Source organism: Streptomyces malachitofuscus, from assembly GCF_055571035.1.
Genome location: NZ_JBVIGA010000004.1, coordinates 359,440 through 409,116 on the forward strand (window position 1 = coordinate 359,440; position 49,677 = coordinate 409,116).

The 49,677-nt window shown below is 72.8% G+C and carries 44 protein-coding genes, 2 rRNA genes and 1 pseudogene (1 of these 47 only partly in view); 13 read left to right on the plus strand and 34 right to left on the minus strand.

The window, feature by feature from the left end:
- Positions 1 to 1,468: pseudogene (ctaD, locus tag ACZ44S_RS08370) on the plus strand (aa3-type cytochrome oxidase subunit I) (its annotated part extends 221 nt beyond the left edge of the window); the annotation flags it as partial.
- Here the strand turns inward: ctaD and ACZ44S_RS08375 are convergent.
- From ACZ44S_RS08375 to ACZ44S_RS08385, 3 genes are all read right to left on the minus strand, one after another.
- On the minus strand, positions 1,356 to 2,396 hold the full coding sequence (locus ACZ44S_RS08375; protein ID WP_466925868.1) for a helix-turn-helix transcriptional regulator: 1,041 nt from the start codon (positions 2,394 to 2,396) through the stop codon (positions 1,356 to 1,358). The pseudogene ctaD and the gene ACZ44S_RS08375 sit on opposite strands and share 113 nt — an antisense overlap.
- Before the next feature lie 63 nt (positions 2,397 to 2,459).
- Positions 2,460 to 3,761, minus strand: a complete 1,302-nt coding sequence (locus ACZ44S_RS08380; protein ID WP_466925871.1) for an ABC transporter substrate-binding protein — start codon at positions 3,759 to 3,761, stop codon at positions 2,460 to 2,462.
- Positions 3,730 to 4,299: an MTB12 C-terminal domain-containing protein gene (locus ACZ44S_RS08385; RefSeq protein WP_466925983.1), complete on the minus strand. Its 570-nt coding sequence runs from the start codon at positions 4,297 to 4,299 to the stop codon at positions 3,730 to 3,732. Before ACZ44S_RS08385 ends, ACZ44S_RS08380 begins: the two co-directional genes overlap by 32 nt.
- Positions 4,300 to 4,431: 132 nt before the next feature.
- Here ACZ44S_RS08385 and ACZ44S_RS08390 point away from each other — a divergent pair, with 132 nt between their 5' ends.
- From ACZ44S_RS08390 to ACZ44S_RS08400, 3 genes are read left to right on the plus strand one after another with little or no spacing between them, the layout of a single operon-like run.
- Positions 4,432 to 4,911 (plus strand): hypothetical protein, encoded by a 480-nt coding sequence (locus ACZ44S_RS08390; RefSeq protein WP_466925874.1) that lies wholly within the window; start codon positions 4,432 to 4,434, stop codon positions 4,909 to 4,911.
- Between the two features lie 12 nt (positions 4,912 to 4,923).
- Positions 4,924 to 8,085, plus strand: coding sequence for an ABC transporter permease subunit (locus ACZ44S_RS08395; protein WP_466925877.1), 3,162 nt, complete (start codon positions 4,924 to 4,926; stop codon positions 8,083 to 8,085).
- Positions 8,082 to 8,735, plus strand: a complete 654-nt coding sequence (locus ACZ44S_RS08400) for an ABC transporter ATP-binding protein (protein ID WP_466925879.1) — start codon at positions 8,082 to 8,084, stop codon at positions 8,733 to 8,735. The genes ACZ44S_RS08395 and ACZ44S_RS08400 overlap by 4 nt, the downstream gene beginning before the upstream one ends.
- A 64-nt stretch (positions 8,736 to 8,799) precedes the next feature.
- Here the strand turns inward: ACZ44S_RS08400 and ACZ44S_RS08405 are convergent, their stop codons facing one another.
- Entirely contained in the window at positions 8,800 to 9,450 is a 651-nt protein-coding gene (locus ACZ44S_RS08405; RefSeq protein ID WP_466925881.1) for a LysM peptidoglycan-binding domain-containing protein, read from the minus strand.
- Positions 9,451 to 9,987: 537 nt separating this feature from the next.
- Between ACZ44S_RS08405 and ACZ44S_RS08410 the strand changes: the two genes are divergently transcribed.
- Both ACZ44S_RS08410 and ACZ44S_RS08415 read left to right on the plus strand, forming a co-directional pair.
- Positions 9,988 to 10,767 (plus strand): hypothetical protein, encoded by a 780-nt coding sequence (locus ACZ44S_RS08410; RefSeq protein ID WP_466925883.1) that lies wholly within the window; start codon positions 9,988 to 9,990, stop codon positions 10,765 to 10,767.
- A 107-nt stretch (positions 10,768 to 10,874) separates the two neighbouring features.
- Positions 10,875 to 11,288, plus strand: coding sequence for a hypothetical protein (locus ACZ44S_RS08415; RefSeq protein ID WP_466925885.1), 414 nt, complete (start codon positions 10,875 to 10,877; stop codon positions 11,286 to 11,288).
- Between the two features lie 59 nt (positions 11,289 to 11,347).
- On the opposite strand, the gene der is transcribed toward ACZ44S_RS08415, so the two are convergent.
- The 5 genes from der to aroH form a co-directional block, all read right to left on the minus strand.
- On the minus strand, positions 11,348 to 12,838 hold the full coding sequence (gene der, locus ACZ44S_RS08420) for a ribosome biogenesis GTPase Der (protein WP_466925887.1): 1,491 nt from the start codon (positions 12,836 to 12,838) through the stop codon (positions 11,348 to 11,350).
- 60 nt (positions 12,839 to 12,898) lie between these two features.
- Entirely contained in the window at positions 12,899 to 13,561 is a 663-nt protein-coding gene (locus ACZ44S_RS08425) for a lysophospholipid acyltransferase family protein (protein ID WP_466925890.1), read from the minus strand.
- Positions 13,558 to 14,244 (minus strand): (d)CMP kinase, encoded by a 687-nt coding sequence (gene cmk / locus ACZ44S_RS08430; RefSeq protein ID WP_466925892.1) that lies wholly within the window; start codon positions 14,242 to 14,244, stop codon positions 13,558 to 13,560. Before cmk ends, ACZ44S_RS08425 begins: the two co-directional genes overlap by 4 nt.
- 132 nt (positions 14,245 to 14,376) lie before the next feature.
- Positions 14,377 to 15,462: a prephenate dehydrogenase gene (locus ACZ44S_RS08435; RefSeq protein WP_466925894.1), complete on the minus strand. Its 1,086-nt coding sequence runs from the start codon at positions 15,460 to 15,462 to the stop codon at positions 14,377 to 14,379.
- Entirely contained in the window at positions 15,459 to 15,821 is a 363-nt protein-coding gene (aroH, locus tag ACZ44S_RS08440; protein WP_466925897.1) for a chorismate mutase, read from the minus strand. Before aroH ends, ACZ44S_RS08435 begins: the two co-directional genes overlap by 4 nt.
- Before the next feature lie 200 nt (positions 15,822 to 16,021).
- Here aroH and ACZ44S_RS08445 point away from each other — a divergent pair, with 200 nt between their 5' ends.
- Positions 16,022 to 16,447: a Rieske (2Fe-2S) protein gene (locus tag ACZ44S_RS08445; RefSeq protein WP_466925899.1), complete on the plus strand. Its 426-nt coding sequence runs from the start codon at positions 16,022 to 16,024 to the stop codon at positions 16,445 to 16,447.
- 22 nt (positions 16,448 to 16,469) lie between these two features.
- Positions 16,470 to 17,213: a nucleotidyltransferase domain-containing protein gene (locus tag ACZ44S_RS08450; protein WP_466925901.1), complete on the plus strand. Its 744-nt coding sequence runs from the start codon at positions 16,470 to 16,472 to the stop codon at positions 17,211 to 17,213.
- On the opposite strand, the gene ACZ44S_RS08455 is transcribed toward ACZ44S_RS08450, so the two are convergent.
- From ACZ44S_RS08455 to ACZ44S_RS08510, 12 genes are all read right to left on the minus strand, one after another.
- Positions 17,139 to 17,891, minus strand: a complete 753-nt coding sequence (locus ACZ44S_RS08455) for a nucleotidyltransferase domain-containing protein (protein WP_466925903.1) — start codon at positions 17,889 to 17,891, stop codon at positions 17,139 to 17,141. The genes ACZ44S_RS08450 and ACZ44S_RS08455 overlap by 75 nt on opposite strands.
- 3 nt (positions 17,892 to 17,894) lie before the next feature.
- Positions 17,895 to 18,917: an ADP-ribosylglycohydrolase family protein gene (locus tag ACZ44S_RS08460; RefSeq protein WP_466925905.1), complete on the minus strand. Its 1,023-nt coding sequence runs from the start codon at positions 18,915 to 18,917 to the stop codon at positions 17,895 to 17,897.
- A complete protein-coding gene (locus tag ACZ44S_RS08465; RefSeq protein WP_466925907.1) occupies positions 18,914 to 19,633 on the minus strand; it encodes an NUDIX hydrolase in 720 nt (239 codons plus the stop codon). Before ACZ44S_RS08465 ends, ACZ44S_RS08460 begins: the two co-directional genes overlap by 4 nt.
- A 70-nt stretch (positions 19,634 to 19,703) precedes the next feature.
- The gene (locus tag ACZ44S_RS08470) at positions 19,704 to 20,744 is read right to left on the minus strand and encodes a pseudouridine synthase (RefSeq protein WP_466925910.1); all 1,041 of its coding nucleotides are present in this window, start codon (positions 20,742 to 20,744) and stop codon (positions 19,704 to 19,706) included.
- The gene (gene scpB, locus ACZ44S_RS08475) at positions 20,744 to 21,409 is read right to left on the minus strand and encodes an SMC-Scp complex subunit ScpB (protein WP_190167269.1); all 666 of its coding nucleotides are present in this window, start codon (positions 21,407 to 21,409) and stop codon (positions 20,744 to 20,746) included. The genes ACZ44S_RS08470 and scpB overlap by 1 nt, the downstream gene beginning before the upstream one ends.
- Positions 21,406 to 22,446, minus strand: coding sequence for a segregation and condensation protein A (locus ACZ44S_RS08480; RefSeq protein WP_466925913.1), 1,041 nt, complete (start codon positions 22,444 to 22,446; stop codon positions 21,406 to 21,408). Before ACZ44S_RS08480 ends, scpB begins: the two co-directional genes overlap by 4 nt.
- A gap of 603 nt (positions 22,447 to 23,049) precedes the next feature.
- Positions 23,050 to 23,595: a hypothetical protein gene (locus tag ACZ44S_RS08485; RefSeq protein WP_466925914.1), complete on the minus strand. Its 546-nt coding sequence runs from the start codon at positions 23,593 to 23,595 to the stop codon at positions 23,050 to 23,052.
- The gene (locus tag ACZ44S_RS08490) at positions 23,580 to 24,716 is read right to left on the minus strand and encodes a ParA family protein (RefSeq protein WP_125507684.1); all 1,137 of its coding nucleotides are present in this window, start codon (positions 24,714 to 24,716) and stop codon (positions 23,580 to 23,582) included. Before ACZ44S_RS08490 ends, ACZ44S_RS08485 begins: the two co-directional genes overlap by 16 nt.
- A 412-nt stretch (positions 24,717 to 25,128) precedes the next feature.
- Positions 25,129 to 26,253: an alanine dehydrogenase gene (ald, locus tag ACZ44S_RS08495; RefSeq protein WP_466925917.1), complete on the minus strand. Its 1,125-nt coding sequence runs from the start codon at positions 26,251 to 26,253 to the stop codon at positions 25,129 to 25,131.
- A gap of 136 nt (positions 26,254 to 26,389) precedes the next feature.
- Positions 26,390 to 28,447 (minus strand): tetratricopeptide repeat protein, encoded by a 2,058-nt coding sequence (locus ACZ44S_RS08500; RefSeq protein WP_466925919.1) that lies wholly within the window; start codon positions 28,445 to 28,447, stop codon positions 26,390 to 26,392.
- Between the two features lie 220 nt (positions 28,448 to 28,667).
- A complete protein-coding gene (locus tag ACZ44S_RS08505) occupies positions 28,668 to 29,294 on the minus strand; it encodes an NUDIX domain-containing protein (RefSeq protein WP_466925922.1) in 627 nt (208 codons plus the stop codon).
- Between the two features lie 109 nt (positions 29,295 to 29,403).
- The gene (locus ACZ44S_RS08510; protein WP_190167290.1) at positions 29,404 to 31,071 is read right to left on the minus strand and encodes a CTP synthase; all 1,668 of its coding nucleotides are present in this window, start codon (positions 31,069 to 31,071) and stop codon (positions 29,404 to 29,406) included.
- 461 nt (positions 31,072 to 31,532) lie between these two features.
- Between ACZ44S_RS08510 and ACZ44S_RS08515 the strand changes: the two genes are divergently transcribed.
- Entirely contained in the window at positions 31,533 to 33,335 is a 1,803-nt protein-coding gene (locus tag ACZ44S_RS08515; RefSeq protein ID WP_466925984.1) for a glycoside hydrolase family 15 protein, read from the plus strand.
- A 64-nt stretch (positions 33,336 to 33,399) separates the two neighbouring features.
- On the opposite strand, the gene ACZ44S_RS08520 is transcribed toward ACZ44S_RS08515, so the two are convergent.
- A complete protein-coding gene (locus ACZ44S_RS08520; protein WP_466925924.1) occupies positions 33,400 to 34,356 on the minus strand; it encodes an LLM class F420-dependent oxidoreductase in 957 nt (318 codons plus the stop codon).
- 83 nt (positions 34,357 to 34,439) lie between these two features.
- Between ACZ44S_RS08520 and ACZ44S_RS08525 the strand changes: the two genes are divergently transcribed.
- Positions 34,440 to 36,074 carry a PucR family transcriptional regulator gene (locus ACZ44S_RS08525; RefSeq protein WP_466925927.1) on the plus strand — a complete coding sequence of 545 codons (1,635 nt, stop codon included), beginning with the start codon at positions 34,440 to 34,442 and terminating at the stop codon, positions 36,072 to 36,074.
- Between the two features lie 15 nt (positions 36,075 to 36,089).
- Here ACZ44S_RS08525 and ACZ44S_RS08530 read toward each other — a convergent pair whose 3' ends face one another.
- The 5 genes from ACZ44S_RS08530 to ACZ44S_RS08550 form a co-directional block, all read right to left on the minus strand.
- Positions 36,090 to 37,211, minus strand: a complete 1,122-nt coding sequence (locus tag ACZ44S_RS08530; protein ID WP_466925929.1) for a glycosyltransferase family 4 protein — start codon at positions 37,209 to 37,211, stop codon at positions 36,090 to 36,092.
- Positions 37,212 to 37,593: 382 nt separating this feature from the next.
- Complete coding sequence (gene recN / locus ACZ44S_RS08535; protein ID WP_466925987.1) at positions 37,594 to 39,312, minus strand: DNA repair protein RecN; 1,719 nt, start codon at positions 39,310 to 39,312, stop codon at positions 37,594 to 37,596.
- A gap of 169 nt (positions 39,313 to 39,481) precedes the next feature.
- The gene (locus tag ACZ44S_RS08540) at positions 39,482 to 40,387 is read right to left on the minus strand and encodes an NAD kinase (protein ID WP_190167279.1); all 906 of its coding nucleotides are present in this window, start codon (positions 40,385 to 40,387) and stop codon (positions 39,482 to 39,484) included.
- Positions 40,384 to 41,199 carry a TlyA family RNA methyltransferase gene (locus tag ACZ44S_RS08545; RefSeq protein ID WP_466925932.1) on the minus strand — a complete coding sequence of 272 codons (816 nt, stop codon included), beginning with the start codon at positions 41,197 to 41,199 and terminating at the stop codon, positions 40,384 to 40,386. Before ACZ44S_RS08545 ends, ACZ44S_RS08540 begins: the two co-directional genes overlap by 4 nt.
- Positions 41,200 to 41,206: 7 nt before the next feature.
- Entirely contained in the window at positions 41,207 to 41,521 is a 315-nt protein-coding gene (locus ACZ44S_RS08550; RefSeq protein ID WP_466925935.1) for a hypothetical protein, read from the minus strand.
- Positions 41,522 to 41,563: 42 nt separating this feature from the next.
- On the opposite strand from ACZ44S_RS08550, the gene ACZ44S_RS08555 reads away from it, so the two are divergent.
- On the plus strand, positions 41,564 to 41,911 hold the full coding sequence (locus tag ACZ44S_RS08555; RefSeq protein WP_466925937.1) for a sterol-binding protein: 348 nt from the start codon (positions 41,564 to 41,566) through the stop codon (positions 41,909 to 41,911).
- A gap of 3 nt (positions 41,912 to 41,914) precedes the next feature.
- On the opposite strand, the gene ACZ44S_RS08560 is transcribed toward ACZ44S_RS08555, so the two are convergent.
- The 4 genes from ACZ44S_RS08560 to ACZ44S_RS08575 form a co-directional block, all read right to left on the minus strand.
- Positions 41,915 to 42,796, minus strand: a complete 882-nt coding sequence (locus ACZ44S_RS08560) for an ABC transporter ATP-binding protein (RefSeq protein WP_466925940.1) — start codon at positions 42,794 to 42,796, stop codon at positions 41,915 to 41,917.
- Positions 42,793 to 43,830 (minus strand): FecCD family ABC transporter permease, encoded by a 1,038-nt coding sequence (locus tag ACZ44S_RS08565; RefSeq protein ID WP_466925942.1) that lies wholly within the window; start codon positions 43,828 to 43,830, stop codon positions 42,793 to 42,795. The genes ACZ44S_RS08560 and ACZ44S_RS08565 overlap by 4 nt, the downstream gene beginning before the upstream one ends.
- Positions 43,827 to 44,870 carry a FecCD family ABC transporter permease gene (locus ACZ44S_RS08570; RefSeq protein WP_466925945.1) on the minus strand — a complete coding sequence of 348 codons (1,044 nt, stop codon included), beginning with the start codon at positions 44,868 to 44,870 and terminating at the stop codon, positions 43,827 to 43,829. The genes ACZ44S_RS08565 and ACZ44S_RS08570 overlap by 4 nt, the downstream gene beginning before the upstream one ends.
- A 68-nt stretch (positions 44,871 to 44,938) precedes the next feature.
- Positions 44,939 to 45,967, minus strand: coding sequence for an HAD hydrolase-like protein (locus tag ACZ44S_RS08575; protein WP_466925947.1), 1,029 nt, complete (start codon positions 45,965 to 45,967; stop codon positions 44,939 to 44,941).
- A 73-nt stretch (positions 45,968 to 46,040) separates the two neighbouring features.
- Between ACZ44S_RS08575 and ACZ44S_RS08580 the strand changes: the two genes are divergently transcribed.
- Positions 46,041 to 47,339, plus strand: coding sequence for a DUF1015 family protein (locus ACZ44S_RS08580; protein WP_466925950.1), 1,299 nt, complete (start codon positions 46,041 to 46,043; stop codon positions 47,337 to 47,339).
- Positions 47,340 to 47,397: 58 nt separating this feature from the next.
- Here the strand turns inward: ACZ44S_RS08580 and ACZ44S_RS08585 are convergent, their stop codons facing one another.
- Entirely contained in the window at positions 47,398 to 48,147 is a 750-nt protein-coding gene (locus ACZ44S_RS08585; protein WP_466925989.1) for a tetratricopeptide repeat protein, read from the minus strand.
- Positions 48,148 to 48,207: 60 nt separating this feature from the next.
- Here ACZ44S_RS08585 and ACZ44S_RS08590 point away from each other — a divergent pair, with 60 nt between their 5' ends.
- On the plus strand, positions 48,208 to 49,167 hold the full coding sequence (locus ACZ44S_RS08590) for a hypothetical protein (protein WP_466925992.1): 960 nt from the start codon (positions 48,208 to 48,210) through the stop codon (positions 49,165 to 49,167).
- An 86-nt stretch (positions 49,168 to 49,253) separates the two neighbouring features.
- Here ACZ44S_RS08590 and rrf read toward each other — a convergent pair.
- Both rrf and ACZ44S_RS08600 read right to left on the minus strand, forming a co-directional pair.
- A 5S ribosomal RNA gene (gene rrf, locus ACZ44S_RS08595) occupies positions 49,254 to 49,370 on the minus strand.
- A gap of 104 nt (positions 49,371 to 49,474) precedes the next feature.
- Positions 49,475 to 49,677: ribosomal RNA gene (locus ACZ44S_RS08600) — 23S ribosomal RNA — on the minus strand; the annotation flags it as partial.

Here is a 49,677-nt window from a genome sequence, read left to right on the forward strand (position 1 = left end):
GTTCAACCAGCTGTTCACGATGCACGGCACGATCATGCTGCTGCTGTTCGCGACGCCCAGCTTCGCGGGATTCGCCAACGAACTGATGCCGCTGCAGATCGGCGCGCCCGATGTGGCCTTCCCCCGGCTCAACATGTTCTCGTACTGGCTGTTCCTCTTCGGCGGGCTGATCGTCCTCGGGTCGCTGGTGGTGACCGGGGGGCCGGCCGCGTACGGCTGGTTCGCCTACGCGCCGCTGAACAGCGTGCAGTACTCCCCCGGCCTCGGCCCCGACCTGTGGATCATGGGGCTCGCGCTGTCCGGCTTCGGCACAATCCTCGGCGCGGTCAACTTCATCACGACCATCATCGGGATGCGCGCCCCCGGGATGACGATGTTCCGGATGCCGCTGTTCACCTGGAACACGCTGTTCACGTCCATCCTGATCCTGCTGGCGTTCCCGGTGCTCGCGGCGGCGCTCCTGGTGCTGGAGGCGGACCGGCGGTTCGGCTCACAGGTCTTCGAGGCCGCCCACGGCGGGGCGCTGCTGTGGCAGCACCTGTTCTGGTTCTTCGGCCATCCCGAGGTCTACATCATCGCGCTGCCGTTCTTCGGCATCGTCACGGAGATCATTCCGGTCTTCAGCCGCAAGCCGCTGTTCGGCTATCTGACGCTGGTGGGCGCCACCATGGCCATCACCGGCCTGTCGGTCGTGGTGTGGGCGCACCACATGTTCGCCACGGGCGCGGTGCTGCTGCCGTTCTTCTCCTTCATGAGCTTCCTGATCGCGGTGCCGACGGGCGTGAAGTTCTTCAACTGGACCGGCACCATGATCAAGGGCTCGCTGTCCTTCGAGACACCCATGCTGTGGGCCACCGGCTTCCTGGTGTCCTTCCTGTTCGGCGGGCTGACCGGGGTGCTGCTGGCGTCGCCGCCCCTGGACTTCCATGTGACGGACTCGTACTTCGTGGTGGCGCACTTCCACTACGTCGTCTTCGGCACCGTCGTCTTCGCGACCTTCGCCGGGTTCTACTTCTGGTGGCCCAAGTTCACCGGGAAGATGCTCGACGAACGGCTCGGCAAGATCCAGTTCTGGACGCTGTTCATCGGCTTCCACGCCACGTTCCTGGTACAGCACTGGCTGGGCGCCGAGGGCATGCCGCGCCGCTACGCGGACTATCTGGCGGCGGACGGCTTCACCGCGCTCAACACCGTCTCGACCATCGGCGCCTTCCTCCTGGGCCTGTCCACGCTGCCGTTCCTCTACAACGTCTGGAAGACCGCCAAGTACGGCACGAAGGTCGAGGTCGACGATCCGTGGGGCTACGGCCGCTCCCTGGAGTGGGCGACCTCGTGTCCGCCGCCGCGGCACAACTTCACGACCCTGCCCCGGGTCCGTTCGGAGTCGCCGGCGTTCGACCTGCACCATCCCGAGTACGCGGCCCTGACGTCCCAGCCCGAGCCAAGGACCGAGCAAGCCGGTCGTGAGCGGCCCTGACCGCGTCGATCAGCTCGACCGGTTCCAGCACCTCGAAGTCGAAACCCAGCAGCATCACATGGATGACCATGACGTCCAGGCTCGCGGCCCCCGTCCGCAGCAGGCAGCTGTCCGGGCCCTCCGCCTCGAGCGTCCCCGTGGAGGGCGAGATGTGCTCGGCCGCCTCCTCCAGCGGCACCAGCAGGCGGATCACGGCGTGTGCGGCGTACGCACGGGTGGAGACACCCCGGGAGACATAGGCGGCGAGGTCGTCGGCGGGAGGCTCGCGCGGGACGAAACGCGGCCCGTGCGGCGGCCTGGGCGTGATGCGGTCCGCGCGGAAGGTGCGCCAGTCCTCGCGGTCGAGATCCCAGGCGACCAGGTACCAGCGGCGCTCGGAACACACCAGGCGGTGCGGTTCGACGGTGCGCCGGGTGGGCGTGCCGTCGTGCCCCCGGTACTCGAAGCGCAGCCGCTCGGCGTCCCGGCAGAGGTGGGCCAGCTCGGTCAGCACGGCGGGGTCGACGGCGTCCGCGCCGGGGCCGCGCAGCATCGGCACGGTGAAGGCGTTCAGGGCGCCCACGCGGCGGCGCAGCCGGTTCGGAAGCACCTGTTCCAGCTTGGCCAGGGCCCGTACGGAGGTCTCGCCGATGCCCTCGACGCCCTGTCCGGCGGCGGTGCGCAGCCCGACGGCGACGGCCACGGCCTCCTCGTCGTCCAGCAGCAGCGGCGGCAGTTCCGCGCCCGCGCCCAGTTGGTAGCCGCCGCCGGTGCCCGGGCTGGCGTTGACGGGATAGCCGAGTTCGCGGAGCCGGTCCACGTCCCGGCGCACGGTGCGGGCGCTGACCCCGAGCCGTCCGGCCAGATCGGCGCCGGACCACTCGCGGTGGGCCTGGAGCAGGGACAGCAGACGCAGCAGACGTGCCGAGGTCTCCAACATGGCGGCGAGTCTGCCAGGCCCTGCGGACGGCTTCTGTCCTCAAGGGTGCCCGGGGAGCGGGAATCAGGGCTCGTAGGCGAGCTGCGGCACCCGGAAGCAGGTGCGGTTCATGTCGCCCTGGGTGACCCAGCCCTCCCCGTCGCGCCAACGGGCCACGGACAGACAGGTCGTGCCGGTCTCCGGCGGCTCGGGGGACGGGGTGAACGAGACGGGGAGCAGCAGTCCGCCCGCGGTGTAGCCGTCGGCGCGGTTCACGTAGGCGTCGACGCACGCGCGTGTGATGCCGGTGCGGGCGCAGGACGTCGCCGCGTCGGTGAACCAGCGGGCTGCGGCCCAGCCCTCCAGCTGCCACTGGGAGTGCGTCCTGAGGTCCTCGGTGGCGTCGCGGAACGCCCGTACGGCCTCGTGACCGGTGTCCTCGTAGTTGCGGCTGGAGCCGGTCGCCCACAGGGCGTTGCGGCAGCGGGGGGCGTCCTTGTAGTCCTCGGCGACGGTGGACGTCCAGTTCTGCACGTTGGTGACCTTGGCGGTGACCTGTGCGCCGACCTCGTCCATGGCCTCGCAGAGGCGGGCGTTGCCATGGCCGTCGATGGCGTCGAAGACCAGGTCGGCGCCCTGTTCCTTCAGATCGGCGGCCACCGCGCGGAAGTTGGGCAGCGCGAAGTCGACCTGTTCGGTGACCACCTCGTACCCCTCGGCCTCGAGGCCCCGTTCGACGAGACGGGCGTAGGCGGCGGACGCGGACTGGTTGTAGGAGACGACGGCGGCGGTGCGGGCGCCATGCTCGCGTTGGAAGTAGCGGTAGACCTCGGTGCCGCCGTACAGCGTGCCGTCCCAGCCGGTGGTGCCGTTCCTGGGGGCGTCGCTGCCGTAGATGCTGTAGAGGTGCGGGTAGGTGTCGTAGGCGGTCCCGATGGGCTGCCCGCCGATGTCGGGAACGCCCGCGCGGGAGACCCGGGAGGCACCCGCGTAGTCCAGGGCGGTGGTGGCCACCAGGGCGACGACCTTCTCCTCGTCGACCAGCTTGTGCACGCACTCGTTGTTGCCGACGCCGCTGCCCCCGTCGTCGCACAGCCGCACCTCGACGCGGCGGCCGTCGATGCCGCCGCGCTCGTTGAGCCGGTCGAACCAGGCCCGGGCGCCGTCGCGCGGGCCGGTGAAGGCGCTGCCGCCGACCGGGCTGGTGGCGCTGGTGACGATGCCGACCCGGACGGGCTCGCCCGTGTCCCGGATGGACGCGGGCGGGCGGCGGTCCCCGCCCTCGAAGTCGCTCTCCGGCAACCGGCTGCCGCACGCCGCGGTCAGGGCCAGCAGCAGGGCCGCGGCGAGTGCGCTAGCAGCCCGGGACGTTCGGCGTCGAGCCATCGCCGCTCAGTTGCACCAGAGCGCACAGGGACTTGACGGACACCTTCCAGGTGCCGTCCTGCTCGACGGCGGTTCCGGAGGCGTCCGGCAGGGCGGTGGCGCCCTTGAGGGTCAGGGCGAAGGACACGTCCGCCTCGGTCGGCGAGGTGAACGCGATCTCGGTGACCTGCGCCTGCACCTGGCCGACCCGTTCGTCACCGCTGAACCCCTCGAGGACGGGGCCCATCATGTCGCCGTTCTCCAGGAGGGTCTTCTTCTCGTCCAGGGAGGTCTCGGGGCTGAAGAACTTCTCCCAGTTCTGCCGGATCTCCTGCTCGGCCGCCGCGCGGTCCGCGGGCGCGGTGCCCGGTGCGCTCGTCGTACGGTCCGCCGGAGTCGTCGGCGGCGGGCTCTCACCGCCGCCGCTGTCGTCGCTGCATGCCGCGAGGACCGGCCCGAGGACCACCAGCAGGGCGGCGGTGAACGCCGTGCCCCGCCCCGCCCGTGGGCCACGTCCCCTCTTCGCGTTCCCCCGCGTGAGGTCGCTGCCGAGAACCATCTGGCTCACCAATCGGGTGTCGGTCCGGGCCATGTCCGCCCGGTGCTTTCAGGGTCAGCTCCCAGGGGGCATAGTGCAAGCCATCGGCTGACATGGACAGGCACACGGACGGACCCCCGAGGGGTGGGAGCCATGACGCGGACAGCCCGGCTGCGGACCGCCCATCCCGCGCTGTGGGCGGGCTGGGCCGCACTCGCCGTGGGTGCGGTGCTGTGCGTGCTCGGCTGGTACGGGATCTCGGGTGAGCGTTACGCCGAACGGCAGCTGCCCTACCTGGCCTCCTGCACCGTCCCCGGGGCCGCGCTGATCGTCGCCGGTGCGGTGCTGCTCGCCCACGGCCGGGGCGCCGTCGCCGCCCTGCGCGTGGAGGAGCTGTACGACCTGCTGGTCGCCGCCGAGCCGGCCGACGCCGACGCGTCCGCCCGGCCGGCCGGTGCGCCCGTCGCGGTCGGCCGGGAGATGCTGATGGTGCCGGGCGGGACGCTGTGGCACCGCGCGGACTGCCCGCTGGTCGCGGGGAAGGCGGAGGCGGTACCGGTGGACGGCAAGCTGATCGCGAGCGGTGAGCTGGGGCCGTGCCCGATCTGCGAGCCCGCCGACGGGACCGGCTGACGTCGGCCGCCGATGTCCTCCCTGACGTACGACCTCACGCTGGCCGGCCTCTCGGTGGGTGCCGCCGCGGCGCTCACCGGGATCGGTCTGATCGTGACGTACCGGGCGACCGGGGTGCTCAACTTCGCGCACGGGGCGATCGCCATGGTGTGCGCGTATGTGCTGCGCGCCCTGGTGGTCGACGGGGGCTGGCCGCTGTGGTGGGCCGCGGCGCTGACCCTGCTGGTCGTGGCGCCCGGCATCGGGGTGGTGCTGGAGCGGTTCGTGTTCCGGCCGCTGTCCGTGCGGGGCGGTGACCCGGCGCGGACGCTGGTGGCGTCCATCGGCGTGTTCGTGCTGCTGGTGGGCGGCGCGGCCCTGGTGTGGGGGCAGGGCGCGCGGGACGACGCTCCGGTGCTGGTGGCGGCCGAGCCGTGGGGGCCGCTGGCGGTGGTGGCGGTGCTGGCCGTGGGGGCCGGGACGGTGATCCGCCGGACGCGGTTCGGGCGGGAGCTGCGGGCCGTGGTGGACGACCGGCAGCTGGCCGTGCTCGCCGGTGTCGACGCGGACCGGGTGGCGGCGGCCGGCTGGGCCTTCGGCTCGTTCACGGCCGGTCTGACCGGGGTGCTGCTGGCGCCGTACGTACGGCTCGACCCGTACGGGCTGCCGCTGCTCGTGATGGAGGTGGTGGCGGTCGCGGTCGCCGCGCGGATGCGCGGTCTGACGGTGGCGGTGGTCGTGGCGCTGGGCATCGGGGTGGCGCAGAGTCAGCTGACCCGGCTGCACCCGTCCGGGTGGGGCGAGCCGCTGCTCCAGGCGGTCGGCGCCAACCTCTTCGTGGTGGCGCTGCTGTTCGCCGCGCTGGTGCTGCCCGGCGTCGGCACGCGCGACGCCCTTCCGCGCGCGGCCGGCGCACGGGTGCCGGCGCCGCCGGGCGCCTGGATCGCGGCCGGGGCGCTCTTCCTGCTGCCGCTGGGCTTCGCCGGGGGCGATCTGCAGACGGCGGTGCAGGTGCCGGCGCTGGGGGTGATCCTGTTGTCGCTGGTGGTGGTCACCGGCCGGGGCGGGCAGATCTCGCTCGGGCAGGCGGCGTACGCGGGCCTGGGCGCCCTGTTCACGGCGCTCCTTGCGGCCGGGCGCTTCCCCGGGCTGCCCGCACTTCCGGAGCTGGCCGCGCTGGCGGTGGCGGTCGTCCTGGTCGCGCCGCTCGGCCTGCTGACGGGCTGGCCGGCGATCGGCCGCCGGGGACTGGCCCTGGCCCTGGCGACGTTCGCGGTCGGGGTGGGCGTCAGCCGCTTCGTGTTCGACCAGCCGTACGCCACGTCGGGGCTCTCGCTGGGCCGGCCGGCGGGCTTCGACGGGGACCGCGCGTACTACGTCCTGGAGCTGGTGCTGCTGGCGGGTGCGCTGTCGGCGGTCCGGGCGCTGCGCCGGGGCCGCACGGGCCGGGCGCTGGCGGCGATGCGGGACCACGAGGCCGGGGCGCGGGCGGCGGGGGTGCGCGTGCCGTCGCTGAAGCTCTGGGCCTTCGTCTCCGGCGCCGCGCTGGCCGCGCTCGGGGGCGGCATGCTCGGCATGGGGGTGCGCGCCTTCGACCCCGCCGCGTACGACCCCGTGCGGGGCCTGCTCTGGTTCACCGCGGTGGTGGTCCTGGGGGCGGACAGCGCCCTGGGCGCGCTGCTGGGGGCGGCGCTGCTGGTGGGCCTGGACGCGGGTACGCGCGGGGGCGTGGCGGCGGCGGTGATCGGCGTCCTCGCGGTCCTGACGGGCCGTTTCCCGGACGGCCCGTACGAGAGACTGCGGGAACTCGCCCGTCGGCTGCGGCCGACCGGCCGACCGCGACTGACACCGCTGGGCACCCGGGTACGCCACCGTCTGCGCGGCCCGGAGCCCGCGTCGGGCCCCGCCCCGGCCCCCACGGGAGCCACGGCGACGGGCACGGGCCCACGCCCCGGCAGGAGGCCCGCCCTCCGCCTTCACCCCGCCCCTCGACAGCATCCCTCGCCGGGGCATCACCCCTCGGCCCCCCGTCCACCCGGCCCCCCACCGCCCACGGCCGAAACCCACCCCCCGCACACCGCCGACGCACCGGAGCAACGACCCGCCGTCCCCGAACGCCAGGACGACGGAGGGGGCACGACACCAGCACACCACCCCCACGACGACCCGGCCGGCCGGCCCAACAGCACCGGTGAGGCGGCGGAGGAGGGGCCGGGCGGCCGGGGATTCGTGGGGCGGGGCGGGGACGCGGGGGACGAGTCCGGTGGCCGCGGGCCCCGGCCCGACGGGGCAGAAGGCGCCGCCGGGGCCGGGCGGGCACCCGGTGGGGCCGCGGGACGCGGGACAGGAGACGGGACCGCCGAGACCGCAGGACGCAAGGGCACCGCCGGGATGCCGTCCGGCGCGCGGCCGGGCAGTCGGGGGGCGCGGTCCGCGGCGGGGGGTCCGCCTCCCGGGGCGCGCGAAGCCTTCGGGGTTTCCGGGGACGGGACCGCCGTGCCGTTCGTCCTCGAGGCTCGCGGGCTGTATGTGCGTTACGGCGGGTTCAGCGCGCTGGACGGGGTGGACATCGGGGTTCCTGCGGGGCGGGTGACCGCCGTCGTCGGGCCCAACGGGGCAGGGAAGAGCACGTTGTTCCACTGTCTGGCCGGGACCGTGCGGCCCGCGCGGGGGGCCGTTCTGCTCGGGGGGCGGGACATCACCCGGCTCTCCGCACAGGCCCGCACCCGGCTCGGTGTCGCGCGGACGTTCCAGCAGTTGGCGGTCTTCCCGACGCTCACCGTGGCCGACAACGTGCGGGTGGGCGCCGAGCAGGGCCGTCCGGACCATCCCGGCGTGGTGGAACGGATGCTGCGGCTCTTCGGACTGGACGGACCGGCCCGGGCCCTGCCAGCCGCCGGCCTGCCCACCGGGGCGCTGCGCCGGGTGGAGCTCGCCCGGGCCCTCGCCACCGCCCCGCGCGTGCTGCTGCTCGACGAACCCGCCGCCGGGCTGGACACCGCCGAGATCGCCGCGCTGGCCCGGATCCTCAAGGCGCTGGCCGCCGACGGCACGGCGCTCCTGGTCGTCGAGCACGACCTCGACCTGGTCGCCGACCTCGCCGACGTCGTCCATGTGATGACGGCCGGCCGGATCGTCGCCTCGGGGCCTCCGGGGCGCGTCCTGGACACCCTCGGGGAGGCGACCGGACCGTGACCGGCGTCTCCCTGCGCGACGCGCGCGTGCGCTACGGCCCGCTGGAGGCCCTGCACGGCGTCGGCCTCACCGCCCCGGGCCCCGGCCTCACCGTGCTGCTGGGCCGCAACGGCTCCGGGCGTTCGACCGTGCTGCGGGCACTCGCCGGTGCCGTGCCGCTCTCCGGCGGGTCGGTGTGGTGGGACGGGCAGGACGTGACGGACGTACCGGCGTACGAGCGGGCCCGGCGCGGGCTGTGCCTGGTGCCGGAGCGGCGGGCGGTGTTCGGCACTCTCACCGTGCGCGAGAACCTCGCCCTCACCGCCTCCGATCCGACGCCCGCGCTCGACGCCTACCCACGGCTGGAGCCGTTGATGGAGCGTCGGGCCGGCACGCTCTCCGGCGGTGAGCAGCGCATGCTGGCCCTGTCCCGGGTGTGGCTGGCACGCCCCCGCGTGGTGCTCGTCGACGAGCCCGCCCAGGGCATGTCGGCGGCGGTGGCCGCCCGCACATACGCGCTCCTCGCCGCGCTCGACGCGTGCGTGGTCGTCGCCGAGCAGCGGCTGCCGCCCGCCCTGCACGGACGCCGCGCCTTCGTGTACGAGCTGCGCCGGGGCTCGGTGGTGTTCGCCGGGGAGGCGGGCGAACTCCGCCGGTCGCGCCCTCCGTAGCGCCGCCGCGGGGCCCCGTCCGGGCGGCCGGACGAGGCCCCGTGTCCCGGGCGAAGGGAGCTGCTCAGATCTCGAGCCGCTGCCCGGGCACGATCATGTCGGGGTCCCCTCCGATGACGGACCTGTTGGCCTCATGGAGCCGCTGCCAGGTCGTGCCGTGCCGCGCGGCGATCCCGCTCAGCGTGTCCCCCGCGCGGACGGTGTAGTCGCCGCGGGACGTCCCCCGGTCCGTGTGCCCGGCCGAACGGCCCGCAGCGGCGGACGGGTTCGACGACTTGGCCGGTGCCGAGGGCTTCGCGGGCGCCTGCTCCGCGGTCACCGGGTCCGCGCCGGGCGCGCCGCCCGACGCCCCCGCGCGGGCCGAACAGGTCGGCCAGGCGCCCCACCCCTGGGCGCGCTGCACCTTCGTGGCGACCGCGATCTGCTGGGACTCGGTGGCCCGGTCGGCGGTGGACGCGTAGGCCGTGCCGCCGTAGGCGCGCCAGGTGGAGGCGGAGAACTGGAGTCCGCCGTAGTAGCCGTTGCCGGTGTTGATGTGCCAGTCGCCGCCGCTCTCGCACTGTGCGATGCGGTCCCACACTCCGCTGTCCGCCGCCGTGGCACTGCCGGTCGCCGCCAGCAGTCCCAGGGGCGCGAGCAGTGCCGCTCCGGCCAGGACGGTCGCCGTACGGGTCCTGCGGACGTGGTCGCGGGTGTTATCGGCACATTCGGACATGTAGGTCCTTCCCGAAGGACTCGGGGCTCCCGAGGGCGGAACGCGCTCACCACGCCATGGGGCGTGTGAGCCGCGCTCGCCCCGTCCGCTGCGGGTCGTACGGTGGTGCGGTTCGGTGCGGTCGGCGGACGTACCCGAGCGGTGCTCGCTGCACACGGCGGAGGAATCTAAGGAGCCTCCGCGCCCCGGATCAACCAATGCCTCGTCGTGCCAGGCCAGTTGGCCCTTACCCCGGGTATCGGCGATTTCCGGCCACCCACTTCATTCCTTGATTTCCGGATTTGTCGACCAGGGCAGGGCTCATCCTGTGAGCCACTTCACCCGTCCAACAGCTCTGCGCCCGCACGCAGTTGACGATGAGTGCCCGATTCCGCACCAGACGTGACCGTGCGCGCTGGATGGTTCGATTCCGTTCGCCCTGGGGCGTGACTCCCGCCACAGATCGCCCGTTGTCTTCTTCATGAGCCGGGGACCCACCCGGACCACGGGCCGGGAGCCACCCGGTCTCGCCACGCACGCATCCCGAGGGAGCCACCCGTGCCGCGCATGCTCGACGTCAGCGACGAGGTACGCGCCGAGATCGGCGACGAAGAAGCAGCCCGCCTGCTCGCCGGAGAGTCCGCCCCGGGCAGTTACGACTGCACCTCCTGCCGCACCCCGGGCGACCCGGAGCAGGAGCGCACCAGCACCGTTCTGTTCATCGGGGACGAGACCGCCGTGCTCGCCTTCGCCCACTCCACCTGCCTGCCCTCACAGGTCGTCCAGGTCACCGAGGAGCAGCTCCAGGGTGCCGTGCGGGCCATCGGCGGCGCTCCGGAGCCGGAGCCCGCGAAGGTCACCCCGGAACAGGCCGTGCTCGGGGTGACCAGCGGACTGGTCCTGATCGCCGGGGAGTTGCACCCGGCACTGGTCGTCGAGCCGACGGCGCCGGTCGCCCGGCCCGGCTCGCTCGGGGCCGGTGACGACTTCCTGCCGCTGCTCATCGAACAGGGCTTCATGCCCCTGACCGAGCTGGCGGCCGTACCTCCGGTCCTGCACGGATGGTCGGTGCTGCTCGCGGCCGGCCAGCTGCACGCCGTGCTCCAGCCGAACCCGACCGGCGGCCGTCCGGTGGCCTGGTGGCAGGCCCACCAGCCGCTCCAGGTCACCGACGGCTGGCGGTCGGCCGCGAACAAGCACCAGCAGGTGCTGATGTTCGCCGCCCCGGTCGGCTCGATCGGCCGTCAGCCGCGCGAGGACCTGCTGCGCGACGCGCTGGACAAGGCGGCGGCGAACGGCAAGCTGGTTGCCGCCGCGCTGCCGCTCGCCGGCATCTGACCGGCCCGCCGCGGCGCGGCCGGACCGGCCGGGGCACGACCTCCGCGTAACCGGCGAAAGCCCCAAAAGGGCCGCATCCCTTGGTGGGCGGGGTCGTTTGGACATACGTGCACGCATATGACGTTCCCCGCCGCCAGTCCCTCGCCTCGGTCCCCGCACCCGTACGCCCGGCGCAGGACTCCCGGAGCGGCCACTCGGCCACGCCGATCTACGACGCCCTCTACACCGAGTACGTCAAGTCCTTCCGTTCGCTGCCGGGCGACCGCAGCGGCGAGGAAGAGCTGGGCTTCACCGCCTTCGGGAACATCCCGCACAGTACGGGTTCGTACGGCGGCCACAGCCCCGGATCGTTCGGCGCCTCCCTGGTGAGCGGCGCGTACGGCGCCTACAACGCCCATGGCGCGGAGGCGGGCGACGCGCGGCCGCCGCAGTGGCAGCGGGTCGGCACGGTCGGCCGGGACACCTCGGGGATGCACCACGTCCCGGCCGGACTGCCCCCGGCCCCGCGCAGAGGCGCCTGACCGGCACGGCCAAGGGGCGGTCCCCGACGGGACCGCCCCTTCGCCCTGTCCGTCGTGCGCTACTTCTTCCTGCCCCGCTTCTCCCGCACCCGCACGGAGATGTGGATCGGCGTCCCCTCGAAGCCGAACTCCTCGCGCAGACGGCGCTCGATGAAGCGCCGGTAGCCCGCCTCGATGAAGCCGGAGGCGAACAGGACGAACCGCGGCGGCTTGGTGCCCGCCTGGGTGCCGAACAGGATCCTCGGCTGCTTGCCGCCCCGCACGGGGTGCGGGTGGGCGGCGACCAGTTCACCGAGGAAGGCGTTGAGCCTGCCCGTCGGGACCCGGGTCTCCCAGCCCTCCAGGGCCGTCTCGATGGCCGGGACGAGCTTCTCCATGTGCCGGCCGGTGCGCGCCGAGACGTTCACCCGCGGCGCCCACGCGACCTGGCCGAGTTCGGTCTCGATCTCCCGCTCCAGGTAGTAGCGGCGCTCCTCGTCGAGGGTGTCCCACTTGTTGTACGCGAGGACGAGCGCACGGCCCGCCTCGACGGCCATGGTGACGATGCGCTGGTCCTGCACGGAGATGGACTCCGAACCGTCGATGAGGACGACGGCCACCTCGGCCTTCTCGACGGCGGCGGCGGTGCGCAGCGAGGCGTAGTAGTCGGCGCCCTGCTGGAGGTGGACGCGCTTGCGGATGCCCGCCGTGTCCACGAACTTCCAGGTCTTCCCGCCCAGTTCGATGATCTCGTCGACCGGGTCACGGGTGGTGCCGGCGAGTTCGTTGACGACGACCCGCTCCTCGCCCGCGACCTTGTTCAGCAGCGAGGACTTGCCGACGTTGGGGCGGCCGATCAGGGCGACGCGGCGGGGGCCGCCGACCGCGGTGCCGAAGGTCTGCGCCGGGGCCTCCGGGAGGGCCTCCAGGACCTGGTCCAGCATGTCGCCGGTGCCCCGGCCGTGCAGGGCGGAGACCGGGTGCGGCTCGCCCAGGCCCAGGGACCACAGATAGGCCGCGTCGGCCTCGCCGCTCGGGCCGTCCACCTTGTTGGCGCAGAGCACGACCGGCTTCCCGGCCTTGCGCAGCAGCCGGACGACGGCCTCGTCGGTGTCGGTGGCGCCGACCTTGGCGTCCACGACGAAGACGACCGCGTCGGCGGCCTCGATGGCGTACTCCGCCTGGGCGGCCACGGAGGCGTCGATGCCGAGGACGTCCTGCTCCCAGCCGCCGGTGTCGACGACCTTGAAGCGGCGGCCCGCCCACTCGGCCTCGTAGGTGACGCGGTCGCGGGTGACGCCCGGCTTGTCCTCGACGACGGCCTCGCGACGGCCGATGATGCGGTTCACCAGGGTCGACTTGCCGACATTGGGGCGGCCGACGACGGCGAGCACCGGCAGCGGGCCGTGGCCCGCGGCCTCGATGGCGCCCTCGACGTCCTCGAGGTCGAAGCCCTCCTCCGCGGCGAGCTCCATGAACTCCGCGAACTCGGCATCGCCCAGCGCCCCGTGATCGTGCTCGTGCGCACCCTCGTACGCGTCCGAGCCGTCGGGCTGGATGTGGTCGTTCATGAAGTCCGTACCTCGTCGTTCATCGTGGTGATCGGTGGAACCCGCAGACAACGGGGTCCACTACTCGAGTGTGGCCCGGCGCCCGGTGAGGCGCCTGGCGTTTTCCAGGTGCGCGGTGAGCTGCTTCTGGATGCGCTCGGTCGCCTCGTCCAGCGTCTTGCGCGTACGTCTGCCGCTGCCGTCACCCGCTGCGAAGGGGTCGCCGAAGACGACGTCGACCCGCGAGCGCAGCGGAGGCAGCGCCCTTATCAACCGTCCGGGCCGGTCGGAACTTCCCAGCACCGCAACCGGCACGATCGGCGCGCCGCTGCGCACCGCGAAGTACGCGAGGCCGGCGCGCAGGGCCGCGAAGTCGCCCTCGCCCCGGGTGCCCTCCGGGAAGATGCCCAGCACGCCGCCGTTGTCCAGGACGCCCAGCGCCTGTGTGATGGCGGCGCGGTCGGCGGTCGAGCGGTCCACCTTCAGCTGGCCGATGCCCAGCAGAAAGGGGTCGAGCGGGCCGATGAACGCCTCCTTCTTGATCAGGAAGTGCGTCGGCCGGGGCGCCACACCCATGACCATCGGGCCGTCGATGTTGTGGGAGTGGTTGACGGCGAAGATCACCGGACCGCTCGCGGGCACCCGCCAGGCGCCCAGCACACGCGGCTTCCACAGCCCGTACATCAGACCGACGCCGATGCGCCGCCCGACCTCGGCGCCCCGCACCGATGGGACGTCGGTCACTTCCCCGCCCGCTTTTCCTCGACGAGCGTGACGACACACTCGATGACCTGCTGCAGGGTCAGGTCGGTGGTGTCCACCTCGACGGCGTCGCCGGCCTTGGCCAGCGGCGAGGTCTTGCGGCCGGAGTCGGCCGCGTCCCGCTTGATCAGGGCCTCGCGGGTGGTGTGGAGGTCGGCACCCTTGAGCTCGCCGCTGCGGCGGGCGGCACGCGCCTCCGCGGAGGCGGTGAGGAAGATCTTCAGATCGGCGTCGGGCAGCACGGTGGTGCCGATGTCCCGGCCCTCGACGACGATGCCGGTGACGGCGGCGGAGGCGATGGTGCGCTGCAGCTCGGTGATCCGGGCCCGCACCTCGGGCACCGCGCTGACCGCGCTGACCTTGGAGGTGACGTCCTGCTCGCGGATCGGACCGGCCACGTTCACGCCGTCGACGGTGATGGTGGGGTTGCGGGGGTCGGTACCGGAGAGGATCTCGGGCTTGCCGGCGACGGCGGCGATCGCGGAGGGGTCGTCCGTGTCGATGTCGTTGTTCACCATCCACCAGGTGATCGCCCGGTACTGCGCGCCGGTGTCCAGGTAGCTCAGGCCGAGCTGCGCCGCCACGGCCTTCGAGGTGCTCGACTTGCCCGTGCCGGAGGGGCCGTCGATGGCGACAATCACGGGCTGGGCGGCGCCGTTTTCCACGGGGGAACACCTTCCTGGTGCGGTGGTGTGGGGTGTGCGGGGCGCGGACACGCCCCGCACCAGATTACCGGCCCTCCGGAACCCTTCCGACAAGCGGACGATCCGGCCCTTCGGGGGAAGGGCCCCAGGTCGTCACTGGCGGATCGCCCAGCCCCGTTCGCGCAGCCCCGCGGTGAGGACCGGTACCGCCTTGGGCTCCACCATGAGCTGCACCAGACCGGCCTGCTGTCCGGTGGCGTGCTCGATGCGGACGTCCTCGATGTTGACCCCGGCGCGGCCGGCGTCGGCGAAGATGCGGGCCAGCTGGCCGGGCTGGTCGTCGATGAGCACCGCGACGACCTCGTAGACGCGCGGCGCGGAGCCGTGCTTGCCGGGGACGCGGACCTGGCCGGCGTTGCCCCGGCGCAGGACGTCCTGGATGCCGGTGCTGCCCTCCTGGCGCTTGTCCTCGTCGGAGGACTGCAGCGCGCGCAGGGCCCGCACGGTCTCCTCCAGGTCACCGGCGACGTCCGTGAGCAGGTCGGCGACCGGCCCCGGGTTGGCGGACAGGATGTCGATCCACATCCGGGGGTCGGACGCGGCGATCCGCGTCACGTCCCGGATGCCCTGCCCGCACAGCCGTACGGCGGCCTCCTCCGCGTGCTCCAGACGCGCGGCGACCATGCTGGACACCAGGTGGGGCATGTGGGAGACGAGGGCGACGGCCCGGTCGTGGGCGTCGGCGTCCATGACGACGGGCACGGCCCGGCAGTGCGAGACCAGCTCCAGGGCGAGGTTCAGCACCTCGGTGTCGGTGTCCCGGGTGGGGGTGAGCACCCAGGGGCGGCCCTCGAAGAGGTCGCCGCCGGCGGCCAGCGGGCCGGACTTCTCCCGGCCCGACATGGGGTGGGTGCCGAGGTAGGACGACAGGTCCAGCCCGCGTGCCTCGAGCTCGCGGCGCGGTCCGCCCTTGACGCTGGCCACGTCGATGTAGCCGCGCGCCGCGTCGCGCCGCATCGCGTCGGCGAGCACGCCGGCCACGTGGGCGGGAGGGGCGGCGACGATCGCCAGGTCCACCGGGCCCTCGGGCGCCTCGTCCGTGCCGGCGCCGAGCGCGGCGGCCGTGCGGGCCTGCTCCGGGTCGTGGTCGGCGAGGTGGACGACGACGCCCCGCTGGGACAGGGCGAGGGCGGCCGACGTGCCGATGAGTCCGGTGCCGATGACGAGTGCGGTTCTCACTGGGCGATGTCCTTGCGCAGGGCGGCCGCGGCACCGAGGTACACGTGCGCGATGTCGGCGCGGGGCTTGTCGGACTCGATGTGGGCGAGGACCCGGACGACCCTGGGCATGGCGCCGTCGATGTCCAGTTCCTGGGCGCAGATCAGGGGGACGTCGACGATGCCGAGCTTGCGGGCCGCGGCGGCCGGGAAGTCGCTGTGCAGGTCGGGCGTGGCCGTGAACCAGATGCTGATCAGGTCCTCCGTGTGCAGGCCGTTGCGCTCCAGAACGGCGGTGAGCAGCGCGCCGACCTGCTCCTCCATGTGACCGGACTCGTCCCGTTCGAGCTGGACGGCCCCCCGGACCGCGCGTACCGCCACGACGATGCTCCTTGCTGACGTGCGTGTGCTGTTCGGTCGTCCAGCGTAGTCAGACCGCGCGGGGCGGGCCTCGTGCGCTCGCTCGCTGAGACGGTCGAGGTGTGCTTTTCATGATGGTTCACGACGGGTTGCTTGATTTTCGGCGTATTCGGTGCGTTCGGTGCCAGGATGCAGAGACCGCGAACCCCGGGAGTGACGACATGACCCTTCGCACGACGCGCCGCACGGTTCTGCTCGCGACGGGCGCGGCCGCGCTGGCCGCCGGCTGCGGCTCGGACGACGGAGACGGGGGTGGTGGCGGCACCATGTCGGACACCGCCGCTCCGGACGCGCCGGCCGGGCAGGTGCTGGTCTCGACCGTCGACGTGCCGGTGGGCGGGGGCACGGTCCTCGAGGACGAGAAGATCGTCGTCACCCAGCCCGGGGAAGGCGACTTCAAGGCCTTCTCGGCGATCTGCACGCACCAGAACTGTGTCGTGGCCGATGTCGCGGACGGCACCATCAACTGCATCTGCCACGGCAGCCGGTTCCGGATCGCCGACGGCTCGGTGGAGCGGGGCCCGGCGACCAGGCCGCTGCCCGAGGAGCGGATCACGGTGGAGGGAAATTCGATCCGCCGGGCGTGATCCGCCGCGTACGCTCCCGGACATGCGCCCCGAGACCCTGGTCGGCGACCACACCATCTACGCCTGTGTCATGGGCTCCCGTGCCTTCGGTCTGGCCACGGAGGGCAGTGACACCGACCGCCGGGGCGTCTTCCTCGCGCCCACTCCCCTGTTCTGGCGCTTCGAGAAGCCGCCGACGCATGTCGAGGGGCCGGCCGAGGAGCAGTTCAGCTGGGAGCTGGAACGCTTCTGCGAGCTGGCGCTGCGCGGCAACCCCAACATCCTGGAGTGCCTGCACTCCCCGCTGGTGGAGTACGCCGACGCGACCGGCCGTGAGCTGCTGTCCCTGCGCGGCGCCTTCCTCTCCCGCAAGGTCCACGAGACGTTCACGCGGTACGCCCTCGGTCAGCGCCACAAGCTGGACGCCGATGTCCGCTCCCACGGCGCCCCGCGCTGGAAGCACGCCATGCACCTGCTCCGTCTCCTGATCAGCGCCCGCGACCTGCTGCGCACGGGCACCCTCACGATCGACGTGGGCGAGGAGCGCGAGCCCCTGCTCGCGGTCAGGCGCGGCGAGGTCCCCTGGCGTGAGGTGGAGTCCCGGATGACCCGGCTGGCGGAGGAGGGCGCCGAGGCCGCCCGGCGCAGCCCCCTGCCCGAGGAGCCGGACCGCCGCCGCATCGAGGACTTCCTCATCCGCACCCGCCGCGCCTCAGCCCTCGAGGCGGATCCGTACGACGAGGTCGTGCAGGGCGTCGTAGGCGGTGGGGGCGTCGGGCAGGACTGAGGCTGCCTGCGCCTCGTCGAGCACGCCGTGCAGGCGCTCCACCTCGGCCGCCACGCGGGCGCGGTCGACGACGGCCTTCCCGTGCTCGCGCTCGGTCTTGGCGGCGATCAGCTCCGCCAGGCACTCCGGGGCGGCGTCGACCTCACCGGCGAGGGTGGGCAGATGGGGCTGCACCTCGCCCGAGCGCATCAGATGGATGCCGGTGAGCAGCACCCGGAAGGTGTAGAGCAGCGGTTTGAGCTCGCCGGTCCGCTCGAACAGCCGCCACTGGGTCCGCGCGAACCCCCGGTAGTGGTGGGCGTGGTGGCTGGTGAGGACACCGGGGGCGAGCGCGGTCAGTTCCCGGTGGGCGTCGGTGGTGTGGACGACCAGCGGGGACAGCAGCTGCTCCAGCACATAGCCGTTGCGCCGCAGCATCAGGCGGACGAACTTGCGCAGATCGTGCGTGACCAGGTCCATCTCGACGCCGTCCCGGACCCACATCCTGGACCGGGTCTCGTCGGGCTCGCGCAGCCCGACGAGATCGGCGACCGGCAGCAGATGGACGCCCCGCAGGTCCACGTCCGAGTCGCGGGACGGGAAGCCGTACAGGTGGGCGCCGGAGACGGTGGCGAAGAGCACCGGGTCGGGCTGTCCGGCGATCACCGGGCTCAGGTCGAGGTCCAGGGCGTCGATCATCGGTCAAGCGTCCCAGAGCGTGCCCAGCTCCCGCAGCTCGCCCCGGTACTCGATGCGGTCCGCCCATGCGGCGGGCCAGGCGTCCGCACCCAGGTGGGCGCCCGCGAAGGCGCCGGTCAGGCAGGCGATGGAGTCGGAGTCGCCGGCGGTGCAGGCGGCGCGGCGCAGGGCCGTGAGGGGTTCGTCGACGAAGAGGAGGAAGCAGAGCAGGCCGGTCGCCAGGGCCTCCTCCGCGATCCAGCCCTCGCCCGTGGCCAGGCAGGGGTCGGTCTCCGGGGAGACGGTGCGTACGGCCTCCTGGAGGCGTCCCAGGATGTCCAGGCACTCGTCCCAGCCGCGCGCGATGAAGTGCCCGGGGGTGGGGTCCTGGGACCGGGTCCACAGGTCGCCGAGCCAGAACTCGTGGTACCGGGTGCGGTTGTCGTAGGCGTAGGAGCGCAGCAGTCCGACCAGGCCGGTCGGCTCGGCGCCCTCGGCGAGCAGCCGTACGGCGTGGGCGGTGAGGTCGGAGGCGGCCAGCGCGGTGGGGTGGCCGTGGGTGAGGGCCGACTGCAACTGGGCGGCGCCCGCGCGCTGTTCCTCGGTCAGGCCCGGGGCCAGTCCTATGGGCCCGACGCGCATGTTGGCGCCGCAGCCCTTGGAGCCGGTCTGACTGGCGTCCTGCCAGCGGCGCTCCTCGCGGGCCAGCAGGTGACAGGCCTTGAGGCAGGTGTTGCCGGGGGCCCGGTTGTTCTCGGGCGAGCGGTACCACTCCACGAACTCCTCGCGCACCGGCCGCTCCAGCCGCTTCGGGGTGAGCGGCCCGCGGTCCATCGCCGTGCGCAGGCCCCGCCCGAGCGCGAGGGTCATCTGGGTGTCGTCCGTGACGATCGCCGGCTTCGGCAGGTCCATCTCCCGCCAGGGGCCGGTCTTGGCGAGGATCGACGGGACGTCGTTGAACTCGGTGGGGAAGCCCAGCGCGTCCCCGAGGGCGAGGCCGGTGAGCGCGCCTGTCGCGGCGCGCTTGGTGACGGTGGTCGTGGTCATGCGGGGCGTCCTTCCGGGGTCGGCCGGAGCAGCGGTGGGTGGAGGGCGGTGGCGGTGCCCGCGCGGTACAGCGCGGCGGGTTTGCCGCGGCCGCCGGTGAGGCGCGCGGCGCCGGGGACGGCTTCGACGAATCCCGGGGTGGCGAGGACCTTGCGGCGGAAGTTGGGCCGGTCCAGGGCGGTTCCCCAGACGCTCTCGTAGACCTGCTGCAATTCCCCGAGGGTGAACTCGGGCGGGCAGAAGGCCGTGGCGAGGCAGGTGTACTCGAGCTTGCCGCCGACGCGTTCCCGCGCGTCGGCCAGGATCCGGTCGTGGTCGAAGGCGAGCCCCCGCGCGCAGTCGTACGGCGTCCAGCGGGCCCGTGCCGCGTCGCTGCCGGCGTGTGCCTCGGGGGCGTCGGGCAGGAGGGCGGCGAAGGCGACGGAGACGACCCGCATCGGGGGGTCACGGCCGGGTTCGCTGTAGGTCCGCAGCTGCTCCAGGTGCAGCCCGGAGACGTCCGTCAGCCCGGTCTCCTCGCCCAGCTCGCGCCGCGCGGCGCGTTCCGCGGACTCGTCCGGCCGGACGAAGCCTCCGGGCAGCGCCCACTGTCCGGCGTACGGCTCCTCGCCGCGCTCGACGAGCAGCACGTGCAGGGCGCCCGCGCGGAGGGTGAACACGGCGAGGTCGACGGTGACGGCGAAGGGTTCGAAGGCGTGCTTGTCGTAGCCGTCCATGACGGCCTCCACTCCCTTTAATAGTCAGCGTGACCATTAAAGGGGGTGGAGGTGCGGAGGCACAAGCCTTTTAGAGGTCGACCTCCTGCATCAGCATCCCGACCTCGGTGTTGGACAGCCGCCGCAGCCAGCCCGACTTCTGGTCGCCCAGCGTGATCGGACCGAAGGCGGTGCGCACCAGCTTGTCGACCGGGAACCCGGCCTCCGCGAGCATGCGGCGCACGATGTGCTTGCGGCCCTCGTGCAGGGTCACCTCGACGAGGTAGTTCTTGCCGGTCTGCTCGACGACCCGGAAGTGGTCCGCGCGCGCGTAGCCGTCCTCCAGCTGGATGCCGTCCTTGAGCCGCTTGCCCAGGTCGCGCGGGATGGGGCCGACGATGTGCGCGAGATAGGTCTTCTTCACGCCGTACCGGGGGTGGGTCAGCCGGTGCGCCAGCTCGCCGTGGTTGGTGAGCAGGATGACACCCTCGGTCTCGGTGTCGAGCCGGCCGACGTGGAAGAGCCGGGTCTCGCGGTTGGTGACGTAGTCACCCAGGCACTGGCGCCCCTCGGGGTCCTCCATGGTGGACACGACACCGGCGGGCTTGTTCAGCGAGAAGAACTGGTACGACTGCGTGGCGACGGTCAGGCCGTCGACCTTGACCTCGTCCTTCTCCGGGTCGACCCGCTTGCCCTGCTCCAGGACGATCTCACCGTTGACCTCCACCCGAGCCTGCTCGATCAGCTCCTCGCAGGCTCGCCGGGAGCCGTAGCCCGCGCGGGCGAGCACCTTCTGCAGCCGCTCGCCCTCCTGCTCGGCGCCGGGGAAGGTCTTCGGGAGCTTCACGTCCTTCTTGCCCGCGTACCGGTCGCGGTTGCGCTCCTCCATCCGCGTCTCGTACTCACGCGAACGCCCGGGAGCGGTACGGCCGCCGCCCTTCCGGGGCGACGGCTTGGCACCGCCGCGCCCCGACTTCGGGCCGTCCTTGGTGCCCCCGGGACCCACGTCGTAGCGGCGCTCCTCGGGGCGGGGCTTGCGGGGGCGGCCCTGCCCCTGCTTCTGGTCCCTGTTGTTGCCGGCGCCACGGTGGTTACCGCGCCCGCCGCTCTTTCCGCTGCCGCTGCTTCGCATCAAAATTCCGTCGTCGTCGTGTTCGTCGGGGGACCGTCGTCCGGGTCCGGGGCGTCCGGATCGAACGACGGCACGCCTTCCTGTGTCTCGGCCTCGATCGCCTCCGCCTCCGGGAGGAAGGGCGCGAGTTCCGGGAGCTCGTCCAGACCGCGCAGGCCCATCCGCTCCAGGAAGTAGTTCGTCGTCGTGTACAGGATCGCACCTGTTTCGGGTTCCGTGCCCGCCTCCTCGATCAGACCGCGCTGCAGGAGGGTGCGCATCACACCGTCGCAGTTGACTCCGCGGACGGCGGACACACGGCTGCGGCTGACCGGCTGCCGGTAGGCGACGACCGCGAGGGTCTCCAGGGCGGCCTGGGTGAGCCGGGCCTGCTGGCCGTCGAGGACGAAGCGCTCGACGGCCGCGGCGTACTCGGGGCGGGTGTAGAAGCGCCAGCCGCCCGCGACGAGCCGCAGCTCGAAGCCGCGGCCCTGGACGGTGTACTCGTCGGCGAGCGCGCGCAGCGCGTCGGCGACCTGGCGCTTGGGGCGCTCCAGGATCTTCGCCAGGTGCTCCTCGGTCGCGGGCTCGTCCACGACCATGAGGACCGCCTCCAGGGCGGGCCTGAGCTCGAGGTCCGCGACGGTGCGCAGCCCGGCGGGGGTCTCGGTGGTCTCCTCGCTCACGGCCTTCTCTCCTCCTGGGGCTGCTCGGGGGGCCGGTCGAACTCGTCGGTCACCGTCGGCGCGGTGTCCCCGTCCCCGCCGGTCCAGCGCACGGTCAGCTCGCCGAGCGCGGTCTCCTGGTCGAGGGCGACGGCCTTCTCGCGGTACAGCTCCAGGAGGGCGAGGAACCGTGCCACGACGGTGAGCGTGTCGTCCGTGTCGGCGATCAGCTCGCGGAAACCGGCCTCACCGAGCTCCTTGAGCCGCGCGATGACGATCCCGGCCTGTTCCTGCACGCTGACCAGCGGTGCGTGGATGTGGTCGACGTACACCTGCGGCTTGGGCTTCGGCTGCATCGCCTTGACGGCGAGCCGCGCGAAGCCCTCGGCGCCGATGCTGATGACGACCTCGGGCAACAGCTCGGCGTGGTGCGGTTCGAGTCCGACGGTACGGGGGTGGCGCCGGGCCTCGTCGTCGAGCCGCCGGCTGAAGATGTCGGCGATCTGCTTGTAGGCGCGGTACTGCAGCAGCCGTGCGAACAGCAGGTCGCGGGCCTCCAGCAGGGCGAGGTCGGCTTCGTCCTCGACCTCGGCGGCGGGCAGCAGCCGTGCTGCCTTGAGGTCGAGCAGCGTGGCGGCGACGACGAGGAACTCGGTCGTCTCGTCCAGGTCCCAGTCCGGCCCCATGGCCCGGATGTACGCCATGAACTCGTCGGTCACCTTGGACAGGGCGACCTCGGTGACATCCAGCTTGTGCTTCGCGATCAGCTGCAGCAGCAGATCGAACGGCCCCTCGAAGTTCGCCAGCCGAACCGTGAACCGCCCGTCGTCGCCATCGCCGCCACCCGCTCCCGCGGCCTCGGGGCCCGCCGCGGACGCGTCGGTCACCACGGGGTGCGCGGCCCCGGTTCCCTCCGCCGGTGCCGCGCCCGGCGAGCCGGATCGCCCGGCCCTGTCGGCACCACTGTCCGGGGCGATCCCCGCCGCGACCGGAGAGGCAGCCTCCGCGGGACCACCGGCACCCTGTCCGTCCACGGATGCGGCAGGCCACGCGCCCACCGTCGCACCGTGCTCCCCGGTCCTCGCGTCGCGGTCCCCCGCCGCCCCCGGCCCAGCCGGGAAGTCCTCGCTCGCCGCCTCGTTCTCCGGATCGGCGGCAGGCCCCGCGCCCGCGCTAGCCTCAACCGCCCCCCACGACGAGCCGACGTCCGAGCCCGGCTCCTCGAACCCAGCCGTCCCGGCGCTCGACGGCGCGTTCGCAGACTCCGCCGGGGCATCACCCCACACCGAGAGACCCGCGCCCGCGCTCTCCTCAACCGCCCCCCACGACGAGCCCACGTCCGAGCCCGGCGCCTCGGGCCCAGCGGCCCCGGTCTCCGTGACCGGTTCGGGTGTTCCGTTCGGGAGCTCACCCTGCGGGCCCCGCGCCCCGGGCCCGGTGCCTCCCGTCGGGTGCGGCCGCCCGGTTTCGGGGGTTGTGGCCTCCGACGGGGGCGCCGTGGGTGAGGGGTCCGCGACCGTGCCCGTGTCAGTGGTGCCGTGCCCGGCGGCGGCGTCCGGCGCCCCGCCCGGGCCCCGGCCCAGGGTGCGGCGCCGGGGCGGCCGGTCGCCGGGGGCTGGGGCGGGTGCGTCGTTCGAGGTCATGGCCTCCGCAGGCTACCGCTACCGTCCGCGGAGGCGTCGTACGAGGATGCTGGCGTCCCCCCGGCTCTCCAGGTCGGCGAGGACCACGGCGACCGCCTCACGGACGATCCGGCCGCGGTCGACGGCGAGACCGTGCTCGCCGCGCAGGACCAGACGCGCGTGCTCGAGGTCCATCAGCTCCTCGGCGGAGACGTACACGGTGATCTTCTCGTCGTGCCGCTCCCGGCCGCTGGGCCGCCGTGCCGCCGCTCGTCCCCGCTTGCGTGGTGCCGCGCTTTCCTGGGCCGCCTGACGCCGCGCGGAGCCCGAGGCGCCCCGGCTGCGGGACTCACCGGCGTCGGCCGGCTCCGCGTCCGCCGCGACATGCTCCGCGCCCTCGCCGTCGCCGCCCTGTGCGGGCACCGACTGCGGCGCGTCCTCCTGGGCGGCCGCGTCGCCCTCCCCCGCCGGAGCGGGAACCCGGGCGTCGCCGTTGGCGCGCCGGGGAGTGGACGCCTGGAGCGCCATCCCCCCTGTCGTACGGAAGAGTTCGTCGGCCCCCGGCAGACTCACTCGGCGTGACACCGGGCGAGCACCTCCCTGGCGAGCTGGCGGTAGGCGGCGGCGCCGACGGAGTTGGACGCGTACGTGGTGATCGGCTCACCGGCGACCGTGGTCTCCGGGAAGCGGACCGTGCGCCCGATGACCGTGTGGTAGACGTGGTCGTCGAACGCCTCGACCACCCGTGCGAGCACCTCACGGCTGTGCACCGTACGCGAGTCGTACATGGTGGCGAGGATGCCGTCGAGCTCCAGGTCGGGGTTGAGACGCTCCTGGACCTTCTCGATGGTCTCGGTCAGCAGCGCCACCCCGCGCAGCGCGAAGAACTCGCACTCCAGCGGCACGATCACCTTGTGCGCCGCGGTCAGCGCGTTGACCGTGAGCAGGCCGAGCGAGGGCTGGCAGTCGATCACGATGTAGTCGTAGTCGTCCATCAGCGGCTTCAGCGCCCGCTGCAGCGTGGACTCGCGCGCGACCTCGCTCACCAGCTGCACCTCGGCCGCCGACAGGTCGATGTTGCTGGGCAGCAGGTCCATGTTGGGGACCGCGGTCTTCAGCAGCACCTCGTCGGCCGCCATGCCCCGCTCCATGAGCAGGTTGTAGACGGTGAGGTCGAGTTCCATCGGGTTGACGCCGAGGCCGACCGACAGCGCGCCCTGCGGGTCGAAGTCGACGAGCAGCACCCGGCGTCCGTACTCCGCGAGCGCGGCACCCAGGTTGATGGTCGACGTGGTCTTGCCGACGCCGCCCTTCTGGTTGCACATCGCGATGATCTTCGCGGGGCCGTGGTCGGTCAGCGGGCCCGGGATCGGGAAGTACGGCAGCGGGCGTCCGGTCGGACCGATGCGCTCACGGCGCTGGCGCGCCGCGTCGGGCGCGAGCGTGGCCGCGTACTCGGGATCCGGCTCGTACTCGGCGTCGGGATCGTAGAAGTGCCCCTCGGGCAGTTCGTCGTAGTCGGCGAAATGGTTGTGGGGCGCGCCACTTCCGTCGCCGGCCATGGCGTTCACGTGATGGCCATCCATGCTCTGGTGTGCTGGGTGAGTCACCCCAGGAGTCCGGTGACTCTGGTGGGCTGCGAAGGTGCGCACAGCGACGGAGCCGACAGCAGCGAATCCCGCGGACCCCTGGCCCGGCGCAGGCATTCCTGGTTGACCACCCCCGGGAGTAAATGTCGACTCATTCACAAGTCGTCTTACCTCCTTGGTGACCAGGAAACTTCTAGACAGGTCAGCGTGGCACCATGCCGACGATTGGCGACTCTATGGCGTGTCGGCCGTCCGCAGCAACACAATCCGCCGGACCCGGCCCGATGTGTCGGCAATGAAACATCCCTCTGTCAAGGGCGTATGGCCGTCGCACGGCAGGTTTCACGGGTGTGCGAATCGGTAGAAGGGTTACGTTCGAGGCGAGTTGTCCAGTAATCAAGAAGTGACCATACACACATCCGGCCGGACCTTGTCGGGCAAGGTCCGGCCGGGTACGCGCCGTTGACGACTTGAGTTGACGTGTCGCCTTTACTGGTCGGTGACTTGGTCGACTTACCGCCCGGGCGGGTCAGCCGAGCAGCGAGGCGAGCTCGACGTGCTCCATGCCGTGCGCCTCGGCGACCTCCCGGTAAACGACCTTGCCGTCATGCGTGTTGAGGCCCTTGGCGAGCGCCGGGTCGCGGCGCAGCGCGTCCGCCCAGCCCCGGTTGGCGAGTTCCACGATGTACGGCAGCGTCGCGTTGGTGAGCGCGTAGGTGGAGGTGTTGGGCACCGCGCCGGGCATGTTGGCGACGCAGTAGAACACCGACTCGTGAACCTTGAAGGTCGGTTCGGCGTGCGTGGTCGGGTGGGAGTCCTCGAAGCAGCCGCCCTGGTCGATCGCGATGTCGACAAGGACACTTCCGGCCTTCATCCGCGAGACCAGCTCGTTGGTGACGAGCTTCGGGGCCTTGGCTCCGGGGACGAGCACCGCGCCGATCACGAGGTCGGCCTCCAGGCAGGCCTTCTCCAGCTCGAAGGCGTTGGAGACGACGGTCTGGATCTTCGTGCCGAAGACCTTATCGGCCTCCTTGAGCTTGTTGATGTCCTTGTCGAGCAGGGTGACGTGGAAGCCCATGCCGATGGCGATCTGCGCGGCGTTCCAGCCGGAGACGCCGCCGCCGATGACGACGGCCTTGCCGGCCAGCACGCCGGGGACACCGCCGGGGAGCACACCGCGGCCGCCGTGGGCGCGCATCAGGTGGTAGGCGCCGACCTGGGTGGAGAGCCGACCCGCGACCTCGGACATCGGGGCGAGTAGCGGCAGCGCGCGGCTGGGCAGCTCGACGGTCTCGTAGGCGATCGCGGTGGTGCCGGACTCCAGGAGGGCGTCCGTGCACTCCTTGGACGCCGCCAGGTGCAGGTAGGTGAAGAGCGTCTGGTCCTTACGCAGGCGGTGGTACTCCTCCGCGATGGGCTCCTTGACCTTCAGCAGCAGGTCGGCGGCGGCCCAGACCTCGTCGGCGGTGTCCAGGATCTGCCCGCCCGCGGCGATGTACTCACCGTCCGGGATCGAGGAGCCGACGCCGGCGCCGCGCTCGATGACGACCTGGTGGCCGTGGCGCACGAGCTCGTGCACGCCGGCGGGGGTGATGGCCACCCGGAACTCGTTGTTCTTGACCTCGCGGGGGATGCCGACCTTCACGTCGATCACGGTCCTTGGCTCAGGGGGTATGGGGATATCACTACACATACCCGGGCACACACGGGCACACCGGGGGAGACCGCAGAAGATGGTGCGGCAGAGCCAGTCTAATGAAGGCGTTCCCGCTGTCTAGCCTTCCATTGCATCAATCTTCAGCGGATGCGCTACGGATTTCGCAGGCGTTATCGTCATGTTCCGCTTCGGAGTCGTCGTCCGGGGCCTCCTCGGCGAGCATCCGCTCGGCCGCTCCCCGGTGCAGCGCGGCCGACGCGGGGTCGCCGAGGTGCTCGAAGGAGTCGGCGAGCCGCAGGTGCAGCGCGGCCTGCAGACGGGTGTCCTCGGCCCGCCGCGCCCACTCCACGGCCTCCCTGCAGGTGCGCAGCGACTCGTCGAGCCGGCCCGCGTACTCCTGCACCCGGGCCAGTTCGCTCAGGGCCCGCGCCTGTGCGGCGACGTCCCCGTTCCTGCGGTGCCCGGCGACCGCCGCGCGCCAGTTGCGCAGCGCCTCGCCGTAGCGGCCGGCGTAGGTGTGGGCGGCGCCGATCCGCCCGTAGAGCCGGGCGGCCTCCGGGCGCTCGCCCCGGGCGAGCCGCTCGGTCAGGGCCCGGCCGAACCAGTCCGCGGCCCGGTCGTAGTCCCCGAGCTCGAGATGCGCGCCGCCTACGGATTCCATCGCGCGGCCGGTCGCGTACGGGTCGTTCGCCTCGCGTCCCGCGTCCAGCGCGGCCCGGTAGCGCGCCAGGGCGTCCGCCGTACGGCCGGTGTGGGCGTCGAGGTCGCCGAGGTTCAGCAGGGCGGCGGCCCGCTCCCGGGGCAGTCCCCGGCGCTCGGCGACGTCGAGGACCAGTCCGTGGATGTCGTACAGGTCGCTCGCGGCGGCCTGGGTACCGAAGTGGGCGACCAGGGCGCGCACCAGCTGGGACATCAGCCGCCGGGCCAGGGTGTCCAACTCCCCGTCGGCGACCGCGAGCCGGGCGGCGGCCAGGAGGGCGGGCCGGCGCAGGCGCAGCCAGTCCGCGGCGGCCCGGGGGCTGGGAAAGCGCAGGGCGCGCGGCATGCCGAGGAGCTTCTCGTGGGCCTGGGGGCTGTCGGTCTCGGTGATCGCCCTGCACGACTGGAGCAGCCGTACGGTCCGCTCCAGCATGCGGGCGCGGGCCAGCTGGAGCTCGCCGGGCCGCTCGTGGGCCTGGGCGAGGTCGTGCAGCACGGGGTGCAGACAGCAGGGCACGCGGTACTGCGGCAGGGCGGTGCCCACCGAGTGCAGCAGCCCGTGGGCCGCGAAGCCGTCGAGGGTGGTGCCGGCGGCCTCCACGGAGCAGCCGGCCAGCGCGGCGGCGGTGTGCGGGTCGGTCAGGCCCCCCGGGGCGAGGGCGAGCAGGCGCAGCATCCGGGCGGCGGCCGCGGGCAGGGAGTCGTGCACCAGCCGGGCGACACGGCCGACGACGGTGCCCCGGCCGGTGTTCGTGTGCAGCTGCTTGGCGAGGTCGGCGACGGCGGCCTGGGGGCGGGCGGCGAGCCAGCCCCCGGCGAGCACCAGGGCGGCCGGCTGGCCCTGGCACTGCTCGGTGAGCCGTTCGGCGGCCCGGGGGTCGACGGTGATGCGCACCGATCCGGTGAACCGGGACAGCAGCTCCACCCCGGACTTGGTGTCGAGGCCGCCGAGGGTGCAGGGGCGGACGTCGGCGATGCCGGTGAGGGGCCCCGGGGAGACGGTGACGGCCAGGCAGTCCGGGTTGTCCGGAAGCAGTGCGTCGACCTGCTCGGCGTCGGCCGCGTCGTCCAGCAGGAGCAGCGCCCGGCGGCCGGCCAGGGCGGTGCGCAGCGCCTCGGTGAGATCGTCCTCGGGGGCTCCGGCGGGGGCGGGCTCCTCCAGTGCGCCGAGCAGCTCGCGCGCGGCGCGCCCGACGGGCACGCGCGTGCCGTCGGGTTCGCTCAGGCGCGTGCGCAGTACCCCGCCGGGGTAGCGGTCGGCGACCTGGCGGACGAGCTCCTCGGCGAGGGCCGTCCGGCCGGAGCCGGGCCGGCCCGCGACGAGCAGCACGCGCGCGCGGGGTGCCTTGCGGCCGGAGAGGGTGTCCAGCCCCGCGCGCTCGATGTCGGCGCGCAGCTCCTTCAACTCCCTGGTACGGCCCAGGAATCGGCCTTCCGGGGCAGCGTCCCGAGGGGGCCGCACACCGTCCGGGTCCACCGCCTGATCCGTCACGGGCCACACTCCCGTCCCACCGCACGCGCCGGCCCGCCGGGTCTTCCGGATCGGGCGTTTTTCGAAGCCTAGTTCACGCTCTGCGACGTTCCGTGAGGAGCGCGGCGCCGGGGGCGAGACTCCCTCGATCGGATCAACAGATCGTCAGACCAATGGCTCAGCGGTGCCGGTCAACGGGGTGCGGGAGGGTGGACGGCGCGACGCGACGCCGCCGTCGGCGTCACACCTCGAACGGCCGCGCCGGCCACGGTGCCTGCGCCGGGCGCAGCGCGTCCAGGCCGTCACCGGTCCGCGCGGCGACGAGTGAAAGGACGCCCACCACCAGACAGTTGTTGTGCAGCTCGCCGGCCAGCACCCCGCGCACCAGCTCCGCGACGGGGACCCGGGCCAGCTCCATGTCCGCTTCCTCGTCCTCGACCTCGAACCGGTCGCCCTCGGCCTCCGACAGCCCCCGCGCGAGAAAGATCCGTACGGCCTCGTCGCAGCCGCCGGGCGTGGTGTAGACGTCGGTCAGCACCCGCCAGTCCTCCGCCTTGACGTGCGCCTCCTCGTACAGCTCCCGCTGCGCGGCGTGCAGCGGGTTCTCACCGACGACGTCGAGCAGGCCGGCCGGGATCTCCCACAGCTTCTGGCGCACCGGGTGCCGGTACTGGCGCAGCACCACGACCCGGTCGGCGTCGTCGAGGGCGAGGACGGCCACGGACCCGGGGTGTACCTGGTAGTCGCGGTGGACCACGGTGCCGCCGGGCATCACGACGTCGTCCGTGCGGACGGAGGTCTTGTTGCCCACGAACGGGGTCGCGGTCCGGCGGATCTCCCACTCTTCCGGGGTGTCCTTGATCGTCATGCCTGTCCTTCCCGACGTCCGGCGGTCGTGCGCGTGCCCTGCGTGAAAAAGCAGCCGGGGTGCGCCACCTTTGAAGGTTCGCACCCCGGCAACCGTACAACTGGGTGTGTTACTTCGAGATCTTCCGTTCGACCGAGGCCTTCACCAGGCCCGCGAAGAGCGGGTGCGGACGGGTCGGACGCGAGCGCAGCTCCGGGTGCGCCTGGGTCGCGACCAGGTACGGGTGGACCTCGCGCGGGTACTCGACGTACTCCACGAGCTTGCCGTCCGGGGAGGTGCCGGAGAAGACGATGCCCGCCTTCTTCTCGAGCTCCGCGCGGTAGGCGTTGTTCACCTCGTAGCGGTGCCGGTGCCGCTCCTCGACGTACTCCTTGCCGTCGTACACCTCGCGCACGATCGATCCCTCGGCCAGCTTGGCCGGGTACATGCCGAGCCGCATGGTGCCACCCATGTCGCCCTCACCGGCGACGATGTCCAGCTGCTCGGCCATGGTGGAGATGACCGGGTGGGAGGTGGCCGGGTCGAACTCGGTGGAGTTGGCGTCGGAGATGTCCGCCAGGCTGCGCGCGGCCTCGATCACGATGCACTGCAGCCCGAGGCAGAGGCCGAGCAGCGGGATCCGGTTCTCGCGGGCGTACTTGATCGCGCCGACCTTGCCGAGCACCCCGCGGTCGCCGAAGCCGCCCGGGATGCAGATGCCGTCGACGTCACCGAGCTGCGCCTGGGCGCCGGCCGGGGTCTTGCAGTCGTCCGACGTGACCCACTTGATCTTCACGCGGGCCTTGTTGGCGAAACCGCCCGCGCGCAGCGCCTCGGTGACCGAGAGATAGGCGTCGGGCAGGTCGATGTACTTGCCGACCAGGGCCAGGGTGATCTCGTGGTCCGGGTTGTGGACCCGGTCGAGCAGGTCGTCCCAGGTCGTCCAGTCCACGTCGCGGAAGGGCAGGTCCAGCTTGCGGACCACGTAGGCGTCCAGGCCTTCGCCGTGCACGGTCTTGGGGATGTCGTAGATCGAGCGGGCGTCGGGGCAGGCGACCACGGCGGCCTCGTCGACGTCGCACATCAGCGAGATCTTCCGCTTGATGGCGGTGGGCACCTCGCGGTCGCAGCGCAGCACGATCGCGTCCGGCTGGATACCGATGTTGCGCAGTGCCGCAACCGAGTGCTGGGTCGGCTTCGTCTTCAGCTCACCCGAGGGGCCGATGTAGGGCAGGAGAGAGATATGGACCACGAAGACGTTGTCGCGGCCGACCTCGTGCCGCACCTGCCGTACGGTCTCCAGGAACGGCAGCGACTCGATGTCGCCGACCGTGCCGCCGACCTCGGTGATCACCACGTCGACCTCGTCGGTCGCCATCCGGCGGATCCGGTGCTTGATCTCGTTGGTGATGTGCGGAATGACCTGCACGGTGTCGCCCAGGTACTCGCCGCGCCGCTCCTTGGCGATCACGGTCGAGTAGACCTGGCCCGTAGTGACATTGGCGGAGCCGTCCAGGTCACGGTCGAGGAAGCGCTCGTAGTGTCCGATGTCCAGGTCGGTCTCTGCGCCGTCGTTGGTGACGAACACCTCACCGTGCTGGAAGGGGTTCATCGTGCCCGGGTCGACGTTGAGATACGGGTCCAGCTTCTGCATCACGACGCGCAGACCGCGGGCCTTGAGCAGCATGCCGAGGCTGGAGGCCGTCAGACCCTTACCGAGAGAGGAGGCGACACCCCCGGTGACGAAGATGTGCTTGGTCGTCGAAGCTGTGCTGTTCCGAAAAGCAGCGGGCGGCATGGCCAAAGGGGGGCTCCCGTGGTCGCGGTCTGTGGGTGCGGTTCCGGGGTTTCTCGCCCACCGGTCCACGGGCTACCAGCGTATCAGCGCCGCGCGGCGATGGCTCACGGCCACGCTCCGCGCACGCGTGGGCACAGGATATGCACCGCACACCGGACCCTCACCCCTTGCTCACTCGTTCGGCGGACCCGCGTTGCCCCGAGCGGCACACAGATCATCTACGTGCGTCGTATCCTGCTCGGACACTCGCTGCCGAGCCCGGCCGGCCGAACGGCACCACCCCCGCCCGTAAGTCCCGGAACAACGTGAGCTCGTCAGTTCGTTGAGCAACAATTGGCGCTTTGCATTCACGGCTGAGCGACTGCTTTGCTTCACAGCTCAACGACGCATTGCAAGAACCCTTGACCGCACCAGCGACAACCCCCTTGAGGGGTGACGTGGCCGTTCGACTGGAGATGCACGTGGCCGGGCGCATCGAAGACTACGCACTCATCGGAGACATGCAGACCGCCGCGCTGGTCTGCCGGGACGGCACGGTGGACTGGCTCTGCCTGCCCCGCTTCGACTCGCACGCCATCTTCGCCGGCCTGCTGGGCACCGAGGAACACGGCTTCTGGCGGCTGGGCCCCGCGCACGCCGCCGACGCCGAACCGCCCGCCGCGACCCGGCGCGGCTACCGCGGCGACTCACTGATCCTGGAGTCGGAGTGGGACACCCCGCGCGGCACGGTCCGGGTGACGGATTTCATGCCCCCGCGCGACGGAGCCCCGCAGCTGATCCGCATCGTGGAGGGCGTCTCGGGCCGCGTGCCCATGCGCTCGACGCTCCGGATGCGGTTCTCCTACGGCAGGATCGTCCCGTGGGTGCACCGGCACGAGGGGCGCACCGTCGCCGTCGCCGGCCCGGACTCCGTGTGGTTCGACACCTCCGCGCAGACCTACGGCGAGGCGCTGACCACGTACTCGGACTTCACCGTCGCGCCGGGTGAGCGCATCGCGTTCACCATCTCCTGGGAGCCGTCGCACAAGCAGCCCCCCGGGCTGCCGGAGCCGGAGCAGTCGCTGGAGGCGACGGAGGACTTCTGGCGGGAGTGGGTCGAGCACTGTACGTACCACGGCCCCTACCGCGAGGCCGTGATCCGCTCCCTGATCACGCTGAAGGCCCTCACCTACGCGCCGACCGGCGGCATCGTCGCCGCGCCCACCACCTCCCTGCCGGAGGACATCGGCGGCGTCCGCAACTGGGACTACCGCTACACCTGGCTGCGGGACGCGGCGATCACCCTGTCCTCGCTGCTGCGCACCGGCTACCGCGAGGAGGCCCGCGCCTGGCGCGAGTGGCTGCTCCGCGCGGTGGCGGGCGACCCGGAGAACCTGCAGATCATGTACGGCATCGCCGGTGAACGCGAGCTCGGCGAGGCGGAGCTGGACTGGCTGCCCGGCTATGAGGGCTCCGCCCCGGTCCGGGTGGGCAACGGCGCCGCGCACCAGCTCCAGCTCGATGTGTACGGCGAGGTCACCGAGGCCCTGCACCTCGCCCACATGACGGGCCTGGCCCGCAACGACTACGCCTCGCTGCTCCAGCTGAAGCTGATCCGGTACCTGGAGAAGCACTGGCAGGAGCCGGACGAGGGCATCTGGGAGGTGCGCGGCCCGCGCCGCCACTTCGTGCACTCCAAGGTGATGGCATGGGTCGCCGTCGACCGCACCATCAAGCTGATCGAGTCCGGCGACGCCGACGGTCCGCTGGACGAGTGGAAGCAGTTGCGCGACGACATCCACCGGGACGTGTGCGAGAAGGGCTACGACAAGGAACGCAACACTTTCACCCAGTCCTACGGCTCCAAGGAGCTGGACGCCTCCCTGCTGCTGATCCCGCAGATGGGCTTCCTGCCGCCGGACGACAAGCGCGTGATCGGCACCATCGAGGCGATCCAGCGCGAGCTGTCGACCTCCGACGGTTTCATCCTGCGCTACCCGACCGAGGGGCAGCACGAGGGCGTCGACGGCCTGCCGGGCGACGAGGGCGCGTTCCTCGCCTGCTCGTTCTGGATGGCCGACGACCTGGCGATGATCGGCCGGGTGGACGAGGCGAGGAAGCTCTTCGAGAAGCTGCTCGCCCTGCGCAACGACCTCGGTCTCCTCGCGGAGGAGTGGGACCCGCATCTGAAGCGCCAGGTCGGCAACTTCCCCCAGGCCTTCAGCCACGTGCCGCTGATCGACACGGCCCTGCGCCTGACCGCCTCGGGGGCGTACGGAGGCTGAGCCGCGGCTGCCCGGGGTGCGCGGCCCACTCTCCGGGCGGACGACGGCACGGTGATGACAGGGCCTACCGGGTTGCGAGCGCCGTCAGCGTCCGCTCGCCGCCCGGGTCGCCCGCCGTGGCCGGGACCAGCGCGATCTCGTCCAGTCCCGCGGCGGCGTAGTCGTCCATCCGGGCCCGGACGGCGTCGGGGGCGCCGATCAGGCCGACCGTGGCCGCGGCCTCGGCCGGCAGGAGGCGCAGGAGTGCCTCGGCACCGGCGCCGGTACGGGCCAGGTCGACCGCCTCCGCGAAACCGGCCGCGGCGAACATCTCCCGGTAGCCGGGCACGGTGAGGTAGCCGACGAGGCTGCGCAGGACCTGGGTCAGGGAAGCCGGGTCGGGATTCACCGCGGCGGGCACCCAGGCGGCCAGCCTCGGCGGGGTGCGGCCGGCCCGCTCGGCCGCGGCCAGCATCTTCGCGCGCAGCACACGGACCTGCTCCGGGGAGACGACGTCGAGGAGCATCCGGTCGGCGTGCGCGGCGGCCGTGGCGATCGCCCGTTCGCCGAACGCCGCCACCGTGAGCGGACCGCCGGGCGGCCGCTGCCGGCGCCGGAATCCGCTGCCGGGCACGACCGGCTCGCCGGGCTGCCCGTGCAGCAGCACCCGCAGCGCGGCGGCCGTCTCCTCCATCCGGGCCGCGGGGCGGACCCGGGGGCGGTCGTGCACGCCCTCGACGACCCGCTTGCTGGAGGTGCCCAGCGCCACGCCCACCGGACGGCCGGTGACCGCGGCCGTCGAGGCCGCTCCCCGGGCGAGGCTGTACGCGTCCCGCACCGACACGGCCACCGGCCCGGCCGTCAGCGCGACCCTCCCGGTGGCCCGCCCGACGGCGGTGGCCAGCACGAAGGCGTCCCACGTCGGCCCCTCACCGAGCCACACCTCTCCGTACCCCAGCCGGTCGGCGGCCGCCGCGATCCGCAACGGCTCGTCGACGGGGCTGTCGTCCTCACGTGCCGCCGCCACCACACTGATCTTCATGGCGGCGCCCCTACCCGACCGCCACCGCGCCAACCCCCGGGGCGCGGATGTACCGGGGGCATCCGCGCAGGTAGCGTCCGGGTATGGACAGCGGATACGAGACCCGGGGTGCCGGGATCACCGTGCGGCGGGCGCTGGAGCTGCCCGGGCTGCGCAGTGGGCTGCCGGAGGTCGTGGCGTGCGCCGACCGGCTGGGGCGCTCGGTGCGCTGGGTGCACGCGGGCGAGGTGCCGAACATCGCCTCGCTGCTCAAGGGCGGCGAACTGCTGCTGACCACCGGGTACGGTCTCGGCGCCCGCCCCGCCGACCAGCGGGTGTTCGTGCGGGCGCTGGCCGAGCGGGGCATCGCGGCGCTCGTGGTGGAGCTGGGACCGCGTTTCACCCGGCTGCCCGCCGCCCTCGTCGACGCGGCCCGGACGGCGGGCCTGCCGCTGGTCCAGCTGCACCGCGAGGTGCCGTTCGTGACGGTCACCGAGGAGATCCACACCGAGATCGTCAACGGGCACTATGCGCTGCTGCAACGCGCGGAGGAGGTGCACCGCCGCTGCACCGAGGCGCTGCTGGGCGGCGGCGGGGTCCCCCAGGTCCTGGAGATCCTCGCCGGGTTCACCGGCAACCCGGTGTTCCTGGAGACGACCGACGGACAGCTGCTCTACGCGGCCGGGGAGGGCCCCGAGGGCGCGGACCCGCTCCAGGTGTGGGAAGGGCTGCGCGACCGGCACCAGGACGACGACCCCCCGGCCGGTTCGGCGCTGGTGGACGTGCCCGGCGGCGGCCCCGGCAGCGGCGGGGTACGGGCGCGGCTGGTGCTGCTGCCGGTCCGCAGCACGCCGGAGCCGGTGCACCGGATGGCGGCCGAGCGCGCCGCGGGCATCCTCGCGGTGGTGCTGATGCAGGCGCGTCAGGAGGAGGAGCTGGCGGCGCGCGGCGGGGGGGACTTCCTCACCGACCTCGCCGAGGGCCGTGTCAGCGCTCAGGACGCACCCGCGCAGGCGCGTGTACTGGGCTTCAAGCCCGGCGGCGGGCCGCTGCTCCCGGTGGTGATGCGGCTCGGCGACGCGCTGTCCCCGCAGGGGGGCGGCTGGGCGGTGCTGGCCCGTGCGGTGGGCGAGGAACTGGCCTCGCTCGGGGTGCCCGTGCTGCTCGGCGTGCGGCCCGTCGAGGGGCGGGTCGTGCTGCTGCTCGGGCTGCGCGCCGAGGCGGACCGGCCGGCGGTCGCGGACCGGGGGGCGGCCGCGCTGCGGGCCGGGGTGGAGCGCGCGGGGATGGTGCGGCCGGGTGGCGGGCCGCCCGTCGTGGTGGTCGGACCGGCCGGCGGCTGGGCGGCGGCGTCCACGGGGCTGCGGCACGCGGCGGAGACGGCCACCGCGGCGCAGGGACTGCCCGGTCGTCCCTGGTACGACGCCCGCCGGCTGGACATCGACCTGCTGCTGTGGCGGCTGCGCGACCACCCGGACCTGGCGGCGTTCGTGGACCGCGCGATCGGCCCGGTCCTCGACCACGACCGCCGCTCCAGACCGCCGTTGCTGCCCACCCTGGAGACCTATCTGGCGCACGCCGGACGCAAGGCGGAGACGGCCCGCGAACTGCATCTGAACCGGCAGACGCTCTACAACCGGCTCGCGCGCATCGGTGAGTTGCTGGGCACCGACCTCGACGACCCCCAGACCGTCCTGGCGTTGAGCCTCGCCCTGCGGGCACGACGGCACGTGCCCTGACCGCGCGGACCGGGGTCAGACCAACGGCCGGGGCCGCGTCAACTCGTCGTACACACTGAGCACCTGGGCGACCGTCTCGTCCTCGGTCGGCCAGGTGGCCGCCTGCCGCACGCCCCGTTCCCGGAGCAGCTCCCGTCGCCCCGGGTCGTCCAGCAGCCGTACGACGGCGTCGGCGAGCGCCCGGGCGTTGCCGTACGGGACGAGTTCGGCGGCGTCGCCGACGAGTTCGGGGATGCCGCCCACGCGGGTCGCGACGAGCGGCACGCGCGCGTGAAGCGCTTCCTGGGCGAGCGGGGAGCGCGCTTCCCACCGGCTCGGCAGCAGTGCGATGTCGGCGGCGGCGAGCAGATCGGCGGCGTCCTCGCGCCGGCCGACGAGCCGGACGGGCAGCTCCTCGTCCTCGATCCTGCGCCGGAGTTCGTCGCGCAGCGGCCCCTCCCCCGCGAGCACCACCAGCGGAACGGGGTCGAGACGCCGCCACGCGTGGGCGGCGTCCAGCAGGACGTCGTAGCCCCGGTGCCGTTCGAGGGAGCCGACGGCGATGAGCAACGGGCGCCCGATGGCGCCGAGTTCGGCCCTTACCTTGGACCGCAGCCGGTCGGGGTCGTCCGGTTCGGGGGAAGTGCGGGGGCCGGGGAGCGAGACGGCGGCCAGCCGCGCGTCCCGCGCTCCCGTGCGGCGCGCGCGGTCCACGAGGGCGGAGGTCGTGCCGAGCACCACGGTGGCCGCCTTGACGACGCGTCGCTCCAGCACGCGCAGGAAGTGTGCGCGCGGACCGTCGGCGTGCGCCCGGTCGTGCCAGGTGACGATGAGCGGGGTACGCCGTCCGCTGAGGGCGAGCACGGTACGGAACGAGGCGTGCAGCCCGTGCGCGTGCACCAGGTCGGCGCCCGTGCAGGCGGCCCGCAGCGCGGCCACCGAACCCGGGTCGCTGCTGCGCGGCACATGCACGTGCTCGGCGCCGACACCGGTGAAGCCGTAGGCGTGATCCGCCTCTACAGGGGCGCACACCGTGACCCGCACGCCCCGTGCCACGAGCCCCGCGGCCAGCGAGCGCACATGGGCGCCGCTGGCGGCGTTGCCACCGCCCAGCACCTGCACGGTGCGCATCGATGAGTGGCTGCTCACGGGGGTCACGTGGCCGGGCTCCTGGTTCGGGTCGGACGGTCACGAAGAACGTACAGAAGGACCGTGCGGAGGGGTGTACCGCGCGGTTCCCTACGCGTACTGCGTCAAGCATGCCAGGGCGCACACCCGTTCCGGGAACCACCGGAGCAGTATCACCGGTCCACCCATGCCTCCGGATCACCCGGACGAGTGACACAGGCGCCCGTCACCGCGGCCCTCGGGCCCCGTGCGTGTACGCCCGTGTCCCCGGATCGCTCGCCCATGCGCCCCCGCGCCCGTTCCGCCTCGCGGGCCGGGGCAGGGCGCGACTCCGGAGCACGCCACAGCCGGTCGGACGCCGGGGACCCCACCGGCACCGGCACCGAGCGGCGGCATCGGCACGGAGCGGCGCCTACACGTCCGCCCGTGCCGTGGCCAGCAGTTCCTCCGCGTGCGCCCGGGCCGTCTCCGAGTCCTCCTGCCCGGCGAGCATCCGGGACAGCTCCCGGACACGGTCCTCGCCCTCGAGCACCTTCACACCGGACCGGGTGACCGATCCGTCGTTGGTCTTCTCCACCAGCAGCTGCCGGTCGGCGAACGCGGCCACCTGCGGCAGATGCGTGACGACCACGACCTGCGCCGTCTTCGCCAGCCGCGCGAGCCGCCGTCCGATCTCCACCGCCGCCTTGCCGCCCACACCGGCGTCGACCTCGTCGAAGAGGTAGGTGGGCACCGGGTCCGTTCCCGCGAACACGACCTCCACGGCCAGCATCACCCGCGACAGCTCACCGCCGGACGCCCCCTTGGCGATGGGCCGGGGCGGCGCTCCCGGGTGCGGGGCCAGCAGCAGCTCGACCTCGTCCGCGCCCGACGGCCCGTAGGCGACCGTCCGGCCGCCCACCTCGACGCCCTCCGGGTCCTCGGTCTGCCGGATGTCGAACGACACGCGCGCGTGCGGCATCGCGAGCGAGGCCAGCTCCGCGGTCACGGCCGCCGCGAACCGCTCCGCCGCCTCCGTCCGCGCGTCGGTCAGCTCCTGGGCCAGGACGCCCAGTTCGGCGCGGAGCGCGTCACGCTCGGCGGTGAGCTCACCGATCCGCTCGTCGTCGCCGTCCAGTTCGGTCAGCCGCGCGGCGCTGCGCTCGGCCCACGCCAGTACGGCGGAGACGTCCTCGCCGTACTTGCGGACCAGCCCGGTGAGCGCGGCCCGCCGCTCCTCGACCGCTGCCAGCCGCAGCGGATCGGAGTCGAGGTCGTCGGCGTATCCCGCCAGTTCCCCGGCGACGTCCCGCAGCAGGATGCCGATCTCCCCGATCCGGTCGGTCAGGGCGGCCAGCGCGGGATCGTGCGCCCGCACGGCCTCCAGGGCCCGCTGGGCGCCCGCGACGAGCGTCCCGGCGTCCACGCCCTCGGGATCCTCCGGATTCCCGGCCAGCGCGGCGTGCGCGACCGCCGCGGCGGAGGCCAGCGCCTCGGCGTGCCCGAGCCGCTCGGCCTCCTCCGCCAGCTCCACGTCCTCGCCCGCGCGGGGTTCCACTGCGGCGATCTCCTCGAGCCCGAAACGCAGCAGGTCGGCCTCCTGCGCCCGCTCACGCGCGCGCGTGGTGATCTCCTCCAGCTCCGTGGTGACGGCGCGCAGCCGCTTGTACGCCTCGCCGTACTTGCCGAGCGGCACGGCGACCGCGTACCCGGCGTACCGGTCGAGCGCCTGCCGCTGCCGGGACAGTTTCAGCAGCCCCTGCTGGTCCGTCTGCCCGTGCACGGCCACGAGGTCGTCGGCGAGCTCCGCGAGCAGCCCCACCGGCACGCTCCGCCCGCCCAGGTGCGCCCGTGAGCGCCCCTCGGCGGAGACGGTACGGCTGACCAGCAGCGTCCCTTCGTCGAGCTCGGCCCCGGCCTCCTCGGCGCGCACGACCGCCGCGGTGCCCTCGGGCACGGCGATCCGTCCCTCGACGACCGCGTTCCGCGCGCCGATCCGCACCAGGGCCGCATCCGCGCGTCCGCCCAGCAGCAGGCCCAGGCTGGTGACCACCATGGTCTTGCCCGCGCCCGTCTCACCGGTGACGGCGGTGAAGCCGGGCGACAGCTCGACAACAGCGTCGTCGATGACACCGAGCGACCGTATCCGCATCTCCTCCAACACGAACTAGACCTTACGAGGTCGAGGCCCGGGAGTGCGACCGGCCCACGCCTGCCGCCCACGGAGGAGCAGTTCCCCAGGGGCGCGGGGAACTGCGCGAACAACCACATACGGCCCGCACCCGCCGAGACCCGGAACCACCCCATCGAGACCGCGAGGTCTAGTGCGGCGCCCCCCGCCACCCGGACACGGGCAGCGCGAACTTCGCGACCAACCGGTCGGTGAAGGACGCATGGTGCAACCTTGCCAACCGCACCGGCACCGCCCCCCGCCGCACCTCCACCCGCGCGCCCGCCGGCAACTCGACCGTGCGCCGCCCGTCGCACCACAGCACCCCCGGAGGGATGTGCGGCAGCACCTCCACCGCCAGCACCGAGTCCGGCGAGGTCACCAACGGCTTGGCGAACAGCGCGTGCGCACTGATCGGCACCATCAGCAGCGCCTCGACCTCGGGCCACACAACGGGCCCGCCGGCGGAGAAGGCGTACGCGGTGGACCCGGTCGGGGTCGCGCAGACGATCCCGTCGCAGCCGAACCCGGTGACCGGCCGGCCGTCGATCTCCAGCACGACCTCCAGCATCCGCTCGGCGGACACCTTCTGCACGGCCGCCTCGTTCAGCGCCCAGTCCGTGTGCACGATGTCGCCGTTGCGGTGCACCACGACGTCGACGGTCATCCGTTCCTCGACCTCGTACGCCCGGCTCACCACCCGGTCGACAACCTTGTCGAGATCGTCCCGCTCGGCCTCGGCGAGGAAGCCGACCCGCCCGAGGTTGACGCCGAGCATGGGCACCCCGGAGGCACGGGCGAACTCGGCGCCGCGCAGCAGCGTGCCGTCACCGCCCAGCACGATCAGCAGCTCGCAGTCGTCCAGGCACTGCGGCGTGGCCTCCTTGACGGTCTCCACGTCGTCCGGCAGCGGCAGGTCGCGCGCCTCGTCCTCCAGGACCCGCACGCCGAGGCCGCTGCGCAGCAGCCCTCTGACCACGAGCTCGGCGCTGCGGATGGCCGCGGGCCGCCCGGTGTGGGCCAGCAGGAAAACAGTACGAGCTCGGTTCTGTGTCAACGCGGCCCCTCCGCCACAGCACGGTCAACATCGGCCGGGTCCAGTTCCGGAGCCCCGGCCCGCAGCCACAGGAAGTATTCGACGTTCCCCGAGGGCCCGGGCAGCGGACTGGCCGTCACACCCTGCGCCCCGAGCCCCAGCTCCCAGGCCTTCTCGGCCACCCCCCGCACGGCCTCCGCACGCAGTTGCGGGCTGCGGACCACTCCGCCGCTGCCCAGCCGCTCCTTGCCCACCTCGAACTGCGGTTTCACCATCATCACCAGGTCGGCGTCCGGCTTCACGCACCTTTGCAGGGCGGGCAGCACCAGTCCGAGCGGGATGAAGGACAGATCCCCCACGACAAGATCCACAGGCTCCCCATCGATGACCTCGAGCGTCAACTCCCGTACGTTCGTACGGTCCTTGACGGTGACGCGTTCATCGTTGCGCAGACTCCAGGCAAGTTGTCCGTATCCGACGTCCACGGCGACGACGTGCGCGGCCCCGGCCCGCAGCAGCACGTCGGTGAAGCCGCCGGTGGAGGCTCCGGCGTCGAGCGCCCGCCGCCCCTCGACGACCAGTCCGTGCGGTACGAAGGCGTCGAGGGCGCCGGCCAGCTTGTGCCCGCCGCGCGAGACGTAGTCCGGGTCACCGGCGTCCTCGGCGACGACGATCGCGGCGGCCGTCTCCACCTGCGTGGCGGACTTGGTCGCGACCGTCTTGCCGACACTGACCCGGCCGGCGGCGATCAGCTGTCCGGCGTGCTCGCGCGAGCGCGCGAGCTTACGGCGGACCAGCTCCGCGTCGAGACGGCGGCGTGCGACTCCTGCCACGTTCGGTTCAGCTCCTGTGTACGTGTGCCGACGGGGGACCCGCAGGCCCCGGAGGTCCCGGGCGGGCGTCGAGCGCGGTGAGCGCGTCGCGCAGCCCCCGGTGTACATCCTCGTACACCTCGAGATGGCCGTCGGTGGTGAGGTGGTCGGCATCGGCCAGCCGCTCCACGTGGGCGTCCACCTCGGGGTGCCCGGTCGGGGTGCGCGGCACGCCCAGGGGTGCGGGGGCGGCGGGGCCGTCGCCGGACGGCACGGGTCCGGCGTGATCCGGTCCCTCGATGCCCGGCTCCGGGGCCTCGGCCTGCGGCACTGCGTCGTTCATGCCCCGACGCTACCGCGAACGGCTGCGGTACCGTCGTCCGCGATGGCCACGATCGAGGAGTGCCGTGCCGCACTCGACAAGCTTTCGGACAGCATGCGGAGCACCGAGGGGGACGTCCGCGCGGCCGCGGCGATGGACCGCTCCGTCAGCTGTCACATCACCGACCTGGAGGTGACCTTCGTCGGCCGGCTCACCGGCGGCCGGATCGAGGTGCGCGACACGCTGCCCGGCCCGCCGCGCGAGAAGGCGCAGATACGGCTCGCCATGACGGGTGACGACCTGGTGGCCCTGGTCGACGGCGAGCTGCACTTCGCCAAGGCCTGGGGTTCGGGCCGGGTGCGGCTGGAGGCGGGGCTGCGCGACCTGTTCCACCTCAGAAAGCTGCTGTGACGCTCAGGAGGCCCGCGCGGCGCCCGTCTTCTCCGCCCGGCCCTTGGCCCGCGCCGTGCGGGCGGCCGGCACCACGAGCGGGGTGCCCGTCTCGGGGTCGTCGATGACCTGGCAGCGCAGCCCGAAGACCTCCTCCACCAGTCCCGCGGTGACGATGTCCTTCGGCGCGCCCTGGGCGATGACACTGCCCTCGCGCAGGGCGATGAGATGGGTGGCGTACCGCGCGGCGTGGTTGAGGTCGTGCAGGACGGCGACGAGCGTGCGCCCGTGCTCCTCGTGCAGGTCCGCGCACAGGTCCAGGACGTCGATCTGGTGCTGGATGTCCAGGTAGGTGGTCGGCTCGTCGAGCAGCAGCAGCGGGGTCTGCTGGGCCAGCGCCATGGCGATCCACACACGCTGGCGCTGACCGCCGGAGAGCTCGTCGACGTAGCGTTCCGCCAGCTCGGCGACGCCGGTGCGGGCCATCGACTCCTGCACGACGCGTTCGTCCTCGGCGGACCACTGGCGCAGCAGGCCCTGGTGCGGGTAGCGGCCGCGGCCCACCAGGTCGCCGACCGTGATGCCGTCGGGCGCGATGGAGGACTGGGGCAGCAGTCCCAGGGTGCGGGCGACCTTCTTCGCGGGCATCGACTGGATGACCTGGCCGTCGAGCAGGACCCGTCCCTCGGTGGGCTTGAGCATCCGTGACAGGGCCCGCAGCAGGGTCGACTTGCCGCAGGCGTTGGGTCCGACGATCACGGTGAAGGAGTTGTCCGGTATCTCCACCGACAGCTGTTCGGCGATGACCCGCTGGTCGTAGGCCAGGGTGACGTTCTCGGCGGACAGTCGGTTCACGGTGCTCCTTCGGTGGTTCGGCCCGCTGGTGTCGGTACGGCCGGCGCTCATATCCGGCCCGCCCTGCGCTCGGTGACCAGCAGCCACAGCAGATAGACACCGCCGAGCACGCCGGTGACCACGCCGACGGGCAGCTGGTCGGCGCCGAACGCCCGCTGCGAGACCCAGTCGGCACCGACGAGGAGGGCGGCGCCCATGCACATCGCCGCCACCAGGTTCGGCCCCGGCGCACGGGTCAGCCGCCGGGCGAGCTGCGGGGCGGTGAGCGCGACGAAGCTGACCGGTCCGGCGGCCGCGGTCGCGGACGCGGTGAGCAGCACGGCCGACAGCATCAGCAGCAGCCGTACGCGCTCGACGCGCACGCCGAGGGCGTACGAGACGTCGTCACCCATCTCCATCGTCCTGAGCGCCCCGGAATGGGCGAGGACCAGCGGTACGAGGACGGCGCACAGGGCGAGCAGCGGCCAGACCTGGTCCCAGTCACGGCCGGCCAGGGATCCGGTCATCCAGACGACGGCGCGGGCGGCGTCGACGATGTCGGACTTGGTGAGCAGATAGCCGTTGACGGCCGTGACGATCGCGGCGACACCGATGCCCACCAGGACCAGACGGTAGCCGTGGACGCCCCGCTTCCAGGCGAGTACGTAGATGGCGAACCCGGTCACCAGTCCGCCGGTGAGCGCCCCGAGCGCGACCTGGTTGGCGGTGCCGGAGAACAGCACGATCACCGTGAGCGCGCCGGCCGTCGCCCCCTGGCCGAGGCCGAGGACGTCGGGGCTGCCCAGCGGATTACGGGAGACGGACTGGAACAGCGCGCCCCCGAGCCCGAGCGAGGCGCCGACCAGCAGCCCGACCAGGACCCGGGGCAGCCGCAGCTCGTTGACGATGAACTCCTGACCGGCGTCGCCCTCCCCCACCAGCGTCCTGAGCACATCGGCGGCGGACATCGGGAAGTCGCCGGTGCCGATCAGCACGACACTCGCGGCCAGCGCCACGGCCAGCAGCAGGACGACGACGGTGAAGGCGCGCACCTCCAGCCGGAACGACAGGCCGCCGGGGGTCCGCACCGCGCGGTTGGTCTTCACAGCTGGGCCGTCCTCCGCCGTCGTACGAGAAAGATGAAGACCGGGCCGCCGAGGATCGCGGTGACGATCCCGACCTGCACCTCGGCGGGCCGGGCCACGATCCGGCCGATCACATCGGCGCCCAGCAGCAGCACCGGCGACAGGACGGCCGCGTACGGCAGGATCCAGCGCAGATCCGGCCCGGTGAAGGAGCGCACGAGGTGCGGCACCATCAGACCGACGAACATGATCGGCCCGCAGGCGGCGGTCGCGGCCCCGCACAGCACGGTCGCGGCCAGCATGGACAGCGCCCGGGTGCGGTTCAGGTTCGCGCCGAGCGCCTTGGCGGTGTCGTCACCCATCGCCATGGCGTTCAGCGGCCGGGCGAGCGCCAGCGCCAGCAGGGAACCGGCCAGCAGGAACGGCACCACCTGCTTGATCGCAGCGTCACTGCCGGAGGCCAGCGAACCCACCGTCCAGAACCGCATCCGGCCGAGCGCCGCGTCGTCCAGGATCATGACGGCCTGCAGATAGCCGTAGAGCGCCGCGCTGATGGCCGTACCGGCGAGCACGAGCCGCACCGGGGTCGCGCCCCTGCTGCCGCCGAGGAACCACACCAGCGCGCCGACCCCCGCCGCGCCCAGGAACGCGAACCACACGTACCCGGACAGCGAGGTGACGCCGAAGAAGGTGATGGCGGTGACGACCGCCGCCGACGCGCCCGCGTTGATGCCGAGCAGTCCGGGGTCGGCCAGCGGGTTGCGGGTCAGCGCCTGGAGCACCGCTCCCGCCAGCCCGAGCGCGGCGCCTGCGAGCAGTCCCAGCACGGTTCGTGACAGCCTGTCGGCCACGACGACGTCACCGTAGGTGCCCGAAGCGCCGAACAGACCGTGCCACACCTGTTCCAGGGACAGCTCCTTCGCCCCGACCGCGATACTGGCCAGCGCCACGAGCACCAGCACCACGACGGAGACCAGCAGCCCGAGGACGCGTATCGCCCGGCGGCTCGGGGGCGCGGGGGCACTCTCCGCGCGCTGTTCGGGGGGACTCTCGACCAACACGCAGTTAGGTTAGCCTACCCTCCCAATCGATCATGATCCGCAGGTCCGGCCCCCGCCGACGTGGGGTTTCACCATCCCAGCCGTGCCAGCGCCTTCCCGCCGTCCAGCTCGCACGCACCGTCACCGGCCGCCGTCCACGCAGCCGCGCACAACGCCCGCAGCCCGTCCGTCGCGTTTCCTTCCCCGTCGAGCTCCAGCGCCGCGGCTCCGGCCGTCGCCGTCCAGCCACCGCACCGGAACCCGTCGCCCGCTGCGACGACCTCGGGCTGTCCGGTGAGCAGCCCGCGCAGGTCGGCGTCCACATATGTCGGCCGGTGCTGCGGCGGTGCGCCGAGGAGCAGCGCGCCGTCCGTCACCCCGGTCAGCACCAGCAGCGAGTCGACCTCGCCGTTGAACGCGCCCTCGATGTCCGTGTCCAGCCGGTCGCCCACGACCAGCGGCCGCTCCGCGCCCGTCCGCAGGATCGTCTCCCGGTGCATCGGCGGCAGCGGCTTGCCCGCCACCTGCGGCTCGGCCCCCGTGGCGATCCGCACGACCTCCACCGCCGCGCCGTTGCCCGGCGCGATGCCCCGGCCACTGGGGATCGTCAGGTCGGTGTTGGACGCGAACCACGGCACCCCGCGGGCGACCGCGTACGACGCCTCCGCGAACCTCCCCCACGGCAGTTCGGGACCGCCGTAGCCCTGCACGACCGCCACCGGCTCGTCGTCCGCCGAGTCCACCGGCACCAGGCCGCGTTCGCGCAGCGCCACCCGCAGCCCCTCGCCTCCGATCACCAGCACCCGCGAGCCCGGCGGCACCTGCTCACTGATCAGCCGCGCCACCGCCTGGGCGGACGTGATGATGTCACCGGCCGCCGCCGGTATCCCCAGCTCGGTCAGGTGCGCGGCCACGGCGTCCGCGGTGCGCAGCGCGTTGTTCGTCACGTAGGCGAGGTGCATGCCGCCCTCGCGGGCCGTGGCGAGCGATTCCACCGCGTGGACAATGGCGCTCCCGCCCGCGTACACCACACCGTCGAGGTCGAGCAGCGCCGTGTCGTACGCCTCGTTCAGGGCCCGCCCACTGCCCTCGGGCCTCGTCCTGACGCTCCGGCTCATTCCGCATCGCTCCTCGTTCGACGGCTTTCCCCCCGATCATCCCCCATGCCACCGGCCCCCGTACGATGCCGGGATGAACACTGCAGGTCACTCGGAAGCAAAGGCGCCCCGGGGCCTGGAACTCACCCCGTTCCGCGGCCTCCGTTACGACCCCGACCGGGTCGGCAGCCTGGCCGCCGTGACATCCCCGCCGTACGACGTCGTCGTCCGCCCCGACGGCCTGCACCACCTCCAGTCCGCCGACCCCCACAACATCGTCCGGCTGATCCTGCCCGAGGCCGCCACGCCCGAGGCCCGCAACGCCCAGGCGGCCGAGACGCTCCGGCGCTGGCGCGCGGAGGGCGTCCTGACCGCCGACCCCGAACCGGGCCTGTACGTCTACGAGCAGCGCGACGGCGAGGGCATGGTGCAGCGCGGCATCATCGGCGTCCTGCGGGTCTCCGACCCCGACGAGCAGATGGTGCTGCCCCACGAGGACGTCATGCCGCACATCGTCGCCGACCGCGCGGACCTGATGCGGGCCACCTCCGCGAACCTGGAGCCTCTGCTGCTCACGTACCGGGGCGACGGCAGCGACGGCGGGGCGACCGTCACGGCCGGCCTGATCGAACGCACGGCCGCGCGCCCGCCCCTCCTCGCGACCACCACGGAGGACGGTTTCCACCACCGGCTGTGGTCCGTCACCGACCCCGCCGAACTGGCCGCCGTCCAGAAGGAACTCGCCGGGCACCAGGCGCTCATCGCCGACGGCCACCACCGTTGGGCGACCTACCGCCGCCTCCGGGCGGAGCACCCCTCCCCCGGTCCCTGGGACCACGGCCTGGTGCTCCTCGTCGACACCGCCCGCCATCCCCTGCGGGTGCGCGCCATCCACCGGCTGCTGCACGCTGTGCCGGTCGCGGACGCCGTGGCCGCGCTCGACGGCCTCTTCCGCGTCCGCCGACTCGAGGTGCCGCTGCCCGAGGCGATGGACGCCTTGGCCGAAGCGGCCGCGGAGGGCAACGCCTTCCTCCTCGCCGGGGACGGCGCCTTCCACCTCGTCGACCGGCCGGATCCCGAGCTGCTGGCGCGCACGGTCCCCGTCGATCGCCCGGTGGCCTGGCGCACCCTGGACGCGACGGTGCTGCACGCCACGCTCCTCGACCACGTCTGGCGTGTCCCGGACGCCCCCGCACACATCGCGTACATCCACGACACGGCCGCCACGGTCGAAAAGGCGGAACGCGACGGCGGGACGGGCGTGCTCATGCACCCGGTGCACGAGGACGTCGTCCGCGACCTGGCGCGTCAGGGTGTCATGATGCCGCGCAAGTCGACGTCCTTCGGCCCGAAGCCGGCCTCGGGTCTGGTGCTGCGGGCGCTCGATCTGTGACGAAGGGGCGGGCCTCCGAAGAGACCCGCCCCTTGATGCCGCTTCCGCGCCCGGGACGTCAGTCCTTGTCGTCCGCGGCGTCCTCGGCGTCCTGGGCGTCCTCGTTCAGGACGTCGTCGGCCTGGTCCTCGGCGAGGGCGTCCATGAACTCCACGCCGTCCAGCTCGGCCAGCCGGTCGGAGGCGTCGGTGCTGCCGTCCCGGTCGGCCTCGACGGCCTTGGCGAACCACTCGCGTGCCTCACCGTTCCGGCCGGCCGCGAGCAGCGCGTCCGCGTACGCGTAGCGCAGCCGCGCGGTCCACGGCTGCACGGAGTGGGACGCCAGCTCGGAGCTCTGCAGCGTCACGATCGCCGCGTCGAGCTGCCCCAGGTCACGCCGGGCACCGGCCGCGACGAGCCGCATCTCGACCTGGCCGGCCTTGTCCAGCTTCTGCACCTCGGGCGCCCCGGCCATGTCCAGCGCCTTCTCCGGCCGCCCGAGCCCGCGCTCGCAGTCGGCCATGAGCGGCCACAGCTCCGCGGTCCCGGTCATCCGCCGCGCGGCCCGGAACTCGGCGAGCGCCTCGGAGTACTTCTGGTTGGCGTACGCGGCGAACCCGGCTGCCTCCCGGACGGCCGCGACGCGGGACGCCAGGCGCAGGGCGACCCGGGAGTAACCGTAGGCGCCCTCGGGGTCCTCGTCGATCAGCCGGGCGACCATCACCAGGTTCTTGGCGACGTCCTCCGCGAGCGTCTTGGGCAGGCTCTGCAGCTCCTGCCGTACGTCCTTGTCGATCTCCTCGCCCGTGACGTCCTCGGGGATCGGCAGCCGCTTGATGGGCTCGCGGTCGCGGTCCCGGTCACGCTCGTCACGGAAGCGCCCGCCGCCGTGCCGGTCGTCACGGCCTCGGAAACCGCCGGGGCGTCCACCGCGGTCGTCCCGGCGAGGACCGCGTCCCCGGTCGTCCCGGCCGCGGTAGCCACCCCGGCTGTCGTCCCTGCGGAACCCGCCACGGTCGTCGCGGCGGTAGCCACCACGGTCCCGGTCACCACCACGACCGTCGTCCCGACGGAACCCGCCACGGTCCCGGTCACCCCGGTCGTCACGCCGGAACCCGCCACGGTCCCCGCGATCACCACGGTCATCACGCCGGAAGCCACCACGGTCCCGGTCACCACCACGACTGTCGTCCCGACGGAACCCGCCACGGTCCCCGCGATCACCACGGTCGTCACGGCTGCGGTAGCCGCCACGGTCCGGGTCGCCTTCGCGCCGGTCGTCCCGACGGAACCCGCCGCGGTCGTCACGGTCACCACGGTCGTCGCGCCGGAAGCCACCACGGTCGCCCCGGTCGTCACGGCCCCGGAAACCGCCCCGGTCACCACGGTTGTCGTCGCGGCGGTAGCCACCACGCTCCCGGTCACCACCACGACTGTCGTCCCGACGGAACCCGCCACGGTCCCGGTCGCCTTCGCGACGATCGTCCCTGCGGTCGTCCCTGCGGTCGTCACGTCCGCGGTAGCCCCCGCGGTTGTCATCACGTCCGCGGAAGCCACCGCGCTCCGGCCGGCCACCGGCACGGTCGTCGCGGCGGAACCCACGGTCACGGTCGCCACCCCGGTCCCTGTCACGGTCCCGTTCCCGGTCACGATCCCGGTCGTCGCGACGGAAGGGAGGACGCTCTCCGCTGCCACGGAATCCACGGTCGCGGTCATCGCCCCGGCGCTGACCGCCACGCGGACCGCCCCGCTGGCCGCCACGGTCAGCACGGTTCGGCCGGTCACCACTGTCCCGTCGCCGCTGGTCGCGCTCCGGTCGGTCGTCGGGAGAGTTGGTGGACATCGGTGACTCCTGTCTTCGGTACCGCAAGCATAAATAAAAAAGGACCCCTGGCCCCAGCTGAACGCTGGTGACCAGGGGTCCTTCCAAAGATTGTTCGGCGGCGTCCTACTCTCCCACAGGGTCCCCCCTGCAGTACCATCGGCGCTGTAAGGCTTAGCTTCCGGGTTCGGAATGTAACCGGGCGTTTCCCCTACGCTATGACCACCGAAACCCTAATGGTTTCGAGCGAACAAGCACACTCTTCTATTGTCTGTTCTGCTCAAAGCCGACAACGGTCGTTGTCTCAGAACCAACACAGTGGACGCGAGCAACTGAGGACAAGCCCTCGGCCTATTAGTACCGGTCAACTCCACACGTTACCGTGCTTCCATATCCGGCCTATCAACCCAGTCGTCTACTGGGAGCCTTACCCTCTCTAGGAGGTGGGAGTCCTCATCTCGAAGCAGGCTTCCCGCTTAGATGCTTTCAGCGGTTATCCCTCCCGAACGTAGCCAACCAGCCATGCCCTTGGCAGAA

What these genes read in the sequence shown, in the direction of transcription:
- ACZ44S_RS08525 (WP_466925927.1), top strand. Translation starts at nt 34,440, where the DNA reads ATGGACAGCGGATACGAGACCCGGGGTGCCGGGATCACCGTGCGGCGG.
- ACZ44S_RS08395 (WP_466925877.1), top strand. Translation starts at nt 4,924, where the DNA reads ATGTCCTCCCTGACGTACGACCTCACGCTGGCCGGCCTCTCGGTGGGT.
- recN (WP_466925987.1), bottom strand. Translation starts at nt 39,312, where the DNA reads ATGCGGATACGGTCGCTCGGTGTCATCGACGACGCTGTTGTCGAGCTG.
- ACZ44S_RS08445 (WP_466925899.1), top strand. Translation starts at nt 16,022, where the DNA reads ATGACCCTTCGCACGACGCGCCGCACGGTTCTGCTCGCGACGGGCGCG.
- ACZ44S_RS08555 (WP_466925937.1), top strand. Translation starts at nt 41,564, where the DNA reads ATGGCCACGATCGAGGAGTGCCGTGCCGCACTCGACAAGCTTTCGGAC.
- ACZ44S_RS08455 (WP_466925903.1), bottom strand. Translation starts at nt 17,891, where the DNA reads ATGATCGACGCCCTGGACCTCGACCTGAGCCCGGTGATCGCCGGACAG.
- ACZ44S_RS08560 (WP_466925940.1), bottom strand. Translation starts at nt 42,796, where the DNA reads ATGAGCGCCGGCCGTACCGACACCAGCGGGCCGAACCACCGAAGGAGC.
- der (WP_466925887.1), bottom strand. Translation starts at nt 12,838, where the DNA reads ATGAACGACCACATCCAGCCCGACGGCTCGGACGCGTACGAGGGTGCG.
- ACZ44S_RS08520 (WP_466925924.1), bottom strand. Translation starts at nt 34,356, where the DNA reads ATGAAGATCAGTGTGGTGGCGGCGGCACGTGAGGACGACAGCCCCGTC.
- ACZ44S_RS08450 (WP_466925901.1), top strand. Translation starts at nt 16,470, where the DNA reads ATGCGCCCCGAGACCCTGGTCGGCGACCACACCATCTACGCCTGTGTC.
- ACZ44S_RS08550 (WP_466925935.1), bottom strand. Translation starts at nt 41,521, where the DNA reads ATGAACGACGCAGTGCCGCAGGCCGAGGCCCCGGAGCCGGGCATCGAG.
- ACZ44S_RS08385 (WP_466925983.1), bottom strand. Translation starts at nt 4,299, where the DNA reads ATGGTTCTCGGCAGCGACCTCACGCGGGGGAACGCGAAGAGGGGACGT.
- ACZ44S_RS08505 (WP_466925922.1), bottom strand. Translation starts at nt 29,294, where the DNA reads ATGACGATCAAGGACACCCCGGAAGAGTGGGAGATCCGCCGGACCGCG.
- ACZ44S_RS08470 (WP_466925910.1), bottom strand. Translation starts at nt 20,744, where the DNA reads ATGCGAAGCAGCGGCAGCGGAAAGAGCGGCGGGCGCGGTAACCACCGT.
- ACZ44S_RS08510 (WP_190167290.1), bottom strand. Translation starts at nt 31,071, where the DNA reads ATGCCGCCCGCTGCTTTTCGGAACAGCACAGCTTCGACGACCAAGCAC.
- ACZ44S_RS08465 (WP_466925907.1), bottom strand. Translation starts at nt 19,633, where the DNA reads ATGGACGGCTACGACAAGCACGCCTTCGAACCCTTCGCCGTCACCGTC.
- ACZ44S_RS08380 (WP_466925871.1), bottom strand. Translation starts at nt 3,761, where the DNA reads ATGGCTCGACGCCGAACGTCCCGGGCTGCTAGCGCACTCGCCGCGGCC.
- ACZ44S_RS08575 (WP_466925947.1), bottom strand. Translation starts at nt 45,967, where the DNA reads ATGAGCCGGAGCGTCAGGACGAGGCCCGAGGGCAGTGGGCGGGCCCTG.
- ACZ44S_RS08460 (WP_466925905.1), bottom strand. Translation starts at nt 18,917, where the DNA reads ATGACCACGACCACCGTCACCAAGCGCGCCGCGACAGGCGCGCTCACC.
- ACZ44S_RS08490 (WP_125507684.1), bottom strand. Translation starts at nt 24,716, where the DNA reads ATGCCTGCGCCGGGCCAGGGGTCCGCGGGATTCGCTGCTGTCGGCTCC.
- ACZ44S_RS08375 (WP_466925868.1), bottom strand. Translation starts at nt 2,396, where the DNA reads ATGTTGGAGACCTCGGCACGTCTGCTGCGTCTGCTGTCCCTGCTCCAG.
- ACZ44S_RS08580 (WP_466925950.1), top strand. Translation starts at nt 46,041, where the DNA reads ATGAACACTGCAGGTCACTCGGAAGCAAAGGCGCCCCGGGGCCTGGAA.
- ACZ44S_RS08390 (WP_466925874.1), top strand. Translation starts at nt 4,432, where the DNA reads ATGACGCGGACAGCCCGGCTGCGGACCGCCCATCCCGCGCTGTGGGCG.
- ACZ44S_RS08405 (WP_466925881.1), bottom strand. Translation starts at nt 9,450, where the DNA reads ATGTCCGAATGTGCCGATAACACCCGCGACCACGTCCGCAGGACCCGT.